Raw genomic sequence first — 57,501 nt, 5'->3', positions numbered from 1 at the left:
ACGGTGGAGCGGAAGTAAACCGTCGACAAAGCGGCGCGGTGCAAAAGCTGGCGGTGAGCTCTGCCGCCGTGATCCCCCGCGGTCGCCATGGCGTCGCGGTGTGGGTCTCAGCGTTCAGAGATTGGGGCGGTACCCCGTTCACCTAATGGCGATTATGCCACACCGACAGATCCACCGGGCAGACGCCGGCCGGCCCGCGAGTGTCGGTGAGTGCCCCCAGCACCGCCGCGGGCACCGTGACCGCGCAGCTGTAGACGGCCAGCTGGGTGACCGACCCGGGCAGCTGCCAGAGGTCATAGGGCACCCCGACCGAGACCGCCAGCAGCCCTGCCGGGCCGTGCCCGGGGCTGGCGGCCAGGCCGTTCAGCTCCCTGGCCTGGTCGGGATCGGCCGCCAGGTCGTGGGTGAACCAGATCACCAGATCGGCCTGGTCTGGATCGGCCACCGGGACTGCTCCGGCGGCTGCCAGAAGATCGCTGAGGGCTGATACCAGGTCGAGATTCTCGGCCTGGTTCCAGCCACCGACATGGACCTTGAGACCCTCGGGGGCGATCGGCAGGGCCAGTGCGCCCTGGTGGACCAGGGTGACGGCGCGGCGGGTGAGGTCTGCGGCGAGGGCCGAGCTGTCCGGCCTGCCGACGGTCTCCAGCACGACGTCCGGGTCGGCCGGGGTCGGCTGCAGCATCCCCCGGCGGGCCTTCAGCTCCAGCACCCGCAGCACCTTGGCGTCCAGTTCGCTGGGCGACAGACGGCCGGACTCCACGGCAGCCACGATGGCATCGCGGGCCAACCGGGGATCCGGTGGCATCAGGATCATGTCGGCGCCGGCGGCCAGCGCCAGCACCGGCACCTCGGCATCGGGATGGGACTGGCGGACCCCGGCCATCTCCAGGGAGTCGGTGATGATGACCCCCGGGAACCCGAGCCGCTCGCGCAGCAGCCCGGTGAGGATCCTGTGGCTCAGGGTGGCGGGCTCGCCGGAGGGCTCCAGGGCGGGGAATCGGATATGGGCGCTCATCACCATGTCCACCCCGGCGTCGATGGCGGCCCGGAAGGGCGGCAGGTCGGTCTGCTCCCACTGCTGGCCGGTGTGGGCGATGGAGGGCAGGCCGGTGTGGGAGTCGGTGGCAGTGTCGCCGTGTCCGGGGAAGTGCTTGACGCAGGCGGTGATCCCGGCGTCGCGCTGGTAGCCGTCGACCTGCGATGCGACGAACCGGGCGACCCTGGCCGGATCGGAGCCGAAGGAGCGCACCCCGATCACCGGATTGGCGGGATTGACGTTGACATCGGCATCGGGGGCGAAGTCCAGGTTGATGCCGACCGCCGCCAGCTCTGCCCCGGTGATCGCCGAGGCACGCCGGGCGGCGTCCAGATCCCCGGTGGCCCCCAACGCCATCGCGCCGGGGAACTGGGTGGCCGGCGGTCCGAACCGGCTGGAGGGGCCCTGCTCCTGATCGGTGGTGACCATCAGGCCGATACCGGCACCCGAGCTGAGGGCGGCCTGCTGGAGCCCATTGGAGAGCCGGGCGAGTTGCTGCGGCCCCTGGTCGAAGGAGTCGGTCCAGCGGAAGTAGACCACCCCGCCCAGGTTCAGGTCCTCGATGGCCTGGCCGGCGGTGGGCACCCCGAAGTGCTCGAGGTTCTTGGGATGGGGGGTGTGCGGATCAGTGCCGTAGACCTCGCAGACCAGCAGCTGGCCGGCCTTCTGGGCCAGCGTCATGGATGCCAGCAGCTGGTCCGGTGAGGTCACTGGGGATCGTCGGTCTGGGGTGCCAGGTGGGGGAACCACAGCCCGATCTCGCGCTCCGCCGATTCCGGGGAGTCGGAGGCGTGCACCAGATTGCGGCGGTAGTGGACGCCCAGATCCCCGCGGATGGTGCCCGGTGCCGACTCAGCGCAGTCGGTGCTGCCGTTCATGGCACGGACCACCGGGATGGCCTTGCGGCCCTCCAGCACCATCGCCACCAGCGGCCCGGAGGTGATGAACTCCACCAGCGGCTCGAAGTAGGGCCGGCCGATGTGCTCGGCATAGTGCTGGGAGGCCAGCTGCTCGTCTATGGTGCGCAGCTCCATCGCCCGCACGATCAGTCCGCGAGCCTCATATCTGGCCACGATCTCGCCAATGAGATGACGCTTCACCGCGTCGGGCTTGAGGAGGACGAGGACTCTCTGCTTGTCGCTCATGGTCCGACCTTATCGCAGGGTGTCCTCGAGGCGGCGACCCATCACGAAGGTCGCCACCCAGATGATCGCGAAGATCGCGCCGACCAGGTACATCATCGGGGTCGCCAGCCCCAGCAGGATCCCCGCCAGCTGGGTGAGCCAGCCCAGCGGGTAACCCCAACCGCGCCGCAGCCCGGCCGCCGAGATCACCGCCAGCACCGCGCATCCGCCGCCCAGCGCGGCCGCGGTGGCCAGCGACACCGCCGAGACCAGCACCATGCCGGGGATCGCCAACCCGAAGACGACCACCTGGCAGATCAGCCCGGCCATCAGCGGGGAGCGCATCGGATTGTCCTGCGCCAGGCTCCCCGCCCGCGCCAGGCTCACCAGGAGTCCCCGTCGCTGTCCGGCTCGTCGTCGACGGCCTCCAGGGGCTGGCCCTCCATCGCCTCGATCTGCTCATCGGAGAGCTGCGGGACCTCCACCACGGCCTGCGGCCCCGAGTGCAGGGGGTTGACGCCGTCGGGCAGCAGGATCCCTCGCGCCTGGCCGGCCAGCACCACCGATCCGGCGATGAGGACGCCGGCACCCGGACCTGCGCTCTCGGCCAGTCGGATCCCCTCACCGATCGCCTCGGCGACCGTCGGGCTGGTGATCCGGTGATCGCCGTCCCAGTACCTGGCGGCGATCTCGTCGATCTCCTCCAGGGTCCTGGCCCTGGGCAGTTCCGGCATGGTGGTGAGCACCACCTGGGAGACCGCCGGGGCCATCTCGGCGAAGACCCCGTCGATGTCCTTGTCCCGCATCGCGGCGACCACCGCGATGAGCGGGTTGAACTCGAAGGACTCGGTGAGCCCGGCCACCGCCGAGTGGGCCCCGTGCGGGTTGTGGAAGGTGTCGAGGATCACCGGCGGATTGCGCCGCACCACCTCCAGGCGGGCCGGGGCGTCCACCTCGGCCAGGCCCTGCTCGATGATCTGGGGATTGAGCGGGGAACCGCCCATGAAGGCCTCCACCGCCGCCACCGCCAACGCGGCGTTGTGGGCCATGTGCTCGCCGAACAACGGCAGGTACAGCTCCCCCAGCGGTCCGCCGGCGGTCTGGATCCGGATCACCTGGCCGCCCACCGCACCGCGCCGCTCCAGCAGGGCGAAGTCCGGGCCCTCCAGGACCGGGTGGACGCCGGCATCGGTGCACTGGGCCAGCAGCACCGCGGCGGCCTCCGGCTGCTGGCCGGCGATCACCGCCGCACAGCCCGGTTTGATGATCCCGGCCTTCTCGGAGGCGATCTTGGTGAGGGTGTCGCCGAGGATGTGCATGTGGTCCATCGCCACCGGGGCCACCACGGCCACCTGGGCGTCGACCACATTGGTGGCGTCCCAGCGCCCGCCGAGGCCCACCTCGACGACCGCGACGTCGACCGGTGCGTCAGCGAAGACCGCGAAGGCCATCGCCGTCATGACCTCGAAGAAGGTCGGTGCGATCCCGTCGATGTGCTGGTCGTCGACCATCTGCACCATCGGGGAGATCTGCTCCCAGATCTCATCGAAGTACTCGACGCTGATCGGCTCGCCATCCACACAGATCCGCTCCCGCAGATCGACCAGATGGGGCGAGGTGTAGCGACCCACCCGCAGCCCGGCGGCCCTCAGCAGGGACTCCACCATGATCGCGGTGGAGCCCTTGCCGTTGGTGCCGGCGATCTGGATCACCGGGTAGGCGCGCTCGGGATTGCCCAGCAGATCGAGAATCGCTCTCTCGCGGTCCAGCCCGGGCCCGATCCGGTGCTCAGGCCAGCGGGCCTGCAGCGCCTCGACGAGCTTGAGATGCTCGGCCGCTCTCAATAGATGACCTCACCGTTGCGGCGTCGCTCCCGCAGGCTGGCCAGCGCCTCGGCGAGGATGGCCGCGGCCTCGGCATCACTGCGGCGTTCCTTCACATAGGCCAGGTGGGTCTTGTAGGGAACCGTCCTCGGCGGGGCCGGCGGGTTCTCCTGGTCACGGTTGGCGGGCAGTCCGCACTTGGGGCACTCCCAGGTGTCGGGGATCGCCGCCTCGGCGGAGAACACCGGGCGCACCACGTGATGGTTGGCGCAGTAGTACTGGACCACCTCGCGGGGTGCGGCCTCTCCGCGCTCGGCCTCTCCGGCCGGTCCGGCGCCCACTCTGCTGCCTCGGATTGCACTTCCACCAGCCACGACCTGGTCACTCTCCCTTGTTTGAAACTCATAGTGGTTGCGGCGTCGTCCCCCTTGGACGGCGCCACCGTGAGCCGATCAGCTCATTCGAAGTGGTAGACCACCAGCAGCCCGATGATGCAGGCCAGCCACAGCAGGCCCATGATCGTCGTCAGCCGGTCGAGGTTTCGCTCCGCGATCGAGGTGCCACCCATCGAGGTGGACACGCCACCGCCGAACAGGTCGGACAGGCCGCCGCCCTTGCTCTTGTGCAGCAGGACGAAGAGCGTCAGGATCACACTGAAAACACACAGGACGATGGACAGGGTCAACACAGGCCATGTCATAAGCGGCGCGAGAGTCACATCCTCTACCCTAACCCACGAAACACCGCGCCCCGGACCATGGGGCCCGGGGCGCAGTGGGTGGTGCAGCGAGTCAGCAGCTCACTTCTGGTAGAAGGTCACGATGCTGGCGAAGTCGCCGGCCTTGAGGGAGGCCCCTCCGACCAGGGCACCGTCGACATCGGGCTTGCCCATGATCTCGACGACATTGCCCGGCTTGACCGAGCCGCCGTACTGGATCCGGACAGCCTCGGCGGTCGGCCCGTCGTAGAGATCCCCGACGGCCTTGCGCAACGCCCCGCAGACCTCCTGGGCGTCATCGGCGGTGGCCGTCTCGCCGGTGCCGATGGCCCAGATGGGTTCATAGGCGATGACGAGCTTGGCGACGTCGGCGGCATCGATCCCGGCCAGGTCGGCCGTGATCTGGGCGACGGTGTGCTCGACGTGCTTGCCGGCCTTGCGGACCTCCAGTGGCTCGCCACAGCACACGATCGGCGTCATGCCGTACTCGATGACCTTCTTGGCCTTGGCGTTGACGACCTCATCGGTCTCGTTGTGGTACTCGCGGCGCTCGGAGTGGCCGACGACCACGTAGGAGCAGTTGAGGGCCTTGAGCATCTCACCGGAGACCTCACCGGTGTACGCGCCGTCGTCGTGGGCCGAGATGTCCTGGGCCCCCCAGGCGATCGGCAGCTTGTCCCCCTCGACGAGCACCTGGACGGTGCGGATGCCGGTGAACGGGGGGATCACGACGGCCTCGGCCCGGCTGGGGTCGTGGTCCTTGTCGACCAGCGCGGAACCCAGGTCCTGGACCAGGCTCATGCCGGCCTTGTAGTCCAGGTTCATCTTCCAGTTACCGGCCAGAATCGGCTTGCGGGACATCAGTTGCTCTCCTTCAGGACTGCGATACCGGGGAGTTCCTTGCCCTCCATGAGCTCCAAGGAGGCACCACCACCGGTGGAAATGTGACCGAACTGGTCATCGGCGAAGCCGAGCGAGCGGACCGCGGAGGCGGAATCGCCACCGCCGACCACCGACAGCCCCTTGACCTCGGTGAGGGCCTGCGCGACAGCGCGGGTGCCCTCCTCCAGGCCCTTGATCTCGAAGACGCCCATCGGGCCGTTCCAGAACACCGAGGCGGCCGAACGGATCGCATCGGCGTACAGCTTCTCGGTCTGCGGACCGATGTCCAGACCCATCATGCTGACAGGGATCTCGTTGGCGGCGACCACGTCGATCTCGCCGACGGTGTGGGCACCGAAGTCGATCGCGTCGGAGACCCGGACGTCGACCGGCAGCAGGATCTTCTTGCCGGCGGCCTCGGCCTGGGCCAGGTAGCGCCTGACGGCCTCGATCGAGTCGTCGTCGACCAGCGAGCGGCCGACCTCGTTGCCCTCGGCCTTGATGAAGGTGAAGGCCATTCCGCCGCCGATCACCAGGGTGTCGGCGACCTTGAGCAGGTTGTCGATGACAGCCAGCTTGTCGGCGACCTTGGCGCCACCGAGCACCACCACGAAGGGACGCTTCGGGTCATCGGTGAGGCCCTCGAGGACCTTCACCTCCTTCTCGACCAGGGATCCGGCAGCGCTCGGCAGGAGCTTGGCGATGTCGTAGACCGAGGCCTGCTTGCGGTGCACGACGCCGAAACCGTTGGAGACGTAGAAGTCGCCGAAGGAGGCGTACTTCTTGGCCAGCTCGGTGCGCTCGGCCTCGTCCTTGGAGGTCTCGCCCTTCTCGAAGCGAACGTTCTCGACCAGCGCGATCTCGCCGTCCTTGAGGGATGCGGAGGTCCGCTGGGCCGAGGGGCCGACGACATCGGAGGCGAGCTTGATGTCGAGACCCATCAGCTCACCGAGACGCTTGGCCACCGGGGCCAGCGAGAACTTGGGGTCCACCGCACCCTTCGGGCGTCCGAGGTGGGCCAGCACGGTGGTACGGGCGCCGGCCTGGTGCAGCTGCTCCAGGGTGGGCAGGGCGGCCTTGATGCGGCCGTCGTCGGTGATGGTCTCGCCGTCGAGCGGGACATTGAAATCGCAGCGGATGACAACCCGCTTGCCTGACAGGTCGCCGAGGTCCTCAACTGACTTCATGGACGATCCTTTCTGTACTGGGAGAAGTGTGCGGTGCACACGGTGTGCCGGCGGACATGGGCGACGGCCCCGCACCCCGAGAGGGGCACGGGGCCGTCGTGCATGTCACGCCGTTGGGCTCAACGAGCTCAGGCCAGCTTGCTGGCGACGAGCGAGGTGAGGTTGACCAGACGGTTGGAGTAGCCCCACTCGTTGTCGTACCAGGACAGCACCTTGACGAGGTTGCCGATGACCTTGGTCTCGGTGGCGTCGAAGATGCTGGAGTGCGAGTCGTGGACGATGTCGGTGGAGACGATCGGATCCTCGGTGTAGGCCAGGATGCCCTTGAGGGGGCCCTCGGCGGCGGCCTTGACGGCAGCCTGGACGGCCTCGACAGTGACCTCCTTGGAGGCCTCGAAGGTGAGGTCGGTCAGCGAGCCGGTGGGGGTCGGGACGCGAACGGCCAGGCCGTCGAACTTGCCCTTGAGCTCCGGGATCACCAGGGCGACGGCCTGAGCGGCGCCGGTCTTGGTGGGGATCATGTTGAGGGCGGCGGCGCGGGCGCGACGCAGATCCTTGTGGGGGGCGTCCAGCAGCTTCTGGTCACCGGTGTAGGAGTGGATCGTGGTCATGATGCCGCGCTCGATACCGAAGGTGTCGTTGAGCACCTTGGCCAGCGGAGCCAGGCAGTTGGTGGTGCAGGACGCGTTCGAGATGATGTTGTCGGTCGCGTTGTCGTAGTCGGCGTCATTGACACCGATCACGAAGGTGCCGTCGACGTTCTTGCCGGGGGCGGAGATGATGACCTTCTTGGCGCCACCATCGATGTGGGCCTTGGCCTTGGTGCCATCGGTGAAGAAACCGGTGGACTCGACGACGATCTCGACGCCCAGCTCGCCCCAGGGGAGCTCGGCGGGATCGCGGTGGGCGAGCACCTTGATGTGCTTGCCGTCGACGATGATGCCCTCCTCATCGTAGGACACCTCGCCGGGGAAGCGGCCCAGCAGCGAGTCGTACTTGAGCAGGTGGGCCAGAGTGGCGTTGTCGGTGAGGTCGTTGACAGCCACGACATCCAGGTCCGCCTTCTGCTCGAGCAGGGCGCGGAAGAAGTTGCGGCCGATGCGGCCAAACCCGTTAATACCAACCTTGACGGTCATACAGGGATCTCCTACAGATGTGATGTGTGCCACTGTGGGGCACGCGGACATATCCAAGGATAGCCAATAGATCCGGGCGCCGCGCGGCGGTCCGGACTTTCCTCCGCACGACCCCTATCGTTCATCCCCCGTTGGCCCCCGGTTCAGGAATGCTCCTCCCGGATCTCGGCGGGCAGGCTCTCCAGGGTGGTGGGGATTCCCTGGGCCTTGGCGGCCTTGTCGGCGGTGGCCAGCAGACGCCGGATCCGCCCGGCCACGGCGTCCTTGGTGAGCGGCGGGACGTGCAGCTGGCCGAGCTCCTCGAGGCTGGCGTTGCGGTTGTCCAGCCTCAGCCGGCCGGCCTCCAGCAGGTGGTCGGGGACATCGTCCCCCAGGATCTCCAGGGCCCGCTGCACCCGGGCGCTGGCGGTCACCGCGGCGTGCGCCGAACGGCGCAGATTAGCGTCGTCGAAATTGGCCAGCCGGTTGGCCGAGGCGCGCACCTCGCGGCGCACCCGGCGGTCCTCCCAGGCCAGCACCGCCTCATGGGCGCCCATCCGGGTGAGCATCGCGGCGATCGAGTCGCCGTCTCGGATCAGCACCCGCTCGACGTGGCGGGCCTGGCGCGACTTCACCGAGATGTCGAGACGCCGCGCGGCCCCCACCAGTGCCATCGCGGCCTCCGATCCGGGGGCGGTGATCTCCATCGCCATCGACCGGCCCGGCTCGGTGAGGGAGCCGCGGGCCAGGAAGGCCCCGCGCCAGGCGGCCGCCTGGCAGCACTGGCCGCCACCGACCACCGCCGAGGGCAGTCCCCGCACCGGACGCCCGGATCGGTCGATGAGTCCGGTGAGCCGGGCCAGATCCCCGCCGCCGCGGGCCAGCCTCAGCACATAGCGGGTGTTCGGGTGGATCCCCGAGCCGTGCACGACCACCACATCGGCATCGAGGTGGTAGATCTCCTGGATCGACTGGCGCAACCGACGGACCGCACCCCCGGAGTCCAGCTCGGCCTCGATGACGATGTGGCCGCCCACCAGGTGGATCCCGCCCGCGAACCGCAGGGTCGTCGCGATCTCCGAACGCCGGCAGCACATCTTGGGCACGACGACGGTCGACAGTTCGGACTTCACGCGGGCGGTGAGGGCCATCTGGTGGTTCCTTTCCTGGGATGGCAGCGAGGCCGACGGGGTCTGTCGACCAGGTCAGTGCGCCGCGCAGCCCATGATCTCGGCGTAGGCGGAGGCCAACCGTAGCGTGTCGTGACGAGCCGTGCCGTCGCGCACGGCCAGGTCGGCCTCCACCAGCTCAGCCCCCAGATTGCGGGCGTAGGAGGCCAGATGGGAGTCCTCGGAGGCGAAGTTCCGGTCGGCCAGGATGGTGTCGAAGCGGATCCGCGGCTCGTGCTCGGCCAGCACCTCCAGATGGCGGGCGGGGCTGAATCCGTCGGTCTCCTCGGTGGGGGCGATGTTGAGGGCGAGGATCTTGTGCGCCGGGGACTCGATGATGGCATCGGCGATCTCCGGCACCAGCAGGTGGGGCATCACCGAGGTGAACCATGAGCCGGGGCCCAGCACCAGGTAGTCGGCGTCGGCGATCGCCTCGATGGCTTGCGGGCAGGCCGGCGGATCAGCCGGCTCCAGGCGGACGGTGAGCACCTCGGCGCGGGTCTTGGCGACGGTGGCCTGCCCGGTCAGGGTGTAGGTCTCGTCGGGGCGCAGCGGGTCCAGGCCGATCACCTCCGCGGAGATGTCCAGCGGCACCAGGGCCATCGGCAGCACCCTTCCGCGGGTGCCCAGCAGTTCGGCGACCATGTCCAGCCCGGCGACCGGATCGCCGAGCTCCTGCCACAGCCCGGCGATCAACAGGTTGCCGATGGCATGTCCTGCCAGCTCACCCTGGCCCCCGAACCGGGACTGCAGCACCTCGGCCCAGGTCCGTCCGACCCGGTCGTCGGCGCACAGCGCGGCCAGCGCCCGGCGCAGGTCCCCGGGCGGGAGGCAGGAGAACTCCTCCCTCAGCCGTCCCGAGGATCCGCCGTTGTCGGCCACCGTGACGATCGCGGTGATCTGCGAGGTGACCCGGCGCAGTGCCCGCAGCGAGGCGGCCAGCCCGTGACCACCGCCGAAGGCGGCCACCACCGGCCCGTCGAGGGTGTTCTCTCCCTGTTTGAGCGCCATGGTCACTCCCTGCCCAGATCCCGGTGCAGCACTGCGACCGGGCGTCCCCTGGATCTCAGCCGACGAGCCAGCTCCTCGGCGATCGCGGTACTGCGATGCTTTCCTCCGGTGCAGCCGATCGCGACCGTCACCTGCTTCTTGCCCTCCCGAAGATATCCCGGTTCCATCCCGGCCAGGAGCTCATCGACCCGGTCGATGAACTCGCGGGCCCCGCTCTGGGCCAGCACGTAGGAGGAGACGTCGGGAGACAGCCCGGTCTTGGGCCGCAGCTCCGGCACCCAGTAGGGATTGGGCAGGAAGCGCACGTCGAAGACCAGATCCGCGTCGATCGGCACGCCGCGTTTGAACCCGAAGGTCATCAACTGGATGGTGAGCTGGTCATTGACCTCGGCGAAGGCCGAGTCGATCCGCTGGGCAAGCTGGCGGGTGGTGATCGAGGTGGTGTCGATCACCAAGTCCGCTGCGGCCCGCACCCCCGACAGCATCCGGCGCTCCCGAGCGATGGCGTCCAGCAGATGGCCGCCGTGCTGGAGCGGGAGCGGCCGACGGCTGGACTCCTGACGCTTGACGATCGCCTCGTCGGAGGCCTCCAGGTAGACCATCTGCGGTTCCACGCCGCGGCTGTGCAACTGGCGCAGCGCGGCGTCGAGGTTCTCGAACATTCCGCGGGTGCGGACGTCCAGCACCACGGCGAGCCGGTCGACGCCGTTGACGGAGGTCTCCGAGACCAGCTCCGACAGCATCGCCGGCGGAAGATTGTCGACGACATACCAGCCCAGATCCTCCATCGCATGGGCGGTGGTGCGCCGGCCGGCCCCTGACATCCCGGTGATGACGACCACCCGCTGCGGGGCGGGGCTGGCGGGGGTGTCGACTGGACTGGTCACGGGCCCATCGTAGGACCCTCGTCGCGGTTCAGGGGATCGATGGGGTCACGGGGTGGGACCCTCCTCCAGCACCTCGCCGGTGGCGGTGTTGACGGCCGGCTGAGGCGCGGCTGCACTCAGCGCATCGGCCACCGACCGGGCCAGCACCGGCCCGAACCCCGGCACCTCGGCGATCTGGTCGACGCCGGCCGCCCGGAGCGCCCGAAGGCTGCCGAAATGCGCCAGCAGGGTCTTGCGGCGCACCTCCCCCAGGCCCGGCACCTCATCGAGGACCGACTCCACCATCGCCTTGGAACGCCGGGAGCGGTGGAAGGTGATGGCGAACCGGTGGGCCTCGTCGCGCAGCCTCTGCAGCAGGTAGAGCCCCTCGGAGGTCCGCGGCAGGATCACCGGCCACTCCTCGTCGGGCAGCCAGACCTCCTCGAGCCGCTTCGCCAGGCCGCACAGCGCGATCTCGTTGGCCAGGCCGAACTCCTCGAGCACCTCCTGGGCGGCGTGCACCTGGGGGGCTCCGCCGTCGACGACGATGAGATTGGGCGCATAGGCGAACTTGCGGGGAGCGCCGGTGGTGGGATCGATGAGGGTTCCGGTGACGTCTGCCCCGTCGGAGGCTCCCTGGGCCCCCTCGGCCATCGCCTGACGGTCGTCCAGCAGCCTCTTGAGACGCCGCGACAGGACCTCGTGCATCGCCGCGAAGTCGTCGGAGCCGTCGAAACTCTTGATGATGAACCGGCGGTACTCCGATTTACGGGCCATCCCGTCCTCGAAGACCACCATCGAGCCGACCACCTGGTGGCCCTGGATGTGCGAGATGTCGTAGGACTCCATCCTCAGCGGGGCCCGGTCCAGGCCCAGCGCCTCCTGGATCTCCTCCAGGGCCCGGGTCCTGGTGGCCAGGTCCGAGGAGCGTTTCAGCTTGTGCTGGGCCAGCGCCTCGGCCGCATTGCGGGTGACGGTGTCCATCAGGGTGCGTTTGTCGCCGCGCTGGGGCACCCGGATCTCGACATGGGATCCGCGCGACTCGCTCAGCAGTTCCTTCATCGCCTGAGGGGAGGCCGGTTCGTGGGAGACCATCACCAGCCTGGGGATGACGGGGCCCTGGCCGGTCTCGCGGACCTCGCCACGGGTGACGTCGCCGGCGCCGTAGAGGGTGAGCAGGAAGCTCTCCATCAGGTCACCGGCCTCGGCGTCGTCGGCCCGGTCCGCGACCCAGCCGCGCTCGCCGCGGACCCGTCCACCGCGGACGTGGAAGATCTTGACGGCCACCTCGAGGGGGTCCATGGCCAGCGCGATGACATCGGCGTCGGTGCCGTCCCCCAGCACGATGGCGTTGCGCTCGGTGGCCTTGGCCAGGGCCCCCAGGGAGTCGCGCAGCACGGCGGCCTTCTCGAACTCGAGGTTGGTGGCGGCGTCCTCCATCTGGCGTTCGATCCTGTGGACCAGCCCGGTGGAGTGACCGGCCATGAAGGAGCAGAAGTCGTCGGCGATCTGGCGGTGCGCCTCGGGCCCGATGCGTCCCACGCAGGGGGCCGAGCACTTGCCGATGTAGCCCAGCAGGCAGGGCCGTCCCTGGGCTCTGGCTCGGTTGAAGACGCCGGTCGAGCAGGACCGCATCGGGAAGACCCGCAGCAGCGTCTCCATCGTGTCGCGGATCGCCCAGGCCTGCCCGAAGGGGCCGAAGTAGCGCCAGCCGCGGCGGTGGTTGCCGCGTCCGACGAAGACCCTGGGGAACTCGTCGGTCCAGGTGACGCACAGCCACGGGTAGGTCTTGTCATCGCGGTACATCACGTTGAACCGCGGATCGAACTCCTTGATCCAGGTGTACTCGAGCTGCAGGGACTCCAACTCGTTCTGGACCACTGTCCACTGGACGTGGGCGGCGGTGGTGACCATCCGCTGGGTCCGCGGGTGAAGGGCCGAGATGTCCTGGAAGTAGGAGTTGAGCCGGTTGCGCAGGTTCTTGGCCTTGCCGACGTAGATCACCTGGCCGTGCTCGTCGCTGAACCGGTAGACCCCGGGCTGGGTGGGGATGGTGCCGGGGGCAGGGCGGTAGCTGGACGGGTCGGCCATGCCTGCAAGGGTAGGTGCTGGCACCGACGGTTCTGGTGCGGGATCGATACGGTGGGCACGTGCAGCTACTCCTGATCCGCCACGCCCAGTCCGCCAACAACCTGCTGGCGGCATCCGATCCCGGCAACTACGCCGACCGGCGGGTCTCCGATCCCGGCATCACCGATCTGGGGGTCCAGCAGGCGGCGGCGCTGGGAGCCTGGATCGGCGGCGTCTGGCCCAGGCCGACCCGGCTGTACTGCTCTCCGATGAAGCGCACCATCCAGACCGCGACGCCGGTCGCCGATGCCCTCGACCTGCCGCTGGAGGTGGAGGACTTCCTCTACGAACGCCCCGGCCCGCTGGACGGTTTCGGACCGACCCAGAAGGCTGCCCGGGGATCCTCGCTGTCCGACCTGGCGGCGATCACCGCCAGGGCGCAGTTCCCGGAGTCGGTGACCGAGCAGGGCTGGTACCGCGGCGACGTGGAGACCCCCCAACAGGTCGCCGAGCGGGCCCTGGACATCGCCGACTGGATCCGCCGGGCGCATTCCGAGGAGGACTGCGTGGCGATGGTGATTCACGGCGCGATCGGGGCCCTGGTGCTGTTCGCGATCATCTGCCCCGAGAGGCTCCAGCTGATGGCCGACTGCCCGATGGGCTCCGAGCCGTGGTGGTTCAGCCTGGACAACACCTCCACCTCGATGATCAGCCTGCTGCCAGGTGGCGGCGTCGAGGTGCACTGGATCAACCGGGTCGACCATCTGGTGTCGGCCGGCCTGGTGACCGGGGCCAGTGCGATCCCGACGGTCAACGCCCTCACCCGGTAGTCTCAGCACCCCGCACCAGAGGAGAACATGATGGCAACCACACGACGTGCACTGCTGCGAAGCGGTCTGGGACTTGCTGCTCTGGCCACCGGAACCGCCCTGTCCGGCTGTTCGGGCGGAGGCTCCCAGCAGGTCACGCCGTCGGGCCCCTTCGAGGTCGATTCCTCCCAGGTGCCGGTCGGCAGCGGAACCGTCTTCGGCAAGGCGGGATATGTCGTCACCCAGCCGACCAAGGGCTCCTACAAGGCGTTCAGCGCCGTCTGCCCGCATGCCGGCTGCGATGTGTCCAAGGTCTCCGACGGCCAGATCATCTGCCCCTGTCACGGCTCCCGGTTCGCGATCGCCGACGGCTCGGTGACCCAGGGCCCGGCCACCAGCGGGTTGGGGGCCGCCACCGTGACGGTGGAGGGCTCGAAGCTCAAGATCTCGGCCTGATCTGTCCCCCATTCTCGTCGCGGCCGGCCGAGCATGGCGCCGTCTGACGGCAGGATGGTCGATGCATCGTCACCCCAGCTCTCCACCATTGAGGAAGGCAGTCCCATGGCCAGCTCCCCCGTCCCCCAGGATCCGCGCATCAGTCGCTCCGAGGCCGAGGCGGTGCTGGGTGCCCGGGCCGACCTCGGCCCGTCGATGGAACCGGCCGTGGTGGACTCCTTCGCCGCCAAGGTGACCGCCGAGATCCAGCGTCAGGTGGCCTCCGAACGGGAGGCCCAGCTGTCCCAGACCAGTAATGCGGTGCCGGCCGGTGGCCGGATCGCGGTGGCCATCATCTCGGTTGTGATGTCGATTCCGCTGACGGCCGTCATGTTGGGCACCAACGGTGGGCTGCTCGGCGTCCTGATCTGCTGGGTGGGCCTGGTCGTGGTCAACGTCGCCCTGGCGATGAAGCGCTGATCCTCCCCTGCCTGCTCCCTCGTGCCCGCACTTGTCCTTTCCGCCTCTTTCTTTCTCCCCCTTCCTTGCGCCGTTGATCCAGTAACTCCTCGTTGATCCTCATGCAACGGGATCAACGAGGAGTTACTGGATCAACGCCGAGCTGGGTGGGGAGAGCCAGGGCACCTCGGCGGGGATCGACCCATCTGGCAGGCGCCTGTCCGGTCGGCCCCGGAGTTGTCCACAGCTGGAGGTTGTCCACAGCTTCGGTGCCGGACGCTGGACAGCCCTCCGGCGGTGTGGCCAACTCAGGTCATGAACGACGACATGGGGCGAGTGCGACTCGTGAGGGACCTGGTGCGCACCGGCGTCAGCCACAACGTCCTCGCGAAGGGGAGGCGGAGCGGCTCCTGGACGCAGGTCAGGAGAGGCGCAGTGGTGCCCGGCGACCTCTCCGAGGATGAACGGATGCGGCACCGGGAGCTCATTGCCGCAACGGTGCCGGCGCTGGTCGGGGGCAGCTTCGCCCTGAGCCATGTCTCGGCGGCTGTGCTGCTGGGCATGCCGCTGATGAATCAGGGCCTGGACTCGGTGTGGATCACCCGGGTGCCGGGCCAGGGGCGGAGCTCACATCGACGTCCTCAACTGGTGAGCAGGGTGTGCGGGCTGGAGGATGACGAGCTGGTCGAGGTGAATGGTCTCCCGCTCACCTGTCCGGAACGAGTGGCGCTGGATCTGGCGCGCGAGTTCGGCTTCGTCACCGGCGTCATGAATGCGGACTCGGTGCTGCACGCCGGTGGATCCAGGAGCTTCCTGCTGGAGCTGGCTGAGCGAGGTGCCGGTCGTCCTGGGAACAAGGTGGCGCGGAGAGTCGCCGAGTTCAGTGACGCGCTGCCCGAGAGCCCCGGCGAATCCATGATGAGGGCCTCGCTGGAGATGCGGGGTTGCCCTCCTCCGGCCCTGCAGTACGTCGTGAGGACCGCCGATGGCCAGGTCATCGCACGGTGCGACTTCGGGTGGCCGGAGCACGGAGTCGTCGGCGAGTACGACGGCAGGGTGAAGTACGGCCGATTGCTCAAGCCCGGGCAGAGCGTCTCCGACGTCGTCGTCGCGGAGAAGGAGAGGGAGGGACGAATCATGGAGCAGGGGCTGCGGGTCATCCGGTTCTGCGCCGCCGATCTTCGACGCCCTGATCTGGCAGCCGGGCGGTTGAACAGGGCTCTCCTCGGCGGGTCGACGGCCTTGGAAGCCGGTCGTCCTGCGCGTTGATCCAGTAACTCCTCGTTGATCCTCATGCAACGGGATCAACGAGGAGTTACTGGATCAACGCGGGAAGAAGGGGAAAGGGAGGAGAGGGAGGAGACGGTCAGGAGGCCTTGCGGGACCGTGACCTGCCGGACGTGCTCGCCGTGCTCTCGCGGCTGGAAGCCTTCCTGGCGGCCTTCTTCGCCGCCACCGGTGCGATGAGCACCGGCTGGTCGCCCACCGGCACCCGATGGCCGGCCAGCACCTCCTTGAGGTACTGCCCGGTGTAGGAGGCCGGGCAGTCGGCGACCTCCTCCGGGGTCCCCTCGACCACCACCGTGCCGCCCCCAGACCCCCCCTCAGGCCCCATGTCGATGAGCCAGTCAGCGGTCTTGACGACATCCAGGTTGTGCTCGATGACGATCACCGAGTTGCCCTGATCGACCAGCTTGCCCAGCACCGCGAGCAGCTTGCGGATGTCCTCGAAGTGCAGCCCGGTGGTCGGCTCGTCGAGGACATAGAGGGTGTTTCCGGTCGACCGGCGGGCCAGCTCGGAGGCCAGCTTCACCCGCTGCGCCTCACCACCTGACAAGGTGGTCGCCGGCTGACCGAGCCGGACATAGCCGAGCCCCACCTCGACCAGGGTCTTCAGGTGGCGGTGGATCGCCTGGATCGGCTCGAAGAAGACCGCCGCCTCCTCGATCGGCATGTCCAGCACCTCGGCGATGGTCCTGCCCTTGTAGTGCACCTCCAGGGTCTCCCGGTTGTACCGGGCGCCGTGGCACACCTCGCAGGGCACGTAGACATCGGGAAGGAAATTCATCTCGATCTTGATGGTGCCGTCGCCCTGACAGTTCTCGCAGCGCCCGCCTTTGACGTTGAACGAGAACCGCCCCTGCAGGTAGCCGCGCACCTTGGCCTCGGGTGTCTGGGCGAAGAGCGCCCGGATCTTGTCGAAGACGCCGGTGTAGGTCGCCGGGTTGGAGCGCGGGGTGCGCCCGATCGGGGTCTGGTCGACGTGGATCACCTTGTCGACGTTGTGCACCCCCTCGACGGTGTCGTGCCGGCCGGGCACCGCCCGGGAGCCCTGGATCTGATGGGACAGCGAACGGAACAGAATCTGGTTCACCAGGGTGGACTTGCCCGATCCGCTCACCCCGGTGACGACCACCAGCTGGCCGAGCGGGAAGGACACGTCGATACCGCGAAGGTTGTTCTGCCGGGCCCCGCGCACCACCACGTCACGGCCGGTGCGGGGACGGCGCTCGGCCGGCAGCGGGATGCAACGGCGCCCCGACAGATAGGCCCCGGTGATGGACTCCGGATTGTCCATCAGTTCGGAGACCGGCCCGGAGACCACCACCTTGCCGCCGTGCTCGCCGGCTCCGGGGCCGACGTCGACCACCCAGTCGGCGACTCTGATGGTGTCCTCGTCATGCTCCACCACGATCAGCGTGTTGCCCAGATCGCGCAGCTTCAGGAGGGTCTCGATGAGACGCCGGTTGTCGCGCTGGTGCAGTCCGATGGAGGGCTCGTCGAGGACGTAGAGCACCCCGACCAGTCCCGATCCGATCTGGGTGGCCAGCCGGATCCGCTGGGCCTCTCCGCCCGACAGCGACCCCGCCGAGCGGGACAGGGTGAGATAGTCCAGGCCGACGTCGACCAGGAATCTCAGCCGGGCCCGCACCTCCTTGACCACCCGCTGCGAGATGGTGGCCTCGCGGGCGGACAGTTCCAGCGACTCCAGGAACTCCCAGGCCTCGGCGATCGACATGTCGGAGACCTCGGCGATATTCCTGCCCCCCACCGTCACCGCCAGACTGGCGGGCTTGAGCCTCCTGCCACCGCAGGCCGGGCAGGGGCTCTCGCGCAGATAGGCCCCCCAGCGCGCCCGGGCCGAGTCGGTCTCGGCCTCGTCGTAGCGGCGCCGCACGTAGTGCATCACGCCCTCGTAGTTCTGGGAGTAGCTGCGCAGCCGGCCGAACCGGTTGCGGTAGCTGATCATCACCGGGTCGCCGTCGCCGTGCAGCACCAGGGCCTGCGCCCGGGACGGCAGCTGATCCCAGGGGACGTCCGGATCGAAGCCGTTCGAGTGGCCGAGGGCCTCGAAGACGTGCCGGTAGTGGTTGGCGACCTGCGGCGTCGACCAGGCGGCGATCGCCCCGTCGGACAGGCTCAACCCCCGATCGGGAACCACCAGGTCCGGATCGACCTCCAGAGTGGTGCCCAGCCCCGAGCACTCCGGGCAGGCCCCCCAGGGACCGTTGAAGGAGAACTGCCGAGGCTCCAGCTCGTCGATGTCGATGTCGTGCTGGTTGGGGCAGGCCATGTTCTCGGAGAACCGGCGAATCCGGTCGGGGGCGCTCTCCTCACGGTCCACGAAGTCGATCGCCACCAGACCGTGGGCCAGCCCCAGTGCCGACTCCACCGACTCGGTGAGACGCTGCTTGGCCGAGCCCTTGATGGAGATCCGGTCGACCACCACCTCGACATTGTGCTTGCGCTTCTTGTCCAGGGCCGGAGGATCGTCCAACCGGTACACCTGATCGTCGACCCTCACCCGGGTGTAGCCATCGGTCACCAGCTGACGGAACAGTTCGACGAACTCCCCCTTGCGGCCCTGGACGACCGGGGCCAGCACCTGCAGCCGGGTCCTCTCCGGCAGCGCCATCAGCTGGTCGACGATCTGCTGGGGGGTCTGACGGGAGATCCTCTCCCCGCACACCGGGCAGTGCGGCACCCCGATCCGGGCCCACAGCAGACGCAGGTAGTCGTGGATCTCGGTGATCGTGCCGACGGTGGAGCGCGGATTGCGGGAGGTGGACTTCTGGTCGATCGAGACCGCCGGGGACAGCCCCTCGATGAAGTCGACGTCCGGCTTGTCCATCTGGCCGAGGAACTGGCGGGCGTAGGCCGACAGGGACTCGACATATCTGCGCTGGCCCTCGGCGAAGATGGTGTCGAAGGCCAGCGACGACTTGCCGGACCCGGACAACCCGGTGAACACGATCATGGCGTCACGCGGCAGAGACAGACTCACGTTGCGCAGATTGTGCTCACGGGCACCCCGGATGATGATGCGATCACTCACGGGAGACATCGTATGTGGCGGCACCGACAGTTCCGGCCGAGCCTGCTCCGCGACCCTTCCGACGGCCTGTGAATCAGCCGTGGATGGCAGCTGAGAAGGTACGCAATCGGGATCCGGCGTCGTGGCATCCGGTCAGGCGCACTAGGTTGGGGGCCATGACCTCGGACTCGACCAGAACCAGCGCATTGCACATCAGCGCCGGAACCGACGAGATCCGCGCCGCCAAATTGGAGGCCACCCAGCGGCTGCTCGGATCCACCATGGGGATCTCCGAGGAGCAGTGGCAGTCCCCCAGCCGGCTGCCGGGTTGGACCCGTGCCCATGTCGCCACCCATCTGGCCCGCAATGCCGACGCCTTCACCCGAGTGGTCAGCGGACTGGCCGAGGACCGGCAGGTGCCGATGTACGACTCCCGGGCCGAACGCGACCAGGAGATCGAACGCGGATCCGAGCGCGACGGGCTGGCCCTTCAGATCGACCTGGACACCAGTGCGGGACGCCTCCACGAGGCCTTCGACCTGCTGGAGGCGTTGCCCCCGATGACCACCGTGGAGCTGGCACCCGGTCTGGAGATCGACTCCGGCCAACTGGCCACCGCCCGGCTCGCCGAGGTGCTGCTGCACCATCTCGACCTGGATGTCGGCTTCTCGCTGTCGGACATCTGCCCCGACGCGGCCGGCTGGCTGCTGGCCTGGGTGTGCTTCCGGCTGCGTGGCCGGGCCACCATTCCTGCCATGCGGATCCTCAGCGACACCGGTCTCACCGACCGGATCGGCGGTTCGGGTTACGCCCCCACTGTGCGGGGGTCGGACGCCGCGCTGGCCGGTTGGCTGTCGGGCCGCACCGGCCCCGAGGAGCTGCGCGGGGTCCAGAACCTCGCGATCCCGTTGCTGGGCTGAGGGTCAGTCCTGAGTCGTCGGGGAGTCGGAGTGCTGGCCGCGGCCCAGCTGCCGGGAGCGCAGCATGCTGGCCACCGCCGTCACCGCCAGGGTGCCGACGATCACCGCCAAGGAGATCTCGGTGGAGATCTCGGCGTGGCGGCCGAACCACTTCATGGTCAGCCCGTAGTGGTTGAGGGCGTGCAGGATCAGCTTGACCGAGATGAACCCCAGGATCACTGACAGCCCCAGCGGCAGGTAGACCAGCCGGTGCAGCAGATTGCCCAGCAGGAAGTACAGCTGGCGCAGCCCCATCAGGGCGAAGACATTGGCGGTGAAGATGAGATAGGCCTCACTGGTGAGCCCGTAGCTGGCCGGGATCGAGTCCAGGGCGAAGATGAGATCTGCGGTGCTCAGCGCGATGACGACGGTGAACAGCGATGTCACCAGCACCCTGCCCTCCTGACGGACCACGAACGAGGTGCCGCGGTAGTCCCCGGTGGTCGGCAGCTTGCGGCTCATCCAGCGGGTCACGGCGTTCTCGGCGGCGTCCTCGTCCTCCGACTGCGAGTCCTTCCTGAAGAAGTCGCGCAGCAACCCGATCGCCGAGTACAGCAGGAAGGCACCGAAGATGAAGAAGACCCAGGACCAGGCGTTGAGAACCACCTGACCCAGCCCGATGAAGACCCCGCGGAAGACCAGCGCGGCCATGATCCCCACCAGCAGCGTGAACTGCTGCAGATAGCCCGGCACCTTGAACTTGTTCATGATGATGATGAAGATGAACAGGTTGTCCAGCGACAGGCTGTACTCGGTGAGCCAGACGGCGTAGAACTCCTTGCCGTGCTCGGCCCCCTGCAGGAGCGTCACCCCCAGTCCGAAGAGGATCGCAAGGCCCACATAGAGGCCGATGAAGAAGGTGCACTCCTTCATCGTCGGCATGTGGGGACGCCGCCCCAGGATCAGGGCGTCGGCGAGCAGCAGCCCCACCATCACGACGATGGTGATGACCCAGACATAGAGATGAACCTGCACCCGAACCTCCAGATAGCCGTGCGGGGATGAGAGGATCCTGCGACCCCCGCCCGGAGAACACTACTTGGCCGCCTCCACCATCTGGCGCAGCTCCTGCTTGAGGTCGGCGATCTCGTCGCGCAGCCGGGCCGCCACCTCGAACTTCAGCTCGCCGGCGGCCTGGCGCATCTCCGAGCTGAGCTCGACGATGAGGTCGCCGAGCTGGGAGGCGGCCATCGAGGAGGTGTCGAGATTGCGGCGTCCCTCCATCCCGGCGGCATCGGAGCCCGCGCTGCGCCCGCCGGTCACCGAGGAGACCAGGGCGTCGGTGTCGGCGTCCTCGCGGGCCAGCATCTCGGTGATGTCGCCGATCTTCTTGCGCAACGGCTGCGGGTCGATTCCGTGCTCGGTGTTGTAGGCGATCTGGATCTCGCGACGCCGGTTGGTCTCGTCGATCGCCACCTGCATCGAGTCGGTGATCTGGTCGGCGTACATGTGGACCTCGCCGTTGACATTCCTCGCCGCCCGGCCGACGGTCTGGATCAGGGAGCGCTCCGAGCGCAGGAAACCCTCCTTGTCGGCGTCCAGGATGGCCACCAGGGAGACCTCCGGGAGATCCAGCCCCTCTCGCAGCAGGTTGATGCCGACCAGCACGTCGTACTCCCCCATTCTCAGCTGGCGCAGCAGCTCGATGCGTTTGAGGGTGTCGATCTCCGAGTGCAGGTAGCGGGTCCGGATACCGTGCTCCATCAGGTAGTCGGTGAGGTCCTCGGCCATCTTCTTGGTGAGAGTGGTGACCAGCACCCGCTCCTGCTTGTCGACCCGGATCCGGATCTCGGCCATCAGGTCGTCGATCTGACCCTTGGTGGATTTCACGATGATCTGCGGGTCGACCAGGCCGGTGGGGCGGATGATCTGCTCGACGACGCCGTCGGCCCGTTCGGTCTCATAGGGCCCCGGGGTGGCCGACAGGTAGACGGTCTGGCCGATCCGCTTGACGAACTCGTCGAACTTCAGCGGCCGGTTGTCCATCGCGCTGGGCAGCCTGAAACCGTGCTCGACCAGGGTGCGCTTGCGGCTCATGTCCCCCTCGTACATCCCGCCGATCTGCGGGATGGTGACATGGGACTCGTCGACCACCAGCAGGAAGTCCTCGGGGAAGTAGTCCAGCAGGCAGTTCGGGGCCGAACCGGGCTCGCGACCGTCGATGTGCCGCGAGTAGTTCTCGATCCCGGCGCAGGATCCGACCTGGCGCATCATCTCGATGTCGTAGTGGGTGCGCATCTTGAGCCGCTGGGCCTCCAGCAGCTTGCCATCGCGCTCCAGCACCGCCAGCCTCTCCTCGAGCTCCTTCTCGATCCCGGTGATGGCCCGTTCCATCCGCTCGGGGCCGGCCACGTAGTGGGTGGCGGGGAAGACGTAGACCTCCTGGTCCTCGCTGACGATCTCCCCGGTGAGCGGTTGGAGGGTGGTCAGCGCCTCGATCTCGTCGCCGAAGAACTCCACCCGCAAGGCGTTCTCCTCGTACATCGGGAAGATCTCCAGGGTGTCCCCGTGCACCCGGAAGGTGCCGCGCTCGCCGGCGATGTCGTTGCGGGTGTACTGCTCGGTGACCAGCTGGCGCAGCAGCTTGTCGCGGTCCCACTCGTCGCCGACTCTCAGCGTCACCATCCGGTCGACGTACTCCTGGGGGGTGCCCAGACCGTAGATCGCCGAGACGGTGGCCACCACGATGACGTCACGACGGGTCAGCAGCGAGTTGGTCGCCGAGTGGCGCAGCCTCTCGACCTCCTCGTTGAGGCTGGAGTCCTTCTCGATATAGGTGTCGGACTGGGGGATGTAGGCCTCGGGCTGGTAGTAGTCGTAGTAGGAGACGAAGTACTCGACGGCGTTGTCGGGGAAGAAGGTCCGCAGCTCCTGGGCGAACTGCGCGGCCAGCGTCTTGTTGGGCTGCATCACCAGCATCGGGCGCTGCACCCGCTCGGCCAGCCAGGCGACGGTGGCCGTCTTGCCGGTACCGGTGGCCCCCAGCAGGACGACGTTCTGCTCCCCTGCCTTCAGCCTCTTCTCCAGCTCGTCGATGGCCTTCGGCTGATCGCCGGAGGGCTCGAAATCGCTGACGACGTGGAAGGGGGCCACCCGGCGGGTGATGTCGGAGACAGGACGCATGACCTCCACCCTAGGCGGGCCCACCGACACTTTCCCGACAGCTCAATCCAGCAGCGCGCACAGCCGCTGCCAGACACCGTCGACGATGCCGGGCAGCGCATCCAGCGGCCCGGAGGTGTCGATGAGGATGTCGGCGACGGCTCTGCGCTGGGCCCTGTCGGCCTGGGCGGCCAGCCGGGCGCGGGCCTGGGACTCGGACATCCGGTCGCGGGACATCGCTCGGCGGATCTGCTCCTGGGGGGAGATATCGGTGACCAGGATGACGTCGAAGTCGGCTGCCCGGCCGGTCTCGATGAGCAGCGGCAGATCGTGGATCACGATGCGGTCCGCCGGCGCCGAGGCCTCGATGCGGGTCGCCTCGGCCTCGACCAGGGGGTGCAGGATCGATTCCAGCCGGCGTCTGCCGACCGGATCGGAGAACACCAGGCCCGCCAGCGCAGCCCTGTCCAGGGTGCCGTCCGGGGCCCGGACGCCGGGGCCGAAGGCCGCGATGACGGCGTCCAGCCCGCGGGTGCCGGGGGCCACCACCTGGTGGGAGAGCAGGTCGTAGTCGATCACCAGCGCGCCGTGGCCGGCCAGCAGCCGACTCACGGTGGACTTACCGGAGGCGATGCCACCGGTGAGGGCGACTCTGTGCCGGCTGTCGCGGTCACTGCCACCGGGTGCCGTGGCGGTCATGGTGTCCTCTCGCAGACAGAGGTGGACCCCATCCGATGATCGGATGGGGCCCACCTCATGGTTCAGCTCAGCGGACCGATCAGTTGCCGGTCAGCTTGTCGCGCAGCGCCTGCAGGGCCTCATCAGAGGCCAGCGAGCCCTCACCGGGGGCCGGCGAGGAGTAGTTCGCGGTGGAGTCGCCGGAGACCGCAGCCTCCTGCTCGGCCTCCTCGGCCGCCACGACCTGCTTCTTGTGCGCCTCCCAGCGAGCCTGCGCCTCGGCGTACTGCTGCTCCCAGGCAACCCGCTGCTCGTCGTAGCCGGGCTTCCACTCGTTGGTCTCCGGATCGAAGCCCTCGGGGTAGATGTAGTTGCCGTCGGCGTCGTAGGAGGTCGTCATGCCGTACAGCGACGGGTCGAACTCGTCGGAGTTGACGTCGACACCCTCGTTGGCCTGCTTGAGGGACAGCGAGATGCGGCGACGGTCCAGATCGATGTCGATGATCTTGACCATCACGTCCTGACCCACCGAGACGATCTGCTCAGGCAGGTCGACATGGCGCTCGGCCAGCTCGGAGACGTGCACCAGACCCTCGATGCCGTCCTCGACGCGCACGAAGGCGCCGAACGGAACGAGCTTGGTGACCTTGCCGGGAACGATCTGGCCGATCTGGTGCAGACGGGCGAAGGCCTGCCACGGATCCTCCTGGGTCGCCTTGAGGGACAGCGAGACACGCTCGCGGTCCATGTCGACGTCCAGCACCTCGACGGTGACCGGCTGGCCGACCTCGACGACCTCGCTCGGGTGGTCGATGTGCTTCCAGGACAGCTCGGAGACGTGGACCAGTCCGTCCACACCGCCCAGGTCGACGAAGGCACCGAAGTTGACGATCGAGGAGACGACGCCCTTGCGGATCTGGCCCTTCTGCAGCTGCTGCAGGAAGTTGTGCCGGACCTCGGACTGGGTCTGCTCGAGCCAGGCGCGACGCGACAGGACCACATTGTTGCGGTTCTTGTCGAGCTCGATGATCTTGGCCTCGATCTCCTGACCCACGTAGGGCTGGAGGTCGCGGACCCGGCGCATCTCCACCAGGGAGGCGGGGAGGAAGCCGCGCAGGCCGATGTCGACGATCAGGCCGCCCTTGACGACCTCGATGACGGTGCCGTCGACGACGCCATCCTCATCCTTGATCTTCTCGATGGTGCCCCAGGCGCGCTCGTACTGAGCCCGCTTCTTGGACAGGATCAGACGCCCCTCCTTGTCCTCCTTCTGCTGGACGAGGGCCTCGATCTCATCACCGACGTGGACGACCTCGAAGGGGTCGACGTCGTGCTTGATGGAGAGTTCCTTGGAGGGGATGACGCCTTCGGTCTTGTAACCGATGTCGAGAAGGACCTCGTCCCGGTCAACCTTGACGACGGTACCGGTCACGATGTCACCGTCGTTGAAGTACTTGATGGTGGCGTCCACCGCGGCCATGAAGGCCTCGGGGCTGCCCAGGTCGTCAACGGTGACCGAGTTGGTGTCGGTCTCGGTGGCGGCAGTCTGCTGGTCGCTGGCTGCGACCGGGTTTGAGGTGGAGGCCTCAGTAGAGGAGGTCATGTAGTAGGGCTCCGATTGGTTGGTGTTCTGGCAACTGCGGTGCAGTTGATGTGCTGTTCAGTTGATGCGCCATGCCCGTACCCCCGCCAGATCCCGAACCGGTGTCCGCCGAGTACACAGCGCACAGGCCACAGTGCCCTACCAAGATTACTCCGCCCAGCCGTGGCCCGGCAAGCCCCCCGGCCCATCACCGCAAGGATCTGTTCAGACTCCCGTCACACTCGCCGCCTAGAGTGTCTGGGGCAATCGAGCTCCCCGGGGAGGACCCACCATCATGAGAGACCAGACCGGCCCGCGCCGGGCGCGGCGCACATCGGCCAGGATCATCGGCCTGGTGGTGGCTGTGGTGCTGCTGATCGTCGGCGGGGTGATGGTCTGGAACCAGAGCCGCAACGCCCACACCTCGGTGGGCGAGCCCAGTCCGGCCCCCTCCTCGGCCCCCGCCACGACATCGACGCCGACCCCGTCACCCGCGGGCCCGACCCCGAGCTCGGCCTCGGCCTCAGCAGGCGAGTTGGCGGGGTGCGCCGCCCAGCCCAGGCCGATCACCCCGGCCACCCTGAGGATCGACCAGATGAAGGTCTCGACCCACGTGCTGTCGCTGGGGCTGGACTCCTCGGGGGCCGCCGCCGCACCGCCCAAGAACGACCCGAGCGGCGTCGCCTGGTTCAACAAGGGGCCCAGGCCGGGTTCGGCCCGGGGCAAGGTGGTGCTCTCCACGCACACCTACCATCTGGGCGGGGCGCTGGGCAATGAGCTCTACGACTCCTCCAACAAGCTGCGCAAGGGAGCCGTCATCCGGCTCGCGGACAGCTCCGGCACCACCGTCTGCTACCGCTTCGATCGCAGCACCAAGGTGACGGTCGCCGACTACGACCCGGATTCCACCGTCCTCTACGACGACGCCGGTGCGCCGATGCTCGCCATCGTCATCTGCTGGGACTACAACAAGGACACCTCCGACTGGGCCTCTCGCATCATCTTCTACGGGACGCCGGTGTGGGCCGGCAGGTGACCCCCGACCCCGGCGCCAGGTCGAGCGGTTTTTGACAATGTCCGCGTGTCCTATTTGGCCGGGTATTTATCCAAGCCCTGGATACCGAAATTAATTCTCGAAAATGGCCGCCCCGAATGCCTTGTCCTGACCGAAAGCGGAATATGGTATGCCCATGCTTCGCAGTGATCACTCACCCATGCCCGCCGACTTCGTCGCAGAGTTGCGGCAGAACCTCGGGCAGGCCTCCGTCACACAGGACACCCTCGATCTGGCAGCTGTCTCGGTGGACGCCTCCCACTACCTCCTCACCCCGGGCGCGCTGGTGCGCGCCACCTCGGTCTCCGATGTCGCCAAGGCGATGGCGGCGGCCAAGCGGCACAAGGTCTCGCTGAACTTCCGCTCGGGGGGCACCAGCCTGTCGGGCCAGGCGCTGACCCGGGGACTGATGGTCGACACCCGCCGGGCCTTCCGCGGTATCCAGCTGCTTGACGAGGGGAAACGCGTCAAGGTCCAGCCCGGTGCCACCGTCTCGGCGGTCAACATGGCGCTGAGCCGGATCGGCCGCAAGCTCGGCCCCGACCCGGCCTCCTCGGTGGCCTGCACCCTGGGTGGCGTGATCGCCGACAACTCCTCGGGGATGAGCTGCGGCACGGTCGCCAACACCTACAAGACCCTGGAGTCGATGGTCTTCGTCCTCACCAGCGGCACCGTCGTCGACACCGGCGACCCCGATTGCGAGGACAAGCTGGCCGCCGCCGAACCGGAGCTGGTCGAGCAGCTCATCTCGCTGCGCGACCTGTGCCGCCGAGACGACCTGGCCGCCGAGATCCGCCATCAGTTCTCGATGAAGAACACGATGGGATACGGCATCAACTCCTTCCTCGACTACGACACCCCGGCGCAGATTCTCCAGCACCTGATGATCGGTTCGGAGGGGACTCTCGGATTCATCGCCTCGGCCGTGCTGAGGACGATGCCGATCATGCCGCAGATCTCCACCGCGCTGCTGCACTTCCCGACCCTGGAGGCCGCCACCAAGGCGCTGCCGGCGCTGGTGGACTCCGGGGTCACCGTCACCGAGCTGATGGACTCGGCCTCCCTGGAGCTGGGCCGTCAGGATCCTCGTGACGGCCACGTCATCCCGCCCCGCCCCGGTGCCGCCGCCGACGCCGCCCTGCTGGTCGAGTACCACTGCCCCGACGCCGAGGCCCGCCAGCAGGCGGAGGAGCGCGGCAATGCCGTGATCTCCGGTCTGGAGCTGGTCAACAAGCCGGCCTTCACCGATGACCCGGCGGTGCGCGGGCCGATCTGGAACATCCGCAACGGCCTGTACGCCAAGGTGGCCGGCACCAGGCCCTCCGGCCAGACCGCACTGCTGGAGGACATCGCCGTGCCGGTGGCCTCGCTGGCAGGGGTCTGCGGGGACCTGCAGGGTCTGTTCGGGGAGCACGGCTACCCCGAGTCGATCATCTTCGGCCATGCCAAGGACGGCAACATCCACTTCCTGGTGCTGGAGGACTTCCGCGAGAAGAAGGGCCTGGACCGCTACGAGGGGTTCACCGAGGAGATGGTCGGCCTGGTGCTGGGCGCCCACGGCACCCTCAAGGCCGAGCACGGCACCGGACGGATCATGGCCCCCTTCGTCGAGCGCCAGTACGGCCCGGAGCTGTACGGCGTGATGAAGCAGGTCAAGGCCTCGATGGATCCCGACTCGATCCTCAACGAGGGCACCATCATCACCACCGACGAGCAGATCCACCTCAAGGACATCAAGCTCACCCCCACCGTCCAGGAGGAGGTCGACCGCTGCGTCGAGTGCGGGTACTGCGAGCCGGTCTGCCCCAGCCGCGATCTCACCCTGACACCTCGTCAGCGGATCGTCGTCCAGCGCGCCATCGCCCAGGCCCAGGCCGACGGCGACGAGGAGCTGGTCGCCAAGCTGCGCGCCAGCGAGGAGTACAAGGTCATCCAGACCTGTGCGGTCGACGGCATGTGCGAGACCAACTGTCCGCTGCACATCAACACCGGGGACCTAGTCCGCCGGCTGCGCGCCGAGGAGAACCCGGCTGCCTGGCAGCTCGGCTGGGAGGCGGTGGGCAAGGCCTGGAATCCTTTCGTCACGGTGGCCAGCGTCGCGATGACCGCCACCGAGCCGATCCCCGCCGGGGCCACCAATGTGCTCACCAGGGCGGGCCGAGCGATCCTCGGTTCCGACCGGATCCCGATGGTCTCCAATGAACTGCCCGGCGGCGGCAAGCGCCGCAAGCCGCTTCACCACAGCGGTCCGGCGGGCAGGCCAGAGGTGGTCTACATGCCGGCCTGCGTCAACACCATGTTCGGCTCGGCGGTGCCCGGCGAGGAGACCATGGAGTTCTCGATCCTCAGCCTGCTCGCCGCAGCCGGGGTCACCGTCACGGTCCCGAAGGGGATCAACTCGGTCTGCTGCGGGACGCCGTGGAAGTCCAAGGGGATGACCAAGGGCTACGCGGCGATGCGCAAGCGGGTGGTCGGCATCCTGCGCCAGGCCACCCATGATGGTGAGCTGCCGGTGCTCTCGGATGCTGTGAGCTGCTCGGAGGGCTTCGTCCACGAGCTGGAGTACGAGGGGATCACCAATATCAAGGTGATCGACGCCGTGCAGTACATCGCCGATGAGCTGCTGCCCGCGATGCCGGCGTTGCCGAAGGTCGGTTCGGCCGCCCTGCACCCGACCTGCTCGTCGACCCGGATGGGGTGGAATGACGCGCTGCGCAAGTGCGCCGAGGCGGTCGCCGATGAGGTCTACGTCGCCAACGACTGGGGTTGCTGCGCCTTCGCCGGTGACCGTGGCCTGCTCCACCCGGAGCTGACCGCCTCGGCCACCGCCAAGGAGGCCGCCGAGCTGGAGAGGCGTCACTTCGACCTCTACCTGTCGGCCAACCGGACCTGCGAGCTCGGCATGGAGCGGGCCACCGGAAAGCCGTGGCGTCACGTGCTCAATGTGCTGGCCGAGCGGATGGTGGAGTTCGCCCCCGCCTGATCGGCACAGTCTGATCAGTACGGCCTGATCGGCAACGGCCCCCGGACCCGGAAGGGTTCGGGGGCCGTGCCGTGCTGCGCTCAGTGGGCGGCGGCGAACCAGGACCGGCCGGTGCCGATCGAGACCGTCAACGGCACCTTCAGCTCCATCGCATGGCCCATCGCATCGGTGACCACCTCGCGGACGGTCTCCTCCTCCTGCGGGGCGACCTCCAGGATGAGTTCGTCGTGGACCTGGAGAAGCACCCGGGAGGACAGTCCCCTCTCGGCCAGGCCCTTGTCGGTGGCCAGCATGGCCAGTTTGATGAGGTCGGCGGCGGATCCCTGGATCGGGGCGTTGAGGGCGGCCCGTTCGGCCATCTCGCGGCGCTGCCGGTTGGTGGAGGTGAGGTCGGGAAGGTACCGGCGACGCCCCAGCAAGGTGGAGGTGTAGCCGTCCTTGCGGGCCTGGTCGACCACCCCGGTGAGGTACTCGTGGACCTTGCCGAACCGGTCGAAGTAGTCATCCATCAGGGCCCGGGCCTCCGGGACGCCGACGTGCAGCTGCTGGGACAGCCCGTAGGAGCTCAGCCCGTAGGCCAGCCCGTAGTTCATCGCCTTGATCTTGGAGCGCTGGGCCACGCTCACCGCCGCCGGGTCCACCCCGAAGACGTGGGAGGCGGTGACGGTGTGGACGTCGAGGCCGGATCGGAAGGCGTCGATGAGGGCGGCGTCCCCGCAGACATGGGCCATGATGCGCATCTCGATCTGGGAGTAGTCGGCGCTCATCAGCGTCTGGAATCCCTGGCCCACCACGAATCCCTCGCGGATCCGACGCCCCTCATCGGTGCGCATCGGGATGTTCTGGAGGTTCGGATCGGTGCTGGACAGGCGTCCGGTGGCGGCCACCGTCTGCTGGTAGGTGGTGTGGATCCGACCGTCGTCGGAGATGCTCTTGAGCAGCCCGTCGACGGTCTGACGCAGCCGGATCGCGTCCCGGTGCTCGAGCAGGTGCTCCAGGAAGGGGTGGCTGGTCTTCTCGAAGAGCCCGGCCAGGGCGTCGGCGTCGGTGGTGTAGCCCGACTTGGTACGCCGGGTCTTCGGCATCTCCAGCTCGTCGAAGAGCACCGCCTGGAGCTGCTTGGGCGAGCCCAGGTTCACCTCATGGCCGATGACATCCCAGGCGGCCTGCTGGGCGTCGGCGACCCGGGAGTCGAAGTCGCGGCGCAGGCTGTCCAGCACCTCGGTGTCCACCGCGACGCCGGCCCTCTCCATCTGGACCAGGGCCGACTGCACCGGCATCTCCAGGTCGTGGAGCAGAGCGAGCTCGCCCTGGTCCTTCAGCTCGGCCTCGAGCTGCTGGGCCAGTTGGGCGATCGCGACCGCCCTGGTCATCGCCGACTGGGCCCGGACGGCGTCGGACTCGCCGAAATCGAGCATCGCCTGGTCGGAGTCCTCCTCGTCGGCGACCAGCTGGACTCCCAGATGATGGCTCACCAGCTCGTCGAGGGGGTAGGAGCGACGGTCGGGGCGCAGCAGATAGGCGGCCAGCTCGGTGTCGCAGGACACTCCTGCCACCTGCCAGCCGCGCGCGATCAACCCCTCGATCGGCCCCTTGCCCGAGTGCACAGCCTTGTCGGCGGAGGAGTCGGCGAGCCAGGCCGACAGTGCGGCGTCGTCGGCGGGGCCGATCTCGGCCGGGTCGAGCCACACCGCCCGGCCATCGGGGCAGCCCAGGGCGATACCGGTGACGTCGCCCGTGCCGTGGGCCCAGGCCCCGGCGATGTCCAGGCCGATCCGAGACCCGGAGTGCTCCTTCAGCCAGCCTGCCAGCTGGCCGGCCGCCAGGACCTGGCCGTCGACCTGGATCCCGTCGGCCTCGGGGGGTTCCTCGCCGTCGGCCTCCAGGGCCTTGACGCGATCCCACAGATTGCGGAACTCGAGGGACTCGAAGAGGGTGCGGGTGGCCTCGGCGTTCCAGGGCTGGTGGGCGAGGTCCTCGACCTCGACGCCGAGGTCCAGGTCGCGGATCAGGGCGTTCAGCCTGCGGTTGCGGCGGACGTCGTCGAGGTGGTCGCGCAAGGACTGGCCGGCCTTGCCCTTGACCGAGTCGGCCTCGCGGATGAGATTCTCCAGACCGTCGAAGCCGGCCAGCCACTTCGCGGCGGTCTTGGGGCCGACGCCGGGGACCCCGGGCAGGTTGTCGGCGCTCTCGCCGACCAGGGCTGCTAGCTCGGGGTAGCGCTGGGGTGCCACCAGGTACTTCTCCTCGACCGCCTCGGGGTCCAGCCGGAGCAGGTCGGAGACTCCCTTGCGGGGGTAGAGCAGGGTGACGTGGTCGTCGACCAGCTGGATGGCGTCACGATCGCCGGAGACCACCAGGGTCCTCATCCCGGCCCGGGTGGCCCTGGTCGCCATGGTGGCCAGGATGTCGTCGGCCTCGTAGTCGGGCTTCTCGAGGTGGACGATGTTGAGGGCGTCCAGGACCTCCTTGATGAGATCGATCTGGCCGGGGAACTCGGGCGGTATCGCGGCCCGCCCGCCCTTGTAGTCGCCGTACTCCACGGTGCGGAAGGTGCCGCCGGCCAGGTCGAAGGCCACCGCGACATGGCTGGGCCGCTCCTCGCGCAGCAGATTGACCAGCATCGAGACGAATCCGTAGACCGCATTGGTGTGCTGGCCGGTGCTGGTGGCGAAGTTGTCCACCGGCAGGGCGAAGAAGGCCCGGAAGGCCATCGAGTGACCGTCGAGGATCAGCAGGGTTCCACCGGAGGTCTCACTCATGGTCCCGACTCTAGCGGGGGGCGGTGACAGTTCCCGGCGAGCGGGTACGGCTAGCGCCGCCTCAACAGGTAGCTGTCGAAGATCCAGCCCTTGCGCTCGACTGCTGCGGCCCGGGCCTCGAGGATCTGCTGGCGGACGGTGGCGAGATCCCCGGAGATGAGGATCTGGTCGTCACTGCCGAGGTAGGCCCCCCAGTAGATGTCCAGGCCCGCCGGGTCGATCGTGGCAAAGGTCTGGTGGCCGTCGAGCATCGCGACGACGTCGTCGACCCCTGCCGGCATCCCGTCGGCCAGCAGTCGGGCAGGTTCGATGACGACGGCTCGGCCCTGCCGGTTGAGCGGGATCTGGTGGGCGGCGGCCAGCGCCAGCACGCTGCTGATGCCGGGGATCACCCGCACCGAGATCTGCTGGCCGGAGCAGGCCACCAGCTCCTTGACGACTGCCAGGGTGCTCTCGTAGAGGGAGGGGTCCCCCCACACCAGGAATCCGCCGGTCTGGCCCGGGCCCAGCTCGGCGGCGACGGCCTCCCCCCACTGACGGGTGCGCTGGGACCGCCAGGTGCGCACTGCGGCCGGGTAGTCGGGGGCCGAGCGCCATGGGCGGGGCGGATCGTGCAGTTCGACGGTGCGCAGCGGCTCGACGCGGTGGGCGGCGACGATCCGGCGGCGGACCTCGACGAACTCGTCGAGCTCCTTCTCCTTGACCACGACGAAGAGCACATCGAGCTGCTGGATGGCTCTGACCGCGGCCAGGGTCACCCACTCGGGGTTCCCCGCGCCGATCCCGATCAGTACCAGCTCTCCAGTCATGCTGGACACGATATGCACCCCCTGAGCCGCTGTGCCAGTGTTGGCCTCATGACATATGCGATCCCCGGTGAAGAACTTCCCGACTGGCTCGCCGAGCTGGTGAGCCCGCTGGACGACAAGCTGGGTGTGAAGGTCCATGAGATCAGCCCCGCTCGCTGCGTGGTGAGCGCCCCGCTGAGGGGCAACACCCAGCCGACCGGGCTGTGGCACGGCGGGGCGTCGGGGGTGCTGGTGGAGACCGCCGGATCACTGGCGGCGATGGCCCATGGACGCAGCATGGGCAAGTGGGCGGTCGGCACCGAGCTGAACGTCTCCCATCTGCGCTCCCCGCATGGCGACACCATGACCGGCACCGCGATCGCGATGCACCTGGGGCGCCACACCACCACCCATGAGGTGACCATCCACGACGACGAGGGCCGGGTCTGCGCGGTGGGCCGGGTGAGCTGTCAGATCATCGAGAGCTGACTCCGGCAGGGCTCACTTGCGGGGCCGGTCGCGCCCACCGTCGTGCGCGATGACCCCCTGGGCGACCTCGCGCATCGGCTTGCGCAGGTCCATCGCGGTCTTCTGGATCCAGCGGAAGGCCTCCGGCTCGGTGAGCCCCAGGCTGCTCTGCAGGATGCCCTTGGCCTGGTCGACGACCTTGCGGGACTCCAGCCTCTCCTCCAGGTCGCTGACCTCGTCCTCGACGGCGCGGATCTCGGCGAACCGGGCCAGCGCGATCTCGATGGCGGGGACGACATCGGAGGCGTCGAAGGGCTTGACGACGTAGGCCATCGCGCCGGCTTCCTTGGCTCTCTCGATGAGATCCCGCTGGCTGAAGGCGGTGAGCATCACGACGGCGCAGATCCGGTCCTCGGCGATCTTGTCGGCTGCTGTGATGCCATCCATCTTGGGCATCTTGACGTCCATCACGACCAGATCCGGTTCCAGCTCGGTCGCCAGTGCGACGGCCTCCTCGCCGTCGCTGGCCTGGCCGACCACCTGGTAGCCGTGCTCCTCGAGAAGTTCGGTGAGATCCAGCCGGATCAGCGCCTCGTCCTCGGCCACCACGACACGGGGGCGACTGCTGGAATCGGACGTCGCACCACTGCCGGCATCCTCTGGATCGAAACTCGGATTGTTACCCACGGTGGTGCTTCCTTGCATCTCGGACGCTGACACATTTGCCTGCCCAGCATACAGCGAAGCTCCTACTCGGCGCACGATTGGGCAGTCGTTCTGCACATCGGGGCGGATGTGACACAATGGCCGACGCGGCCCGAGTGGCGGAATGGTAGACGCGGCGCACTCAAAATGCGCTGTCTGAAAGGGCGTAGGGGTTCGACTCCCCTCTCGGGCACCACGACATGACGAAGGGGCGGGCACCGGATCCGGTGCCCGCCCCTCGTGCTCTCACGATCTCATCGGATCATGGGACTCAGTTGTTCACTTGATCCTCAGCACCCGGATGTCGTTGGTCTTGCCGGGGATGTCCATCGGGGAACCCGAGACCACCACGACACGATCACCGATCTCGGCCAGCGAGTTGTCGCGGATGTAGTCATTGACCCAGACGTGCAGCTCGTCGGCATTCTTGAACACGGGAGTGACGACGGCATTGACCCCCCAGCTCCAGGCCAGGGTCTTGGTGGTCACCACGTCGGGGGTGAAGACCAGCATCGGGGTGGCCGGACGCAGCCGGGAGATCCGCTTGGCGGTGTCGCCGGACTTGGTGAAGGAGACGATGTACTTCGCCTCGGCACGCTCGGCGATCTCGGCGGCAGCCTTGGAGATGATGCCACCGGTGGTGTGCGGGGCCCAGTCGATCGGGGCGATCTTGTCCAGGCCGTGGGCCTCGGTGGACTCCACGATGCGGGCCATGGTGCGCACGGTCTCGCCCGGGTAGTCACCCACGGAGGTCTCGGCGGATGTCATCACGCCGTCGGCGCCGTCCAGGATGGCGTTGGCGACGTCGGCGGCCTCGGCGCGCGTGGGGCGCGGGGCGTGGATCATCGACTCGAGCATCTGGGTGGCGACGATCACCGGCTTGGCCTGCAGACGGGCCTTCTCGATGATGGTCTTCTGGATCAGCGGGACCTCCTCGAGCGGACACTCGACGGCCATGTCACCACGGGCGACCATCACGGCGTCGAAGGAGTCGATGATGGAGTCGAGGTTCTCGATGGCCTGGGGCTTCTCCAGCTTGGCGATGACGGGGACCCGACGGCCCTCCTCATCCATGATCTGGTGGACCCGGTCGACGTCAGAACCGTGACGCACGAAGGACAGCGCGATGAGGTCGATGCCGACTCCCAGGCACCAGCGCAGGTTCTCCTCGTCCTTCTCGGTCATGGCCGGCAGGGAGACCGGGACGCCGGGCAGGTTGATGCCCTTGTGGTCGGAGACCGCTCCGGGGACGATGCACTCGCAGTTGACGTCGGTGTCGGTGACCGACAGCACCTTCAGGGAGACGTTGCCGTCGTCGATGAGGATGACATCGCCGGGGTTGCAGTCTCCCGGCAGGCCCTTGAATGTGGTGGAGACGCGCTCCTGGTTACCGATGATGTCATCGATGGTGATGGTGAACTTGTCACCACGCTTGAGGATGATCTTGCCGTTGGACTGGCCCTCGGCCTTCTCGAAGACCCCGGTACGGATCTTCGGTCCCTGGAGATCGCCCAGGGCCGCGATATTGAGGCCGAGTTCGGCGCTCACCGAGCGGACCAGGTCGAGGCGACGCTGGTGCTCTTCGTAGTCTCCGTGGCTCATGTTGAGGCGGGCGACATTCATGCCGGCCTCCATGAGCTCCTTCATTCCGTCGTGGCTCTCAACAGCAGGCCCGAGGGTATTCACTATCTTCGCTCTACGCACGAAAAGAACTCTACCGTGAGGCCTTCGCGGTCCCTAACCTGCTGTCTCCCAACGGGGCCTGCTGCACCATCGTCCGCCACCGGGGCCGACACCGTGCACCATGTTTCACGCTCATGCCTGGCGCTCGTTTCCGCGTCTCACCACATCCAGAGCATGCTGCAGATCGGCCGGCAGGGGGCTGGTGAAGGTCATCCACTCCCCCGATCCCGGATGGGCGAAGGACAGTTCGGCAGCGTGCAACCACTGCCTGTCCAGGCCCAGTTCGGCGGCCAGCACGGGATCGCAGCCGTACAGCGGATCCCCGCAGCAGGGGTGGCCGACGGCGGCCATGTGGACCCGGATCTGGTGGGTGCGGCCGGTCTCCAGGTGCACCTTGAGCAGGCTGGTGGCGCGGAATGCCTCCAGGGTCTGGTAGTCGGTGACCGAGTGCCGGCCTCCCTCGACCACTGCCATCTTCCAGTCATGACCCGGGTGGCGCCCGATCGGTGCGTCGATGGTCCCCTCGAAAGGATCGGGGTGGCCCTGCACCAGGGCCAGATAGCGCTTGTCGACGGTGCGATCGCGGAAGGCACGCTTGAGAAGGGTGTAGGCGCGCTCGCTCTTGGCGACCACCATCACACCTGAGGTGCCGACGTCCAGCCTGGAGACGATGCCCTGCCGTTCGGCGGCGCCGCTGGTCGAGATCGCGAAACCCGCGGCGGCCAGATGCTCCACCACGCTGGGGCCGTCCCACCCCAGGGAGGGATGGGCGGCGACCCCGGCGGGCTTGTCGACGACGATGATGTCGGAGTCGTCATGGATGATGCCCATTCCGGCCGCCAGCCGGGGGGTCACCGCGGCCGCCGGCCGGGGCACCGAGAGGTCCACCTCCAGCATCTGGCCGGCCAGTACCCGGGTGGCGGCCCGGGTGACCGGCCGGCCGTCCAGCAGGACCTTCTGCTCCTCGATGAGGTCGACGATCCTCGACCGGGAGACGCCGGTCATCCGGGCCGCGGCGGCGTCCAGCCGGCTGCCGTCCAACCCGTCAGGGACCAGCAGCACGCTCATCGGCCGGCCTCGCCGGTCCCGGCGTCGCCGGCAGTCGCCTCGTCCCCGCCGAACAGGGTCGCCACCACCACCAGCACCGCGGTGACGGTGATGAACATGTCGGCGACATTGAAGATCGCGAAGTGCGGCAGCGCGAAGAGGTCGACGACATGGCCGCGCAGCGGCCCGGGGGCCCGCAGCAGCCGGTCGGTGAGGTTGCCCGAGATACCTGCCATCAGCATTCCGGTGGCCACCAGGGTCCATCGGCGGCGGACTCTGGGGGCGACCCAGCCGATCACCACCACCAGCACGAGGATCCCGAAACAGCTGATCACGACGGTGGCCCCCGAGCCCATCGAGAAGGCGGCCCCGGAGTTGCGCAGCAGCTGCAGTCTCAACAGACCGCCGAACAGCACCGGCGGGTCATCGGGGTCCAGCCGAGCCACCGCCAGCGCCTTGACGAGCTGGTCGAGGAGAAGTCCGCCGATCGCGATGAGCACCATCACGACCCGCCACCGACGCAGCCGAGTGTTCTCCAGCACGGCGTTGCGGCGTGGGCTCACCGGCGCTCTTCCCGCTGCTTGCAGGCCACGCACATGGTGGCCCTGGGAAAGGCCTGCAGCCGGGCCTTGCCGAGCGGCTTACCGCACACCTCGCAGGTTCCGTAGGTGCCCTCGTCGAGCATCTTGAGAGCCAGCTTCGACTGGTCGTAGACCAACTGGGCGTTGTGGGTCAGGGACATCTCCTGGTCCCGCTCGAACTGGGAGGAGCCGACATCGACCGGGTCCTTGCCCGCCCCGTCCGAGCCCTCGCTCATCAGGTCGGCGAGGTTGTCCTGGGCTGCTGCCAGGTTGCGGGCCATCCGGGTGACATCGGACTGCAGGGTGCCGATCACCTCGGCCACCTCCTCCGCGGTCCACGGCTCGTCGCCATCCCGGACTGGCAGTGAGGCCGCGATTCGGGTATCGCGGACCTCAGCATCGTGCTGCGACATCTCTGGTCTCTCCATCCTGGTGCCAGCCGCCCGGCCTGGCATGACCAGCGGGCGATGAACTGTGCGCAGACGATACACCCGCCGCCAGCTGTGGGTGGACGCAACACCGGCCCCTCCTTGTCAGGAGGGGCCGGTGCCGTCTGGTTGCTGGCGAGCCGTCAGTTCTGCTGGCTGCGGCCGGTGATCAGGGCGTCCAACCGCGGGGTGGCGGAGGAGCCGGGGGCGACCCGATTCTCCTGACGCAGCAGGGTGGCCGTCTCACCGGGCTCGAAGACACCCTTCTCGATGTTCTCCGCCTGGCTGCGCAGGTGGCTGACGAGGTTCTCCCGGTAGCTGGACTCGAAGGAGCGCAGCTGATCGACCTTGCCGGCCAGATCGTCGCGCTCGGACTCCAGCTGGCTGAACAGGTCATTGCGGCGGTTCTGGGCGTCGGTATTGACCTGGTCGGCATTGCGCTTGGCCTCGACGGACATCTTCTCGGCGTTGACCCGGGCGGCCGACTCGATCCGCTCGGCGCGGGTCTGGGCGTCGACGATGTGCTCGTGGGCCTTCTTCTCGGCGTCGGAGGTCTTGCGACGAGCCTCCTCCTCGGCCTCGTGGACCACCCGCTCGGCATCGGCGATGGCCAGCTCGACCATCCGCACGACGGCCGGGGAGGCCTCGGCCGCAGTCGTGACGACGACCTTCTCGGGGCTGCCCTGGCCCTCGGTGGCGGCAACCTGCTGGGCGGCGGGAGCCGACTTGGCGGCCTCCGCGGCCTGGGCGAGACGCTGCTGGAGCTGGTTGTTCTCACCACGCAGGCGAGCCACCTCGGCATTGGCGGCGGCCTCGCCGCCGGACTTCTCGGCAGCCTGGGAGAGCTGCTCGATCTGCGCCTTGAGGTTGGCGTTCTCCTGCTCGGAGGCCTGGATCCTGGCCTGCGCCTCGTTCAGCGACTTGCGGGAGCTCTCCAGCTCGGCACTGATATTGCCGGCCCCCTGCTGCTGGGCCCGCAGCTCCTCGATCTGCGCCTTGAGGTGCTCATTCTCCGCGGCGACCTGGGGGTCGGGCTGGCCTGCGACGGCTCCATCGGCTCCCTTGAGGGCGTCCAGCTGGGCCTTGAGACGATCATTCTCATCGATGATCGAGGCGAAGGTGGCATCGACCTTGTCCACGAAGTCGTCAACCTCGGTTGCGCGGTAGCCGTCACCTGGGCGTCGCGCCATCGGAAAACGAATCCTTCGCACCTCGTCGAGGGTCAGCGTCATTGTGCACTCCAACAGTTCGGATACGGTCTGGACAGGTGACGCGAGCGCCCCGAAATCGGCGCACTCCGCCACAAGACTTCATCTAGGCTACTCCCCGCGGCCGGGCCCGTCATCACGAGACGGTGCCGGCCCGGGAAAACAGACCGCAACCCTGAACCTCAGGTTCGGGCTTGTCACCAGAAGATCATCAGCGTGATTCGCTGGGCGGCGATGAGAATCACGTAGAGCAGCATGAATCCCAGGCTCAGTGAGATCCCGCCGAGCCTCAGTGGGGGCACGATCCTCTCGAAGAACCTCACCGGCGGATCGGTGACGGTGTAGACGATCTCGAAGATCACGGCCAGTCCGCCACGAGGCTGGAATCCGCGGGAGAACATCGGAATCCAGGACATGATCATCCGGACCACCAGGATCCACATGTAGATCTGCAGAGCGTAGAAAATGATGAGGCCGGCCAGCTGCACGGGGAGATCTCCTCGGGTGTGATGGACTCAGGACTGGTTGAAGAATCCCTCGCCGGCGATTCGCGCCTTGTCCTCAGGGGTCACGTTGACATTGCGTGGGCAGAGCAGGAAGACCTTGCTCGTCACCTTCTCGATGGTGCCACGCAGCCCCAGAATGAGCCCGGCGGCGAAGTCCACCAGCCGCTTGGCGTCGTCATTCTCCATCTCGGTGAGGTTCATGATGACCGGCACCCCGTCGCGGAAGTGCTCCCCGATGATCCGGGCGTCGTTGAAGGCCCGCGGGTGCACCGTCATGATCCGGTTGATGTCGGCGATGGACTGCTCCTCCTCCACCGGGACCTCGGCCAGGGCGGTGGCGGGGCGCCGGTTCGCAGCCTGCTGGGGCTGGGCACCGGAGGCAGCTCGCCGGGAGGCCATCGGGGTGACGGAGGAGGGCTCATAGCCGTCGTCGGAGTAGACCTCCTGGGTCAGCTCCTCATCCGGAAGGTCCTCGTCGTAGCGCCGATCGTCGACCAGACCGACGTACGAGGCCAACCTCCTGCCGAACCCAGCCATCTGGCTCTCCTCACTCGAGTCTGTCTGCACACACGTCGTGACCTACGTTGCCACGGCCCCTCTCGGGGCCTTCTGGTGACACGCTACTAGTTCCTGATCCATCCGGTACCGATCCACACCAGGCCGGCCAACCGACCGGACCCGGGATCGCGGCGGTGGGAGAACAGCTCGGGGCTCTCCCGGGTGCACGGATCCAGCCCCACCGCAGTCACTCCCAGCTCCTCGAGCTGGGCCAGCGCCTCGGCAGCCAGGTCCAGCGACGGCGTCCCCCAGGATGTGGTGGCCCGGGTGGCCGGATGGGCGGCCCAGACCTCCTCGGCCATCGGCGGGGGCACCTCGTAGCAGGACCCGCAGATGTGCGGCCCGATCCAGCCGGTGATCTCGTGGGCGCCGAGCCCGCGCATCCGGGCCACCACCGCCGCCAGCACGCCGCCCAGCAGCCCGGCCCGGCCGGCATGTGCGGCACCGATCACCCCGGCAGCCGGATCGGCGAGCATCACCGGCAGACAGTCGGCGACCCGGATCGCCAGCGCCACCGCGGGCAGTCGGGTCACCATCGCGTCGGCGGTCGGCATCCGGCGGGCCCAGGGAGTCGGGCTGGCAGCACCGGTGGGCTCGCTCAGCACGGTCCGGTCATCGATCTGCTCGGCGGCCGACCGGTCGATCTCCACCACCTCGGCACCGTGCACCTGGTGGACCAGGGCGATCCGGTCGACCCCCAGACCGGCACGCAGGGCGGCGATATTGGCCACCAGATGAGCGGGATCGTCGGCGTCCACCCGGCCGAGGTTGAGCTCGGCCAGTGCGCCCGTCGAGAATCCTCCCCAGCGGTCGGTGAAGGCGACCCCCACACCACGATTGGCGGCCGGGTCGATCCGCATCCTCAGCATCTGGTCGGGGTTCCCGGGCGGGGCCTCACTTGAGGAAGTCGGGAACGTCCAGGTCGTCGTCGGCCGGGTCGACCGGCGCCACCACCCGGGGGTTCGTCGGCTCGGAGACCACCGGGGCGGGCTGCTGCGCGGCCGGCCGGGGAGGCTGCTGGGGGGAGGGCTTCTTCTGGGCCGGGGCCCCCGGCCGGGCGGAGACCCCGGGCTGACGCTTGGGGGGCTGGCCGCCGTCGAAGCCGGCAGCGATCACGGTGACCCGCACCTCGTCGCCCAGTGCGTCGTCGATGACGGTGCCGAAGATGATGTTGGCCTCGTCGTGGGCCGACTCCTCGATGAGGTTGGCGGCCGAGGCGACCTCGAACAGGCCCAGGTCCGATCCGCCGGCGATCGACAGCAGGACGCCGTGGGCGCCGTCGATGGAGACCTCCAGCAGCGGCGAGGAGATCGCCATCTCGGCGGCCGCCCGGGCGCGGTCCTCGCCGGAGGCGTGACCGATACCCATCAGGGCCGAGCCGGCGTTCGACATGATCGACTTGACGTCGGCGAAGTCCAGGTTGATCTGACCGGGGGTGGTGATGAGGTCGGTGATCCCCGAGACGCCCTGCATCAGTACCTGGTCGGCCTGCTTGAAGGCGTCGATGATGGCGATCTGCTGGTCGGTCATCGACAGCAGCTTGTCATTGGGGATGACGATGAGGGTGTCGACCTCCTCGCGCAGCCGGTCGATGCCGTCCTCAGCCTGACTGGTGCGACGGCGCCCCTCGAAGGTGAACGGCCGGGTGACCACCCCGATCGTCAGGGCTCCCAGCGAGCGGGCGATCTTGGCGACCACCGGGGCGCCACCGGTGCCGGTGCCACCGCCCTCACCGGCGGTGACGAAGACCATGTCGGCACCCTTGAGGCACTCCTCGATCTCGTCGGAGTGGTCCTCGGCGGCCTGACGGCCCTTGTCGGGGTCGGCACCGGCGCCCAGCCCGCGGGTGAGATCGCGACCGACGTCGAGCTTGACGTCGGCATCGCTCATCAGCAGGGCCTGCGCATCGGTGTTGATGGCGAGGAACTCCACTCCCTTGAGTCCGGCCTCGATCATCCGGTTGACGGCATTGCAACCGCCTCCGCCGACGCCGACGACCTTGATCACCGCGAGGTAATTCTGGGATGGAGTTGCCACGAGAGTCTGCCTCACTTCGCACTGAAATCTGGTCGCCTCACAGGCTATGAGTACTGGTCGGGGGTGTCCACCGGGACCACCGACGCGGGCCGGACTCTCAAGTACACCTTGAGAGATCTACCGCCCGTTGACAGTTCCAGGGCTACTTGGCGGTCGGGTGGTCGGGGGCCGATACGTCGTAGACGGTGGCCTTGGTGGCCAGCATCGCGGTGGCCACCGTCGACTTCGCCGCCGACTGGCTGCTGTTGCCCCAGATCACCGTGCGGTTGCCGGTCAGCACCAGGACGATCCGATCGGCGCCGGGGGCCTCGATGTGGTCCAGCTGGGTGCGCAGGGTGGCGGACAGCGAGTCCACGGTGGTGGCCAGCTCGGTGAGCAGACGCCGGTTGCCCTGGTCGGCCAGCGCGGTGGGCAGCTTCGGGTCGACCCGGTTGCTGGTGTGGAAGACGACGCCGCCGGCATCCACCCACAGGTAGCGGGAACCGTTGCGCAGCTGGAGGACAGCGGTCCGCTCCGTCACCACCACAGTGATGGTGTGGGGCCAGCTGCGATGCACCTGGACCTCGGCCACCGGGGGTAGCGCGGCCACCCGGTCCCCGACCTGCTGCAGGTCAACCCTGGCCAACGGTGTGCCTTCGGGCACCTGCGCGGCCGTGCGGATCTGGGCCGGGGTGGCCAGCCCGGCCCCCTGCACCTCGACCTCACGCACCGCGACCAGGCTGGAGTAGCCGATCAGCTGCACCGCCGCGACGATCAGCACGACGACGGCCAGCACCGAGGCGATCACGATCCACCGGCGACGACGGAGCGCCCGGCGTCGCAGATCGATCGGCCGGGTGAGGTCGGAGATGCCCGATGGCATCAGCGGCCGTCCAGCAGTCCCAGCAGGATCGGGCCGACCAGGGTGACATCACCGGCCCCCAGAGTGATCACCAGGTCCCCCGGCCGGACCTCCTCGGCCAGCGCCGCCGGCAGGTCACCCTTGTCGGGGACATACCGCGAGGATCCGCCGGCCGCCTCCACCGCATCCTCCACCAGCCGACCGGAGACCCCGGGGATCGGGTCCTCCCGGGAGGCGTAGACGTCGGTGACCAGCACCCGGTCGGCCAGCGCCAGGGCCTTGCCGAACTCGGTGGCGAAGTCTCGGGTGCGGGTGTAGAGGTGGGGCTGGAAGCAGGCCACCACCCGGCCCTCGCCGGCCGCCCGCCGGGCCGCCCCGAGGGTGGCGCGGATCTCGGTGGGGTGGTGGGCGTAGTCGTCGAAGATCCGGATCCCGTTCCGGACGCCGATCAGCTGGAATCGGCGCAGCGTCCCGGCGAAGGAGGCCAACCCGGCCAGCAGCTCCTGCGAACCGATCCCCAGCAGATTGCCGACCGCGTAGGCAGCCGCCGCATTGGCCAGATTGTGACGCCCCGGAACCTGCAGCTGGAGCCTGCCCTCGGTGCGCCCGGCGGTCAGCGTCGCCGAGACCTCGGTGCCCTCCAGATCGAGCTCGGAGAGCCGGACATCGGCCCCGGTGGCCTCGCCATAGGTGACCACCTGGACGTGGCCGCTGTCCTGCAGGCGATGCGCCAGTTCGCCCGATCCTGGGTCGTCGATGTTGGCGACGACATACCTCACCTGAGCTCGGCTGGCCATCCTCAGGAAGCCCTCGAAGTAGGCCTGCGGGGTACCCCAGTTGTCGAGGTGGTCGGCCTCCACATTGGTGACCACCACGATCTGGCTGGGATACTGCAGGAAGGAGCCATCGGACTCGTCGGCCTCCACCACGAAGGCGGTGCCGTGGCCCAGATGGGCGCTGGTACCGGTGGCGGCCAGCGGTGAGCCCACCACATAGGAGGGGTCGGCACCGGCGTGGGTCAGGGCGGTGGCGATCATCGCGGTGGTGGTGGTCTTGCCGTGGGTGCCGCAGACCGAGACGCCGTCGTGATTGAGCATCAGGGCCGCCAGCCCGGCGCTGCGGTGCCAGATCCGCAGACCGCGACGTCTGGCCTCCACCAGTTCCGGGTTGTCGGGGCGGATCGCCGAGGAGACCACCACGGTGCGGGCGCCGTCGAGGTGGCTGGGGTCGTGGCCCACCCAGGTGCGCACCCCCGCCTCCGACAGCGATCGCAGGTTCGCCGAGTCGACCTGGTCGGATCCCGATGTCGGCACCCCGAGCTCCTGGTAGATCCGGGCGACGCCGCTCATCCCGGCCCCGCCGACGGCGATGAAGTGCACTGGGCCGATCGTGTGGGGATCGGCCAGCTCGACGGGTTCACGCAGGGTCATCGGAGTCCTCCTGGACGGTGGGTCGGGGTGTCCGGGAGCGGTCGGCCGCCCCCAGGACAATGTCGGCGAGGGTCTCGGCGGCGTCGGCGGGCATCGTGCCCCTGCCGGCCGCCGACATCGCCGCAAGTGCTTGCGGGTCGTGGATCCGGGCGGTCTCGGCGAGCAGCCGTTCGGCGTCCAGGTCGGCATTGTCGACCTGCACCCCGGCCCCGGCGGCCACCAGCGGGGCGGCATTGCGGGCCTGCTCGCCATTGCCATGGGGCAGCGGTACGTAGACGCACGGCAGCCCCAGGGCGGCGGTCTCCACCACGGTGCCGGCCCCGGAGCGGGCCACCATCAGATCGGCGGCGGCATAGCCCAGGGTCATGTCGTCCAGGTAGCCCAGCGGAAGCCATCGGGCACCGGTGGTCTGGTCGGTCAGTGGCATCGCCGTGCCGATATTGCGCGGGCCCAGGACGTGCACGATCTGGACCCCGTCGGCCAGCAGCCGGTCCCGGGCGCCCACCACCGCGTCGTTGATCGCCACCGCACCCTGGGATCCCCCCGACACCAGCAGGGTGGGCAGCTGCGGATCCAGCCCCAGCTCGACCCGTGCCGAGCGGGTGCGCTCAGCCCGGGCCGGCGGGTCCAGCAGCGCCAGGGAGGTGACGGCGTCCCGCAGTGGCATCCCGATGAACCGGGAGCCTCGCAGCCCGGTGCCGGGGAAGGCGGTGGCGACCTGGCAGGCGAACCGGGAGGCCACCTTGTTGGCCAGCCCCGGCACGGCGTTCTGCTCGTGGATCACGATCGGCACATGGGCCCTGCGGGCAGCCAGGTAGGCCGGCATCGACACGTAGCCGCCGAAACCGACCAGCACATCGGCCTGCCGGTCGCTGAGGATCTGACCGGCCTGGCGGACGGCGCGCAGCAGATGACCGGGAACCCTCAGCAGTTCGCCGGTGAGTTCTCTCGGCAGCGGCACCGGGTCGATCATGTCGAGTTCCAGGCCGGCCTCGGGGATCACCCTGCCCTCCAGCCCCTTGGGGGTCCCGATGCACGACAGGTGGCCCAGGTCCGGGTGGCGCCCCAGGGCCTGGGCCGTGGCGATCAGTGGCGAGGTGTGTCCTGCGGTGCCACCCCCGGCCAGCACGACATTCACCATCTGCAGCTCACCTCATCGTTCCTGATTGTTGTTGGCGTAGTTCTTACCGGGTCCCGGCGGATTCTTCCAGGTTCTCGCAGGGGTCTGCTCACCGTCCCGGGGGCCTCAGGCATGCCGACCGCCGTCCACCACGGTAGTCACCCGGGGGGGTCCTGACCGGCGCGAGGCCTGGAGGTACTTCCTGGCGGCCTTCTCCCGGCGGGCACAGGCCATCAGCAGGCCGGCGGCCACCAGATTCGAGATGAGTGCCGATCCGCCGATCGAGATGAACGGCAGGGGCACTCCGAAGACCGGGAAGAGGTCGAGGGCGACACCCATGTTCATGATCGCCTGGATGGCGGTCCAGGCCGTGACGGAGATGGCCAGGGTCCGGCTGAACTGGGATTGCGAGCGCATCGCCACCCGCACCCCGGCCCAGGCCAGCAGGGCGAACAGCAGGATCACCGCGATGGTGCCGACCAGCCCCATCTCCTCACCCAGGACGGCGAACACGTAGTCGTTCTGGGCGCCGTCGTAGAGGCCTCCCCATTTCTGCCGGGAGGCGCCGATGCCGACCCCCCACCATCCTCCCGAGGCCAGCGCGAAGATGGCGCTCAGCGGCTGCTGGGACACGTCCGGGGAGTCGCTGGGGTTGAGGAAGAGCAGCACCCGGCGCAACCGGCTGGGCTGGGTGGCCACCGCGACGGCCACCATCGCACCGGCGGCCAGCACCAGCACCAGGATGTGGCGCAGCTTGATCCCGAAGGCCCACATCTGGGCGATCATCAGGGCCCCGATGATCATCACGGTGCCCAGGTCCCCCTGGGCCAGGATCATCGCCACCGGCACCCCGTAGATCACCAGATAGGGCAGCAGGTGCTTGAACCGGCCGATGTCCTCGCGGCGAGCCGCAAGGTAGCTGGACCCGACGATCACCAGGGCCAGTTTGGCGAACTCGGAGGGCTGCAGGGTGACCGGGCCGAGGGACAGCCAGTTCCGGTTGCCCTTGCCGGCATCGCTGCCGAGCGGGCTGAAGACCAGCAGGAGCAGCAGCACGGCTCCGCCGTAGGCCACCAGCCCCAGCAGCTTCACCAGGTGTTCGGAGATCCGGGAGGCGAATGCCGCCAGCACCCCCCCGGCGGCCAGGAAGATGACCTGACGGCCCGCGTAGTAGTAGGGGCTGAGGTTCTGGGACTGGGCGTAGACCGAGGAGGAGGACAGGCTCATCAGGGCCCCGATGCCGGCCAGCAGCACCGTCGCCACCAGGATGACGTAGTAGTCGAACAGGGCCAGCGACAGCAGCGGCCGGTCCGATCCCGAGATGACGCGGGTGCCACCGTCCAGCCGCAGCAGGTGGCCGAGCCAGACGGTCAGCCGGTTGCCGAGGCCGTCGTGTTGCTCGGTCACCGGCCGGCGGGTCCCTGAGTACCGGTGGGACCCTGAATCCTGCGGGCGGCGGCGGCGAAGTCGTCGCCGCGGGCGGCGTAGCCGGGCCAGATGTCCAGGCTGGCGCAGCCCGGGGCCATCAGCACGGTGTCGCCGGGTTGGGCCATCGTGGCGGCCACATCGACGGCCTGCGCCATCACGCTGCGCTCCGGGGAGTCCAGCACCACCACCGGCACCTGGGGTGCCAGCCGGGCCAGGGTCCCGGCGATCATCGCCCGATCGATGCCCAGCACCACCACCCCGCGAAGCCTGTCGCGGTGGGTGGTGACCAGATGGTCGAAGTTGGTGCCCTTGGCCTGGCCGCCGGCGATCCACACGATGTGGTCGAAGGCGCGCATCGAGGAGTTCGCGGCGTGCGGGTTGGTGGCCTTGGAGTCATCGACCCAGCGGATCCCGCCGGCCTGGTGGACGGTCTCGATCCGGTGACCGCCCAGCACCAGGTCGCGCAGCCCCTGGCCGACCGAGGTGGGATGGACACCGAAGGAGCGGGTCAGTGCCGCCGCGGCCAGCGCGTTCTCGATGTTGTGGGGAGCATAGGGGTGGACGTCGGTGAGCTTGGCGAGCTCGACCGCCGAGGTGGCGCGCTGCTCGATGAAGGCCCGGTCGACGATGAGGTCGTCGACCACCCCCACCATCGAGGGGCCGGGGGTGCCCAGGGTGAAACCGATGGCGCGTGCCCCCTCGGCCACCTCGGCGTCCTGGACCATCTTCTCGGTCGCCGGATCCGCGACGTTGTAGACACACGACCCGGTGACGCCGTGGAAGATCTTGGCCTTGTCGGCGCCATAGGCGGCGAACGGGTCGGGGTGGTCGGCGTACCACTGCAGGTGGTCCTCGTGCAGGTTGAGCACCGCCGCCGAGTGCAGCGCCAGGGAGTCCGACCAGTGCAGCTGGAAGCTGGACAGCTCGACGGCGAAGACGTCGTAGTCCACCTCGTCGGCCATCGCCTCCAGAATCGGTCGGCCGATGTTTCCGACCGCGGCGGCCCTGAGACCGTCGGCCTTGAGGATCGCCTCGGTCATCTGGGTGGTGGTGGTCTTGCCATTGGTCCCGGTGACCGCCAGCCAGGGGATGACATGGTCGGGGTGCATCAGCCGCCAGGCCAGCTCGGGCTCTCCCCATACCGGGACCCCGGTGGCCAGCGCGGCGGCCACCAGGGGCTGGCTGGGCCGCCATCCCGGGGAGACGATCACCAGGTCGGTGCCGGCAGGCAGAGCGGCGGTGGAGCCGGGACCCAGGTGCACCTCGGCACCCAGCACCTCCAGCAGTCCGCCCTTGTCCTTGTGCCCCTCATCGGTGGCGTCGTCCAGCACCACCACCTGAGCGCCGAGCTCCAGCAGGGCGTCGGCGCAGGCATACCCTGAGGTACCCAGCCCGGCGATCACCGCATGCACCCTCGGCCAGCCGAAGGTGCGATCGGCTGTCCTCAGCTGCGCCCTCAGATCCTCGTCACTCACTGTCCGACCACCCATTCCGCATAGAAGATTGACAGGCCCCCGGCCACCAGGAGTCCACAGATGATCCAGAACCGGATCACCACGGTGATCTCGGCCCAGCCCTTGAGCTCGAAGTGGTGGTGCAACGGGGCCATCTTGAAGACTCGTCTGCCGCCGGTCATCTTGAACACCCCGACCTGGATGATCACCGAGAGGGTCTCGATGACGAACAGGCCGCCGATGATGACGAGCAGCAGCTCGGTGCGGCTGAGTACCGCCAGGCCGGCCACAGCCCCGCCGATGGCCAGCGATCCGGTGTCTCCGAGAAAGATCTTGGCCGGTTTGGCGTTCCACCACAGGAAGCCGAAACAGCCACCGGTCAGCGCCAGCGAGACCATCGCCAGGTCGTGCGGGTCGCGGACCGTGTAGCACTGCGGGCCGGCATGGCCGGTGCACCACTGGTTGAACTGCCAGAGACTGAGCAGCGTGTAGGCGGCGAAGACCATGGTGGCCGCCCCGGGGGCCAGACCGTCCAGCCCGTCGGTGAGGTTGACCCCGTTGGAGGCTCCCGCGATGAGCAGGATCACCCAGATCACCCCGAGCCAGATCGGCAGGTGCAACCAGGAGATGTCACGCAGGAAGGAGATCGCCGGCGATCCGGGGGTGACGCCGTAGCGGTTGGGCAGGAACATCACCCCGACCGCGAAGACGATGGCCACCAGCGCCTGGCCGATCAACTTGCCCCGGGGTTTCAGCCCGAGGGAGCGCTGGTTGGAGATCTTCCGCCAGTCGTCCAGGAAGCCGATGAAACCCAGACCTGCGAACAGCCACAGCAGCAGCAGGGCCGACACGGTGACATGGGTCCAGGTGAACAGGTGCGCCAGGAAGTAGGACACCACCACCGAGACGATGATGGCCGCCCCACCCATCGTGGGAGTGCCCTTCTTGGCGGCGTGGGTCTTGGGGCCGTCATCGCGGATGAACTGGCCGAACCCGCGCCTGGCCAGGTATCCGATCAGCCAGCGGGTCCCCCACAGGGTGCCCACCAGCGAGAGTCCGCCTGCCAGCAGAATGTTCTTCACGCCCGGCCCTCCTCATCGGCCAGGATCGCTGCGGCGAGCTTCTCCAGCCCCAGCGCCCTGGATGCCTTGACCAGTACGACGTCATGCCGGGACCAATCTAGCGAGATGCGCGCCTGGGCGGCGTCCACCACGCGGGCATGAGACCCACCCTCGATGACACCGGAGGCCAGATCCTCGGCCCTCTCGCCGATGCACAGCACCTCGTCGAAACCGGCCCTGGCGGCCTGTCGGCCCGCCTCGCGGTGCAGTTCGGCGGAGTCGGCGCCCAGTTCTCGCATGTCTCCCAGGATCGCGATCCCGCGGGTCTGCGGGTCGCTGGCGCGCCTGCGCTCCAGGATCCCGGCGAGCGTGTCGATGGCGGCCCTCATCGAGTCAGGATTGGCGTTGTAGCAGTCGTTGATGACGACCAGACCGTCGGCCCGCTCGTCCAGCTCCATCCGCCAGGGGGACCTGGTGGTGGCCGCCGACAGTCCGGCGGCGATCCGGTCGGGGGCCATCCCGCAGCAGGCCGCGGCCACTGCGGCCGCCACCGCATTGGCCACCTGGTGGGCCCCCAGGGTGCGCAGCTGGACGGTCTCGACGAGCTGGCTGCCGGGGGTACGCAGGTGCAGCTGGAAGTGGTAGCGCCCGAAGTCGTCGCTGCCCGACCGGTCGGCCCATCCCTCGATGGCTGCCTCGGGGTGCCGATGGTCCGCGTCGGGGCTGAACCAGGCGATCTGCGCCGGGGTGCGCGCCGTCATCGCGGCGACCCGGAAGTCGGCGGCGTTGAGCACCGCACGGCCATCGGCGCCCAGCGCCTCGACGATCTCCCCCTTCGCGGCGGCGATCGCCTCGCGGGAACCGAACTCGCCCAGGTGCGCCGTGCCGACATTGAGCACCATCGCCACATCGGGGGGCACGATCGAGGTGAGCCAGGCGATGTGGCCCTTGCCCCGGGCGCCCATCTCGCTGATCAGGAAGTCGGTGTCCTGGTCGATGCCGCATGCCGTCAGCGGGACGCCGATCTCGTTGTTGAAGGAGCCCACCGGGGAGACGGTGGTCCCGGCCGCCTCCAGCAACTGGGCCAGGATGTCCTTGGTGCTGGTCTTGCCCGAGGATCCGGTCAGCGCGATGGTGCGCAGCGGGGCGCCCGGCCGGGAGTGCTCCACGGCCACCAGATGGCGGGCCAGATCGGTGAGTCCCTGCTGGGAGTCGGCGACCACCAGATGGGGTAGGTCGGCCTCGGTGGCGCGGCTCGCCAGGACCGCGGCGGACCCGGCGCGGGCGGCGGCAGTGGTGAAGTCGTGCCCGTCGACCCGTTCCCCGGGCAGCGCGACGAACAGCGATCCGGGGGTGGCCTTACGGGTGTCGATGACCACATCGGGGCCGACCCGCACCTCGCCGGGACCTGTCAACCGGGCCCCGATCGCTGCGGCGAGTTCCGCGGCGCTGGAAATTCTCATGCCTGCTGCTCCTCCTCCTGCTGGCCCGATTCCTGAATGGCCCGCCACTGCTGGGTCGCCACCACCCGGTCATCGAAGGGCAGCACCCGATCACCGATCTGCTGGCCGGTCTCATGCCCCTTGCCGAGGATCGCGATGAGATCGGTCGGACGGGCCCGGCTCAGCGCGGCGCTGATCGCCGCACGCCGGTCCCCGCCGTCGATGATCTCGGCCGCGGTCCCGGCGGACCTGGCACCCGCCAGCACCTCGGAACGGATCACCGCCGGGTCCTCCGAGCGCGGATTGTCGTCGGTGACCACCACCAGATCAGACTCCTGGGCGGCGATCCGGCCCATCGGCTCGCGCTTGGCGGTGTCCCGGTCCCCACCGGCCCCCAGGACACAGATCAGTCGGCCCCCGGTGGCGCTGCGGGCGGCCCGCAGGGCCGCACCGATGGCTTGCGGGGTGTGCGCGAAATCGACCAGCACCTCGGGGGCGCCCAGCCCCAACGGCACCCGCTGCATCCGACCCGGAACCTGCGCCAGGGCCAGTCCGGGAGCCACCTGGTCGAAGGTGTAGCCGGCCGACTCCAGCATCGCCAGGGCCATCGTGGCGTTGCGCACGTTGAACTCGCCGGGAAGGCTCAGGTGCAGCTCCCGGCGTCCGGTGGGTGTCTGGAGAACCAGCTCGCTGCCCAACCCGCCCTCCGGGCGCCAACTGGTGACCCGGTAGTCGGAGGGGGCCTGCAGCGAGGTGGTCACCACCCGCACCGCACCGACCCGGCGGACCTCCCCTGCCAGTCGGACGCCGTGCTCGTCGTCGACATTGATGACCGCCACCCGTGCCAGTTCCGGGCTGAACAGCCGGGCCTTGGCCTGGTAGTAGTTCTCCATCGTCTTGTGGAAGTCCAGGTGGTCGCGTCCCAGATTGGTGAACCCGGCGACGTCGAACATCGTGGCGTCCACCCGGTGCATCGCCAGGGCGTGGGAGGAGACCTCCATCACGGTGTCGGTGACGCCGTGGTCGGCCAGTGCGGCGAACAGCGCCTGCAGGTCGGGGGCCTCCGGGGTGGTGATGGTGGTTCTGGCACTGACCAGCGGATGACCGTTCAACCGGTAGCCGATGGTGCCGATGGTGCCGGTCTGGCGACCGGCGGCCAACAGCCCGGCCTCCACCAGGAAGGCGGTGGTGGTCTTGCCATTGGTGCCGGTGATGCCGAACATCGTCATCTGCTCACCGGGGTCACCGAAGATTCTCGCCGAGGCCTTCGCCATCGCGATCCGCAGCTGGCCGGCCACCAGGATCGGGACCCCGCCGATCCCGGAGTCGGCGAGCATCCGGGCTCCCTCGGTGTCGGTGAGCACCGCCACTGCCCCGGCCTCCAGCGCCTGGGGGGCGAATCGGGCGCCGTGGAAACGGGTGCCCGGCAGACCGACGTAGAGATCGCCGGGGTGGACCTGTCGGGAGTCCAGGGTGATACCCGTGACTCCCTGGCCGGTCAGGGCGGCCCCGGACAGCACCACTCCGGGCAGTGCCTCCAGGAGTTCGGCCCAGCTGGTGGTGCGCACACCGCGCGGACGCAACAGATGCGAGGACTCAGAGCTCACGGCTGGTACTCCAGAACTGCTTTCGGGGGCTTGGAGGTGGAGGGCTCGACACCGTAGCGGGGCAGCGCCACAGACAGGATCTGCTGCGCCACGGGAAGGGCGACCCCGCTCCCCTCGTGGCCCTTGACGGGATTGTTGAGAACGACATAGGTGAGGATGCTCGGATTCTCGGCCGGGCCGACCCCCACATAGGAAGCTGTGTAGCCACGGTAGCAGTGACAGCTGGCATCTATCCGTTGAGCGGTTCCGGTCTTGCCGATGGTGCGGTATCCCGCGACCGCCCTGCTGGGTTCCAGCGTGACGACGGCCTCCATCATGTTGCGCACCTGCGCCGAGGCCTTCTCCGAGATCACCCGGCGGGAGGTGGAGACCGGCACCTTGACCGCCTCGCCCTGGCCGTTGCGGGCCGACTTGATGATGGTCGGCGAGTGGTAGACGCCGCCATTGACGATCCCCGCCACCGCAGCGGCCTCCTGGATGGCGGTCACCGACAGGCCCTGGCCGAAGGAGATCTGGTCGCGGGTGAAGTCGGGCATCGCGGCGGTGGGCACAGATCCCTTCGCCTCCCCGGGCAGCCCGATGCCGGTGGTGGTGCCCAGCCCGAAGGACCTGAGGTACTTGATGAAGGTGGCCTTGTCCATCTTGCGGGTGAGCAGGGTGGTGCCGATGTTGGAGGAGTAGGCGATCACACCACGGGCGGTCAGCACCAGTGAGCCATGGCTGAAGGCGTCCTTGATGGTGCCTCCCCCCGAGCTGATCGAGGCCGGTACATCGACCCGGCTGTCAGGGGTCACCAGGCCCTGGTCGGTCAGTGCCGCCATGGTGAGGACCTTCTGCACCGAGCCGGGTTCGTAGGAGTCCTGGACGGCGTGGTTGACCAGTTCCTTGCTGGTGGCCGCGGACAGGTTCGAGGAGTCGTAGGTGGGCATCGAGGCCATCGCCAGCACCTCCCCGGTCTTGACATTCATCACGATGGCCTCGCCGGACTCCGCCCCGGTGCTGGCCACTGCGCTCGCCAGGGCCTTCTGGGTGGTGAGCTGCATCGTGGAGTCCAGGGTCAGGGTGTAGTCGGTGCCGTTGACCGCCGGGGCCAGGGTGGCACGACCCAACGGGATGCGTCCGTAGGTGGAGGCCTCGTAGGACTCCTTGCCCTCGGTGCCGGCGAGTTGCTTGTTGAGGGCGTACTCGAGGCCGGCGCCGCCCTGGCCCTCGGAGTTGACGAAGCCGATCACATTGGAGGCGACGGTTCCGGCCGGATAGCTGCGCACCGCGTCCTGGGTGGCGCTGATGCCGTACCACTTGCCGGCCGCCAGATCCTTCTTGATGAGGTCGTAGGTGTAGCTGGGGACGTGCCGGCGTACCAGGGCGTAACGAGCCAGCGAGCCGTCGGACTCGGTCTTGGTGACCATCTGTCGGTAGTCCTCGGGACGCCCGCCCAGGTACTTGGCCAGGATCTTGGCGATCGCCTTGGGCGCGGCGGCGGCCTTCTGGGTCTCCAGGGGGCCCATCGATGCCCTCTCGTCGATGCCGTTGCGGCTGATCATCAGCGGGTCGGCGAAGATCAGCACCGCCGGCTCACTGGCGGCCATCACGGTGCCATTGCGGTCGACGATCTGGCCGCGGTCGGGATGCAGGGTGTAGGCCCGTTGGATCTTCGAGGCCGCCGAGGAGGCATAGGCCGGGGCCTCGATCGCCTGCAGCTGCAGGGCCCGTCCGGCGAGCGCGGTCATCGCCAGCAGGATCAGCACCAGGCCCATCGTGAGCCTGCCGCGCTGGCTGGCCAGGCCGGCCGATCCGGTGCGGGCCGGTCGTCGTGTCGAGGGGCGGGTGGCGGAGGCGATTCCGGGCCGCTTCGCGGTCATCGATGGCCCGCCGATACCGGGGCGTCGACGATGCTCTTGAGCTCATCGCCGGTGGTCCTGTGCGGCGTGCCGATCACCTTTCCGGTCCGCAGGTCGATGAATGCCGGGTTGAGATCGGGCACCATTCCGAGTTTGACCGCGGCAGCCTGGAGCTGGGTCGGGGAGCGCTTGACGTCGACCTTGCTGGCCAGCGCCGCCTGCTGGTGTGACAGCGAGTCGACCGCCGCCTTCTTCTCGGTGATGGCCGCCGACTGGCTCTGCAGGGTGGTGTTGAGCACCAGCGCCGCGACCAGGCCCAGGGCGAGCACCAGCAGCACGACGACGGCGAAGGCCAGCCCGCTCATCTGACTGGTGGCCCTGGGCAGCGCCGCCAGCAGGGGGCGACGTCGTTGTCGGGCGGAGGCGGCCCGCCAACGGGGTGCCGGGCTCGCGATCTCGGCGCTCATACGTCCTCCTTGATTCTCTGCACGACCCGCAGACGGGCCGAGGCGCTTCTGGGGTTGGCGGCCAGTTCGGCGGCGTCCGGCCGCTCGGCCCCCTTCGTGATGGCGATGAAGCGAGCCGTCATCGACTCGGGGACCACCGGCAGGCCGGGCGGGGCGGAGTCGGCGCAGGCGCTGCGGAAGGCCTCCTTGACCGGCCTGTCCTCCAGTGAGTGGTAGGCCAGCACCGCGATCCGGCCACCCACCTCCAACCTGCCCAGGGCCTCCGGAAGAACACCGGCCAGGGTGTCCATCTCGCCGTTGACGGCGATCCGCAGGGCCTGGAAGGTCTTCTTGGCGGGATGGCCGTGGCTGCGGTGGCGCACCGCGGCCGGGATCGCCGAGGTGATCACCTCGACCAGCCGGGCCGAACTGGTGAAGGGCCGCTGCTCGCGGGCCTCGACGATGGCCGCCGCGATCCGGGAGGCCATCTTCTCCTCCCCGTAGCGGTGCAGGATCCGGCTGAGCTCGGCGGCGCTGTCGGTGTTGACCAGGTCGGCGGCGGTGCGGCCGGCGGTCTGGTCCATCCGCATGTCCAGAGGTGCGTCGGTGGCGTAGGCGAAACCACGATCGGCGTGGTCGATCTGCAGTGAGGACAGGCCCAGATCCAGCAGGATCGAGTCGATCCTGGGATGTCCGAGCTCGTCGAGCACCTCGCCGAGCTCGTCGTGGACGGCGTGCACCAGCTCGACACGGTCGCCGAACCTGGCCAGTCGACGTCCGGCCAGCCGCAGCGCCTCGGTGTCACGGTCGATGCCGATCAGATGGGCCTGCGGGCAGGCCTGCAGGACCGCCTCGGCGTGACCGCCCATCCCCACCGTGGCGTCGACGTGGAAGACCGGGTGGGGGGAAGTGGGGGACAGTGCGGGAGTCAGCAGCTCGACCACCCGGGAGCGCATCACCGGCAGGTGCAGGGTGTCGCTGCCGACCTCTGACGGCTCGCCGGTGTCAGGAGCGGAGTCGGCGGGACGGTCGGTGGCGCTCATCGGTCCCCTCTCCGGCGTCTCGTGCTCGTTGTCGTCGTGGGATCAGGTTCCGGCCCGGCGTCGCCACCTGGCACAGGGGAAGTTGTGCCAGGGGACCCGACGCCGGGACGAAGCCTCGCCCCGCGCGTGTTCCTCACTGCTGAGATCCCTCACCGATCAGGCGAGCTGTCGGTGAAGACCTCCTCATTCATCTCGGCGAATACCGATTCCTGCTCGGCGGAGTAGCTCGACCACTCGGCGGCGTCCCAGACCTCGACCCGGGTGATCGCGCCGACCACGACGATGTCCTTGGCCAGTCCTGCGTAGTGCCGCAGCGTCGGCGGGATCATCACCCTGCCCTGCTTGTCGGGGACCGTGTCGGAGGCGCCGGCCGCCAGCATCCGCTGGTAGTCACGCACCTTCTTCACACTCACCGAGCCCTTGGCGATCTCCTGGGTCATCGCCACGAAGGTGTCCGTCGGGTAGATCGCCAGACAGTGCTCCTGCCCTCTGGTGATCACCAGCCCGCCGTCCAGCTCGTCGCGAAACCTCGCCGGGAGGAAGAACCGGCCCTTCTCGTCGAGCCGAGGGGTGTGCGTTCCCAGGAACACCTGGCACCTCCCGACTCCACAAGAGCGCCCTTTCGCTCCACTTGGCTCCACCATACTCCACATCGCCCCACCCGATGGGTGACCCGCGACGCCCCTGGGAAGGATTCGGCACCCCCTCCCGCGGTAGCATCGGCCGGGGCGCAGTGCAGGAGGGTCCGCACGCAGATCCCGAGGAGGACACCCAAGTGAGCGAGTCTGTCCAGGACGTCGTCGAGGTGATGGACCGCGTGCGCGCCACCGTGTCCAGCGTCATCGAGGGCAAGTCCGACCGCATCGACACCGCGCTGATCGTGCTCCTCGCCGAGGGCCATCTGCTGTTGGAGGACGTCCCGGGGGTCGGCAAGACGATGCTCTCGCGCACCATCGCCCGCTCCATCGACTGCACCTCGCACCGCATCCAGTTCACCCCGGACCTGCTGCCCTCCGACATCACCGGGGTCAGCGTGTTCAATCAGCAGACCCGTGAGTTCGAGTTCAAGCCCGGCGGCATCTTCGCCAATATCGTCATCGGCGACGAGATCAACCGCGCCTCGCCGAAGACCCAGTCAGCGCTGCTCGAGGCGATGGCCGAGCGGCAGGTCTCCACCGACGGCGTCACTCATGAGCTGGAGGCCCCTTTCATGGTGGTGGCCACCCAGAACCCGATCGAGATGGAGGGCACCTACCACCTGCCCGAGGCCCAGCGTGACCGGTTCATGGCCCGGATCACGATGGGATATCCCGAGCGCGGGGCCGAGCTGGAGATGCTGGAGCACCACGGGGCCGGAAACCCGCTGGACGATCTGGCACCGGTCGCCAGCGCCGAGGAGATCCGCTCGCTGGTCGCCACGGTGCGCTCGGTCTACGCGGCGCCGGCGATCATGGACTACATCCTCGACATCGCCGAGGCCACCCGGCACCATCCCGACCTCAGACTGGGTGCCTCACCGAGAGCCACCCTGCACATGCTGCGGGCGGCCCGGGCGAGGGCCGCCATGAGCGGACGCGACTACGTGATCCCCGACGACGTGCAGGCTCTGGCGGTGCCGGTACTGACTCACCGCCTGA

The 57,501-nt window shown here is 68.5% G+C and carries 51 protein-coding genes and 1 tRNA gene (1 of these 52 running past the window's edge); 10 read left to right on the top strand and 42 right to left on the bottom strand.

Annotated elements, in window-relative coordinates; all coding sequences use genetic code 11:
- Positions 1–142: 142 nt before the first annotated feature.
- From G554_RS17390 to uvrC, 13 genes are all read right to left on the bottom strand, one after another.
- A complete protein-coding gene (locus G554_RS17390; protein WP_051232971.1) occupies positions 143–1,750 on the bottom strand; it encodes a glycoside hydrolase family 3 protein in 1,608 nt (535 codons plus the stop codon).
- Positions 1,747–2,184 carry a nucleoside-diphosphate kinase gene (ndk, locus tag G554_RS0111670; RefSeq protein ID WP_027588040.1) on the bottom strand — a complete coding sequence of 146 codons (438 nt, stop codon included), beginning with the start codon at positions 2,182–2,184 and terminating at the stop codon, positions 1,747–1,749. The genes G554_RS17390 and ndk overlap by 4 nt, the downstream gene beginning before the upstream one ends.
- A 9-nt stretch (positions 2,185–2,193) precedes the next feature.
- Positions 2,194–2,508, bottom strand: a complete 315-nt coding sequence (locus tag G554_RS0111665) for a DUF4233 domain-containing protein (RefSeq protein ID WP_084648507.1) — start codon at positions 2,506–2,508, stop codon at positions 2,194–2,196.
- Between the two features lie 38 nt (positions 2,509–2,546).
- Complete coding sequence (locus G554_RS0111660; protein ID WP_027588038.1) at positions 2,547–4,007, bottom strand: bifunctional folylpolyglutamate synthase/dihydrofolate synthase; 1,461 nt, start codon at positions 4,005–4,007, stop codon at positions 2,547–2,549.
- The gene (locus G554_RS0111655) at positions 4,004–4,360 is read right to left on the bottom strand and encodes an RNA polymerase-binding protein RbpA (protein WP_084648506.1); all 357 of its coding nucleotides are present in this window, start codon (positions 4,358–4,360) and stop codon (positions 4,004–4,006) included. Before G554_RS0111655 ends, G554_RS0111660 begins: the two co-directional genes overlap by 4 nt.
- A gap of 83 nt (positions 4,361–4,443) precedes the next feature.
- Complete coding sequence (gene secG, locus G554_RS0111650; RefSeq protein WP_051232969.1) at positions 4,444–4,686, bottom strand: preprotein translocase subunit SecG; 243 nt, start codon at positions 4,684–4,686, stop codon at positions 4,444–4,446.
- A 99-nt stretch (positions 4,687–4,785) separates the two neighbouring features.
- Complete coding sequence (tpiA, locus tag G554_RS0111645) at positions 4,786–5,565, bottom strand: triose-phosphate isomerase (RefSeq protein WP_027588035.1); 780 nt, start codon at positions 5,563–5,565, stop codon at positions 4,786–4,788.
- Positions 5,565–6,773, bottom strand: coding sequence for a phosphoglycerate kinase (locus G554_RS0111640; RefSeq protein WP_027588034.1), 1,209 nt, complete (start codon positions 6,771–6,773; stop codon positions 5,565–5,567). Before G554_RS0111640 ends, tpiA begins: the two co-directional genes overlap by 1 nt.
- A 128-nt stretch (positions 6,774–6,901) precedes the next feature.
- Complete coding sequence (gap, locus tag G554_RS0111635) at positions 6,902–7,909, bottom strand: type I glyceraldehyde-3-phosphate dehydrogenase (protein WP_027588033.1); 1,008 nt, start codon at positions 7,907–7,909, stop codon at positions 6,902–6,904.
- A gap of 143 nt (positions 7,910–8,052) precedes the next feature.
- Entirely contained in the window at positions 8,053–9,039 is a 987-nt protein-coding gene (gene whiA, locus G554_RS0111630; RefSeq protein ID WP_027588032.1) for a DNA-binding protein WhiA, read from the bottom strand.
- Positions 9,040–9,093: 54 nt separating this feature from the next.
- Positions 9,094–10,068, bottom strand: coding sequence for a gluconeogenesis factor YvcK family protein (locus G554_RS0111625; RefSeq protein WP_027588031.1), 975 nt, complete (start codon positions 10,066–10,068; stop codon positions 9,094–9,096).
- 2 nt (positions 10,069–10,070) lie between these two features.
- Entirely contained in the window at positions 10,071–10,955 is an 885-nt protein-coding gene (rapZ, locus tag G554_RS0111620) for an RNase adapter RapZ (protein ID WP_281167966.1), read from the bottom strand.
- Between the two features lie 45 nt (positions 10,956–11,000).
- Positions 11,001–13,025 (bottom strand): excinuclease ABC subunit UvrC, encoded by a 2,025-nt coding sequence (gene uvrC, locus G554_RS0111615; RefSeq protein ID WP_027588029.1) that lies wholly within the window; start codon positions 13,023–13,025, stop codon positions 11,001–11,003.
- Between the two features lie 59 nt (positions 13,026–13,084).
- Here uvrC and G554_RS0111610 point away from each other — a divergent pair, with 59 nt between their 5' ends.
- From G554_RS0111610 to G554_RS16090, 4 genes are all read left to right on the top strand, one after another.
- Positions 13,085–13,834: a histidine phosphatase family protein gene (locus tag G554_RS0111610; RefSeq protein ID WP_027588028.1), complete on the top strand. Its 750-nt coding sequence runs from the start codon at positions 13,085–13,087 to the stop codon at positions 13,832–13,834.
- A 30-nt stretch (positions 13,835–13,864) separates the two neighbouring features.
- The gene (locus G554_RS0111605; protein ID WP_027588027.1) at positions 13,865–14,269 is read left to right on the top strand and encodes a Rieske (2Fe-2S) protein; all 405 of its coding nucleotides are present in this window, start codon (positions 13,865–13,867) and stop codon (positions 14,267–14,269) included.
- 105 nt (positions 14,270–14,374) lie between these two features.
- Complete coding sequence (locus tag G554_RS0111600) at positions 14,375–14,728, top strand: hypothetical protein (RefSeq protein WP_051232968.1); 354 nt, start codon at positions 14,375–14,377, stop codon at positions 14,726–14,728.
- 294 nt (positions 14,729–15,022) lie between these two features.
- Positions 15,023–15,976, top strand: a complete 954-nt coding sequence (locus G554_RS16090) for a hypothetical protein (RefSeq protein ID WP_051232967.1) — start codon at positions 15,023–15,025, stop codon at positions 15,974–15,976.
- A gap of 97 nt (positions 15,977–16,073) precedes the next feature.
- Here G554_RS16090 and uvrA read toward each other — a convergent pair whose 3' ends face one another.
- Entirely contained in the window at positions 16,074–19,052 is a 2,979-nt protein-coding gene (uvrA, locus tag G554_RS0111590; protein ID WP_027588025.1) for an excinuclease ABC subunit UvrA, read from the bottom strand.
- A gap of 251 nt (positions 19,053–19,303) precedes the next feature.
- Between uvrA and G554_RS0111585 the strand changes: the two genes are divergently transcribed.
- The gene (locus G554_RS0111585) at positions 19,304–19,942 is read left to right on the top strand and encodes a maleylpyruvate isomerase family mycothiol-dependent enzyme (RefSeq protein WP_027588024.1); all 639 of its coding nucleotides are present in this window, start codon (positions 19,304–19,306) and stop codon (positions 19,940–19,942) included.
- Between the two features lie 3 nt (positions 19,943–19,945).
- Here G554_RS0111585 and G554_RS0111580 read toward each other — a convergent pair whose 3' ends face one another.
- From G554_RS0111580 to rpsA, 4 genes are all read right to left on the bottom strand, one after another.
- Positions 19,946–20,956, bottom strand: a complete 1,011-nt coding sequence (locus tag G554_RS0111580; protein ID WP_027588023.1) for a TerC/Alx family metal homeostasis membrane protein — start codon at positions 20,954–20,956, stop codon at positions 19,946–19,948.
- A 60-nt stretch (positions 20,957–21,016) separates the two neighbouring features.
- Entirely contained in the window at positions 21,017–23,104 is a 2,088-nt protein-coding gene (gene uvrB, locus G554_RS0111575) for an excinuclease ABC subunit UvrB (RefSeq protein WP_027588022.1), read from the bottom strand.
- Between the two features lie 42 nt (positions 23,105–23,146).
- Positions 23,147–23,782 (bottom strand): dephospho-CoA kinase, encoded by a 636-nt coding sequence (coaE, locus tag G554_RS0111570; RefSeq protein WP_051232966.1) that lies wholly within the window; start codon positions 23,780–23,782, stop codon positions 23,147–23,149.
- 79 nt (positions 23,783–23,861) lie between these two features.
- The gene (gene rpsA / locus G554_RS0111565) at positions 23,862–25,364 is read right to left on the bottom strand and encodes a 30S ribosomal protein S1 (RefSeq protein WP_027588020.1); all 1,503 of its coding nucleotides are present in this window, start codon (positions 25,362–25,364) and stop codon (positions 23,862–23,864) included.
- A 274-nt stretch (positions 25,365–25,638) separates the two neighbouring features.
- On the opposite strand from rpsA, the gene G554_RS0111560 reads away from it, so the two are divergent.
- Both G554_RS0111560 and G554_RS0111555 read left to right on the top strand, forming a co-directional pair.
- Positions 25,639–26,379 (top strand): class F sortase, encoded by a 741-nt coding sequence (locus G554_RS0111560; protein WP_051232965.1) that lies wholly within the window; start codon positions 25,639–25,641, stop codon positions 26,377–26,379.
- Positions 26,380–26,533: 154 nt separating this feature from the next.
- On the top strand, positions 26,534–29,380 hold the full coding sequence (locus tag G554_RS0111555) for an FAD-binding and (Fe-S)-binding domain-containing protein (protein ID WP_027588018.1): 2,847 nt from the start codon (positions 26,534–26,536) through the stop codon (positions 29,378–29,380).
- Positions 29,381–29,460: 80 nt separating this feature from the next.
- On the opposite strand, the gene polA is transcribed toward G554_RS0111555, so the two are convergent.
- Both polA and cobF read right to left on the bottom strand, forming a co-directional pair.
- A complete protein-coding gene (gene polA, locus G554_RS0111550) occupies positions 29,461–32,142 on the bottom strand; it encodes a DNA polymerase I (protein ID WP_084648503.1) in 2,682 nt (893 codons plus the stop codon).
- A gap of 50 nt (positions 32,143–32,192) precedes the next feature.
- Positions 32,193–32,951: a precorrin-6A synthase (deacetylating) gene (cobF, locus tag G554_RS0111545; RefSeq protein ID WP_027588016.1), complete on the bottom strand. Its 759-nt coding sequence runs from the start codon at positions 32,949–32,951 to the stop codon at positions 32,193–32,195.
- Between the two features lie 48 nt (positions 32,952–32,999).
- On the opposite strand from cobF, the gene G554_RS0111540 reads away from it, so the two are divergent.
- Positions 33,000–33,419 carry a PaaI family thioesterase gene (locus G554_RS0111540; RefSeq protein WP_027588015.1) on the top strand — a complete coding sequence of 140 codons (420 nt, stop codon included), beginning with the start codon at positions 33,000–33,002 and terminating at the stop codon, positions 33,417–33,419.
- 12 nt (positions 33,420–33,431) lie between these two features.
- Here the strand turns inward: G554_RS0111540 and G554_RS0111535 are convergent, their stop codons facing one another.
- Positions 33,432–34,007 (bottom strand): ANTAR domain-containing response regulator, encoded by a 576-nt coding sequence (locus G554_RS0111535; RefSeq protein ID WP_373887088.1) that lies wholly within the window; start codon positions 34,005–34,007, stop codon positions 33,432–33,434.
- Positions 34,008–34,213: 206 nt separating this feature from the next.
- On the opposite strand from G554_RS0111535, the gene G554_RS0111530 reads away from it, so the two are divergent.
- Positions 34,214–34,299: transfer RNA gene (locus G554_RS0111530), tRNA-Leu, on the top strand.
- 83 nt (positions 34,300–34,382) lie between these two features.
- Here the strand turns inward: G554_RS0111530 and pyk are convergent.
- The 21 genes from pyk to mraZ form a co-directional block, all read right to left on the bottom strand.
- Entirely contained in the window at positions 34,383–35,807 is a 1,425-nt protein-coding gene (pyk, locus tag G554_RS0111525) for a pyruvate kinase (RefSeq protein ID WP_027588013.1), read from the bottom strand.
- Between the two features lie 111 nt (positions 35,808–35,918).
- The gene (locus G554_RS0111520) at positions 35,919–36,854 is read right to left on the bottom strand and encodes an RluA family pseudouridine synthase (RefSeq protein ID WP_027588012.1); all 936 of its coding nucleotides are present in this window, start codon (positions 36,852–36,854) and stop codon (positions 35,919–35,921) included.
- Entirely contained in the window at positions 36,851–37,336 is a 486-nt protein-coding gene (locus G554_RS0111515) for a signal peptidase II (RefSeq protein ID WP_051233020.1), read from the bottom strand. The genes G554_RS0111520 and G554_RS0111515 overlap by 4 nt, the downstream gene beginning before the upstream one ends.
- A 56-nt stretch (positions 37,337–37,392) precedes the next feature.
- The gene (locus G554_RS0111510) at positions 37,393–37,827 is read right to left on the bottom strand and encodes a TraR/DksA family transcriptional regulator (RefSeq protein WP_027588010.1); all 435 of its coding nucleotides are present in this window, start codon (positions 37,825–37,827) and stop codon (positions 37,393–37,395) included.
- 158 nt (positions 37,828–37,985) lie between these two features.
- Positions 37,986–39,074: a DivIVA domain-containing protein gene (locus G554_RS0111505; protein WP_027588009.1), complete on the bottom strand. Its 1,089-nt coding sequence runs from the start codon at positions 39,072–39,074 to the stop codon at positions 37,986–37,988.
- Positions 39,075–39,247: 173 nt separating this feature from the next.
- Entirely contained in the window at positions 39,248–39,538 is a 291-nt protein-coding gene (locus G554_RS0111500) for a YggT family protein (protein WP_027588008.1), read from the bottom strand.
- Between the two features lie 27 nt (positions 39,539–39,565).
- Positions 39,566–40,093 carry a cell division protein SepF gene (locus tag G554_RS0111495; protein WP_027588007.1) on the bottom strand — a complete coding sequence of 176 codons (528 nt, stop codon included), beginning with the start codon at positions 40,091–40,093 and terminating at the stop codon, positions 39,566–39,568.
- An 86-nt stretch (positions 40,094–40,179) separates the two neighbouring features.
- Positions 40,180–40,983 carry a purine nucleoside phosphorylase YfiH/LACC1 family protein gene (locus G554_RS0111490; RefSeq protein WP_027588006.1) on the bottom strand — a complete coding sequence of 268 codons (804 nt, stop codon included), beginning with the start codon at positions 40,981–40,983 and terminating at the stop codon, positions 40,180–40,182.
- A gap of 25 nt (positions 40,984–41,008) precedes the next feature.
- The gene (ftsZ, locus tag G554_RS0111485; protein WP_027588005.1) at positions 41,009–42,151 is read right to left on the bottom strand and encodes a cell division protein FtsZ; all 1,143 of its coding nucleotides are present in this window, start codon (positions 42,149–42,151) and stop codon (positions 41,009–41,011) included.
- A gap of 142 nt (positions 42,152–42,293) precedes the next feature.
- A complete protein-coding gene (locus G554_RS0111480; RefSeq protein WP_027588004.1) occupies positions 42,294–43,013 on the bottom strand; it encodes a cell division protein FtsQ/DivIB in 720 nt (239 codons plus the stop codon).
- Positions 43,013–44,422: a UDP-N-acetylmuramate--L-alanine ligase gene (gene murC / locus G554_RS0111475; protein ID WP_027588003.1), complete on the bottom strand. Its 1,410-nt coding sequence runs from the start codon at positions 44,420–44,422 to the stop codon at positions 43,013–43,015. Before murC ends, G554_RS0111480 begins: the two co-directional genes overlap by 1 nt.
- Positions 44,409–45,563 carry a UDP-N-acetylglucosamine--N-acetylmuramyl-(pentapeptide) pyrophosphoryl-undecaprenol N-acetylglucosamine transferase gene (locus G554_RS0111470; protein WP_027588002.1) on the bottom strand — a complete coding sequence of 385 codons (1,155 nt, stop codon included), beginning with the start codon at positions 45,561–45,563 and terminating at the stop codon, positions 44,409–44,411. The genes murC and G554_RS0111470 overlap by 14 nt, the downstream gene beginning before the upstream one ends.
- 105 nt (positions 45,564–45,668) lie before the next feature.
- Complete coding sequence (gene ftsW, locus G554_RS0111465) at positions 45,669–46,844, bottom strand: putative lipid II flippase FtsW (protein ID WP_027588001.1); 1,176 nt, start codon at positions 46,842–46,844, stop codon at positions 45,669–45,671.
- Positions 46,845–46,945: 101 nt separating this feature from the next.
- Positions 46,946–48,460, bottom strand: a complete 1,515-nt coding sequence (gene murD / locus G554_RS0111460; RefSeq protein WP_027588000.1) for a UDP-N-acetylmuramoyl-L-alanine--D-glutamate ligase — start codon at positions 48,458–48,460, stop codon at positions 46,946–46,948.
- Positions 48,442–49,506, bottom strand: coding sequence for a phospho-N-acetylmuramoyl-pentapeptide-transferase (gene mraY, locus G554_RS0111455; RefSeq protein WP_027587999.1), 1,065 nt, complete (start codon positions 49,504–49,506; stop codon positions 48,442–48,444). Before mraY ends, murD begins: the two co-directional genes overlap by 19 nt.
- Positions 49,503–50,948, bottom strand: coding sequence for a UDP-N-acetylmuramoyl-tripeptide--D-alanyl-D-alanine ligase (locus G554_RS0111450; protein ID WP_027587998.1), 1,446 nt, complete (start codon positions 50,946–50,948; stop codon positions 49,503–49,505). Before G554_RS0111450 ends, mraY begins: the two co-directional genes overlap by 4 nt.
- Positions 50,945–52,534 carry a UDP-N-acetylmuramoyl-L-alanyl-D-glutamate--2,6-diaminopimelate ligase gene (locus tag G554_RS0111445; protein WP_084648502.1) on the bottom strand — a complete coding sequence of 530 codons (1,590 nt, stop codon included), beginning with the start codon at positions 52,532–52,534 and terminating at the stop codon, positions 50,945–50,947. The genes G554_RS0111450 and G554_RS0111445 overlap by 4 nt, the downstream gene beginning before the upstream one ends.
- Positions 52,531–54,318 (bottom strand): peptidoglycan D,D-transpeptidase FtsI family protein, encoded by a 1,788-nt coding sequence (locus G554_RS0111440; RefSeq protein WP_027587996.1) that lies wholly within the window; start codon positions 54,316–54,318, stop codon positions 52,531–52,533. Before G554_RS0111440 ends, G554_RS0111445 begins: the two co-directional genes overlap by 4 nt.
- 74 nt (positions 54,319–54,392) lie before the next feature.
- Positions 54,393–54,842, bottom strand: coding sequence for a cell division protein FtsL (gene ftsL, locus G554_RS0111435; RefSeq protein ID WP_051232964.1), 450 nt, complete (start codon positions 54,840–54,842; stop codon positions 54,393–54,395).
- The gene (gene rsmH / locus G554_RS0111430) at positions 54,839–55,864 is read right to left on the bottom strand and encodes a 16S rRNA (cytosine(1402)-N(4))-methyltransferase RsmH (protein ID WP_084648501.1); all 1,026 of its coding nucleotides are present in this window, start codon (positions 55,862–55,864) and stop codon (positions 54,839–54,841) included. The genes ftsL and rsmH overlap by 4 nt, the downstream gene beginning before the upstream one ends.
- A gap of 149 nt (positions 55,865–56,013) precedes the next feature.
- Entirely contained in the window at positions 56,014–56,454 is a 441-nt protein-coding gene (mraZ, locus tag G554_RS0111425; protein WP_027587993.1) for a division/cell wall cluster transcriptional repressor MraZ, read from the bottom strand.
- Positions 56,455–56,672: 218 nt separating this feature from the next.
- On the opposite strand from mraZ, the gene G554_RS0111420 reads away from it, so the two are divergent.
- On the top strand, positions 56,673–57,501 hold the 5' portion of the coding sequence (locus tag G554_RS0111420; protein WP_245570042.1) for an AAA family ATPase. The gene runs 92 nt beyond the window's last position; 829 of the gene's 921 nt are visible here — the first part of the coding sequence; its start codon is at positions 56,673–56,675; its stop codon lies off the right edge, out of view.

Source organism: Acidipropionibacterium thoenii DSM 20276, from assembly GCF_000423445.1.
Classification (GTDB): domain Bacteria; phylum Actinomycetota; class Actinomycetes; order Propionibacteriales; family Propionibacteriaceae; genus Acidipropionibacterium; species Acidipropionibacterium thoenii.
The sequence above is the reverse complement of the archived record's forward strand: the minus strand, read 5'-3'. Positions and strand labels throughout refer to the sequence as shown.

Coding starts and splice junctions, on each gene's coding strand:
- ndk (WP_027588040.1), bottom strand. CDS start 2,184: ATGAGCGACAAGCAGAGAGTCCTCGTCCTCCTCAAGCCCGACGCGGTG.
- G554_RS0111665 (WP_084648507.1), bottom strand. CDS start 2,508: ATGCGCTCCCCGCTGATGGCCGGGCTGATCTGCCAGGTGGTCGTCTTC.
- secG (WP_051232969.1), bottom strand. CDS start 4,686: ATGACATGGCCTGTGTTGACCCTGTCCATCGTCCTGTGTGTTTTCAGT.
- tpiA (WP_027588035.1), bottom strand. CDS start 5,565: ATGTCCCGCAAGCCGATTCTGGCCGGTAACTGGAAGATGAACCTGGAC.
- G554_RS0111640 (WP_027588034.1), bottom strand. CDS start 6,773: ATGAAGTCAGTTGAGGACCTCGGCGACCTGTCAGGCAAGCGGGTTGTC.
- gap (WP_027588033.1), bottom strand. CDS start 7,909: ATGACCGTCAAGGTTGGTATTAACGGGTTTGGCCGCATCGGCCGCAAC.
- whiA (WP_027588032.1), bottom strand. CDS start 9,039: ATGGCCCTCACCGCCCGCGTGAAGTCCGAACTGTCGACCGTCGTCGTG.
- G554_RS0111625 (WP_027588031.1), bottom strand. CDS start 10,068: ATGGCGCTCAAACAGGGAGAGAACACCCTCGACGGGCCGGTGGTGGCC.
- uvrC (WP_027588029.1), bottom strand. CDS start 13,025: ATGGCCGACCCGTCCAGCTACCGCCCTGCCCCCGGCACCATCCCCACC.
- G554_RS0111605 (WP_027588027.1), top strand. CDS start 13,865: ATGGCAACCACACGACGTGCACTGCTGCGAAGCGGTCTGGGACTTGCT.
- G554_RS0111600 (WP_051232968.1), top strand. CDS start 14,375: ATGGCCAGCTCCCCCGTCCCCCAGGATCCGCGCATCAGTCGCTCCGAG.
- G554_RS16090 (WP_051232967.1), top strand. CDS start 15,023: ATGAACGACGACATGGGGCGAGTGCGACTCGTGAGGGACCTGGTGCGC.
- uvrA (WP_027588025.1), bottom strand. CDS start 19,052: ATGTCTCCCGTGAGTGATCGCATCATCATCCGGGGTGCCCGTGAGCAC.
- G554_RS0111585 (WP_027588024.1), top strand. CDS start 19,304: ATGGGGATCTCCGAGGAGCAGTGGCAGTCCCCCAGCCGGCTGCCGGGT.
- uvrB (WP_027588022.1), bottom strand. CDS start 23,104: ATGCGTCCTGTCTCCGACATCACCCGCCGGGTGGCCCCCTTCCACGTC.
- coaE (WP_051232966.1), bottom strand. CDS start 23,782: ATGACCGCCACGGCACCCGGTGGCAGTGACCGCGACAGCCGGCACAGA.
- rpsA (WP_027588020.1), bottom strand. CDS start 25,364: ATGACCTCCTCTACTGAGGCCTCCACCTCAAACCCGGTCGCAGCCAGC.
- G554_RS0111560 (WP_051232965.1), top strand. CDS start 25,639: ATGAGAGACCAGACCGGCCCGCGCCGGGCGCGGCGCACATCGGCCAGG.
- G554_RS0111555 (WP_027588018.1), top strand. CDS start 26,534: ATGCTTCGCAGTGATCACTCACCCATGCCCGCCGACTTCGTCGCAGAG.
- polA (WP_084648503.1), bottom strand. CDS start 32,142: ATGAGTGAGACCTCCGGTGGAACCCTGCTGATCCTCGACGGTCACTCG.
- cobF (WP_027588016.1), bottom strand. CDS start 32,951: ATGACTGGAGAGCTGGTACTGATCGGGATCGGCGCGGGGAACCCCGAG.
- G554_RS0111540 (WP_027588015.1), top strand. CDS start 33,000: ATGACATATGCGATCCCCGGTGAAGAACTTCCCGACTGGCTCGCCGAG.
- G554_RS0111520 (WP_027588012.1), bottom strand. CDS start 36,854: ATGAGCGTGCTGCTGGTCCCTGACGGGTTGGACGGCAGCCGGCTGGAC.
- G554_RS0111515 (WP_051233020.1), bottom strand. CDS start 37,336: ATGGTGCTCATCGCGATCGGCGGACTTCTCCTCGACCAGCTCGTCAAG.
- G554_RS0111510 (WP_027588010.1), bottom strand. CDS start 37,827: ATGTCGCAGCACGATGCTGAGGTCCGCGATACCCGAATCGCGGCCTCA.
- G554_RS0111505 (WP_027588009.1), bottom strand. CDS start 39,074: ATGACGCTGACCCTCGACGAGGTGCGAAGGATTCGTTTTCCGATGGCG.
- G554_RS0111495 (WP_027588007.1), bottom strand. CDS start 40,093: ATGGCTGGGTTCGGCAGGAGGTTGGCCTCGTACGTCGGTCTGGTCGAC.
- G554_RS0111490 (WP_027588006.1), bottom strand. CDS start 40,983: ATGCTGAGGATGCGGATCGACCCGGCCGCCAATCGTGGTGTGGGGGTC.
- G554_RS0111480 (WP_027588004.1), bottom strand. CDS start 43,013: ATGCCATCGGGCATCTCCGACCTCACCCGGCCGATCGATCTGCGACGC.
- murC (WP_027588003.1), bottom strand. CDS start 44,422: ATGACCCTGCGTGAACCCGTCGAGCTGGCCGATCCCCACACGATCGGC.
- G554_RS0111470 (WP_027588002.1), bottom strand. CDS start 45,563: ATGGTGAATGTCGTGCTGGCCGGGGGTGGCACCGCAGGACACACCTCG.
- murD (WP_027588000.1), bottom strand. CDS start 48,460: ATGGGTGGTCGGACAGTGAGTGACGAGGATCTGAGGGCGCAGCTGAGG.
- G554_RS0111450 (WP_027587998.1), bottom strand. CDS start 50,948: ATGAGAATTTCCAGCGCCGCGGAACTCGCCGCAGCGATCGGGGCCCGG.
- ftsL (WP_051232964.1), bottom strand. CDS start 54,842: ATGAGCGCCGAGATCGCGAGCCCGGCACCCCGTTGGCGGGCCGCCTCC.
- rsmH (WP_084648501.1), bottom strand. CDS start 55,864: ATGAGCGCCACCGACCGTCCCGCCGACTCCGCTCCTGACACCGGCGAG.